General features: G+C 70.7%; 44 protein-coding genes (1 of these 44 running past the window's edge). 13 read left to right on the forward strand and 31 right to left on the reverse strand.

What is annotated here, in order from left to right; genetic code table 11:
• Positions 1 to 238 precede the first annotated feature (238 nt).
• From ACFC8N_RS21780 to thyX, 3 genes are all read right to left on the reverse strand, one after another.
• A complete protein-coding gene (locus ACFC8N_RS21780; RefSeq protein ID WP_356024292.1) occupies positions 239 to 1924 on the reverse strand; it encodes a ribonuclease J in 1686 nt (561 codons plus the stop codon).
• 168 nt (positions 1925 to 2092) lie between these two features.
• Positions 2093 to 2992, reverse strand: coding sequence for a 4-hydroxy-tetrahydrodipicolinate synthase (gene dapA / locus ACFC8N_RS21785; RefSeq protein ID WP_356024295.1), 900 nt, complete (start codon positions 2990 to 2992; stop codon positions 2093 to 2095).
• Positions 2993 to 3191: 199 nt separating this feature from the next.
• Complete coding sequence (thyX, locus tag ACFC8N_RS21790; protein ID WP_356024297.1) at positions 3192 to 3935, reverse strand: FAD-dependent thymidylate synthase; 744 nt, start codon at positions 3933 to 3935, stop codon at positions 3192 to 3194.
• 183 nt (positions 3936 to 4118) lie between these two features.
• Here thyX and ACFC8N_RS21795 point away from each other — a divergent pair, with 183 nt between their 5' ends.
• Positions 4119 to 4355 (forward strand): hypothetical protein, encoded by a 237-nt coding sequence (locus ACFC8N_RS21795; protein ID WP_356024300.1) that lies wholly within the window; start codon positions 4119 to 4121, stop codon positions 4353 to 4355.
• Positions 4356 to 4445: 90 nt separating this feature from the next.
• Complete coding sequence (locus ACFC8N_RS21800) at positions 4446 to 5012, forward strand: hypothetical protein (protein WP_356024302.1); 567 nt, start codon at positions 4446 to 4448, stop codon at positions 5010 to 5012.
• 86 nt (positions 5013 to 5098) lie between these two features.
• Here ACFC8N_RS21800 and ACFC8N_RS21805 read toward each other — a convergent pair whose 3' ends face one another.
• The 5 genes from ACFC8N_RS21805 to rpsO form a co-directional block, all read right to left on the reverse strand.
• Complete coding sequence (locus ACFC8N_RS21805; protein WP_362823889.1) at positions 5099 to 5551, reverse strand: hypothetical protein; 453 nt, start codon at positions 5549 to 5551, stop codon at positions 5099 to 5101.
• Between the two features lie 13 nt (positions 5552 to 5564).
• On the reverse strand, positions 5565 to 6317 hold the full coding sequence (dapB, locus tag ACFC8N_RS21810) for a 4-hydroxy-tetrahydrodipicolinate reductase (protein WP_356024307.1): 753 nt from the start codon (positions 6315 to 6317) through the stop codon (positions 5565 to 5567).
• Positions 6318 to 6343: 26 nt separating this feature from the next.
• The gene (locus ACFC8N_RS21815) at positions 6344 to 7723 is read right to left on the reverse strand and encodes a M16 family metallopeptidase (RefSeq protein ID WP_376289147.1); all 1380 of its coding nucleotides are present in this window, start codon (positions 7721 to 7723) and stop codon (positions 6344 to 6346) included.
• On the reverse strand, positions 7720 to 9939 hold the full coding sequence (locus ACFC8N_RS21820; RefSeq protein WP_356024311.1) for a polyribonucleotide nucleotidyltransferase: 2220 nt from the start codon (positions 9937 to 9939) through the stop codon (positions 7720 to 7722). Before ACFC8N_RS21820 ends, ACFC8N_RS21815 begins: the two co-directional genes overlap by 4 nt.
• A 341-nt stretch (positions 9940 to 10280) precedes the next feature.
• On the reverse strand, positions 10281 to 10568 hold the full coding sequence (gene rpsO, locus ACFC8N_RS21825) for a 30S ribosomal protein S15 (protein ID WP_030177470.1): 288 nt from the start codon (positions 10566 to 10568) through the stop codon (positions 10281 to 10283).
• 289 nt (positions 10569 to 10857) lie between these two features.
• On the opposite strand from rpsO, the gene ACFC8N_RS21830 reads away from it, so the two are divergent.
• The gene (locus tag ACFC8N_RS21830; protein WP_376289149.1) at positions 10858 to 11148 is read left to right on the forward strand and encodes a DUF397 domain-containing protein; all 291 of its coding nucleotides are present in this window, start codon (positions 10858 to 10860) and stop codon (positions 11146 to 11148) included.
• A 63-nt stretch (positions 11149 to 11211) separates the two neighbouring features.
• On the opposite strand, the gene ACFC8N_RS21835 is transcribed toward ACFC8N_RS21830, so the two are convergent.
• Together ACFC8N_RS21835 and eccD are read right to left on the reverse strand one after the other, a co-directional pair.
• On the reverse strand, positions 11212 to 12714 hold the full coding sequence (locus ACFC8N_RS21835) for a PQQ-binding-like beta-propeller repeat protein (RefSeq protein ID WP_376289151.1): 1503 nt from the start codon (positions 12712 to 12714) through the stop codon (positions 11212 to 11214).
• Between the two features lie 64 nt (positions 12715 to 12778).
• Complete coding sequence (eccD, locus tag ACFC8N_RS21840) at positions 12779 to 14281, reverse strand: type VII secretion integral membrane protein EccD (RefSeq protein WP_376289426.1); 1503 nt, start codon at positions 14279 to 14281, stop codon at positions 12779 to 12781.
• A gap of 300 nt (positions 14282 to 14581) precedes the next feature.
• On the opposite strand from eccD, the gene eccCa reads away from it, so the two are divergent.
• Positions 14582 to 18547 carry a type VII secretion protein EccCa gene (gene eccCa, locus ACFC8N_RS21845; protein WP_356024319.1) on the forward strand — a complete coding sequence of 1322 codons (3966 nt, stop codon included), beginning with the start codon at positions 14582 to 14584 and terminating at the stop codon, positions 18545 to 18547.
• 80 nt (positions 18548 to 18627) lie between these two features.
• Here eccCa and ACFC8N_RS21850 read toward each other — a convergent pair whose 3' ends face one another.
• The 8 genes from ACFC8N_RS21850 to ACFC8N_RS21885 all read right to left on the reverse strand — a co-directional run bounded on the left by ACFC8N_RS21850 (position 18628) and on the right by ACFC8N_RS21885 (position 28414).
• Positions 18628 to 20709, reverse strand: coding sequence for a protein kinase (locus tag ACFC8N_RS21850; protein WP_376289153.1), 2082 nt, complete (start codon positions 20707 to 20709; stop codon positions 18628 to 18630).
• 52 nt (positions 20710 to 20761) lie between these two features.
• On the reverse strand, positions 20762 to 22993 hold the full coding sequence (locus ACFC8N_RS21855) for a protein kinase (RefSeq protein WP_376289155.1): 2232 nt from the start codon (positions 22991 to 22993) through the stop codon (positions 20762 to 20764).
• Between the two features lie 10 nt (positions 22994 to 23003).
• Entirely contained in the window at positions 23004 to 23960 is a 957-nt protein-coding gene (locus ACFC8N_RS21860; protein ID WP_376289157.1) for a serine/threonine protein kinase, read from the reverse strand.
• A gap of 133 nt (positions 23961 to 24093) precedes the next feature.
• Positions 24094 to 24396: a WXG100 family type VII secretion target gene (locus ACFC8N_RS21865; RefSeq protein ID WP_356024328.1), complete on the reverse strand. Its 303-nt coding sequence runs from the start codon at positions 24394 to 24396 to the stop codon at positions 24094 to 24096.
• Positions 24397 to 24434: 38 nt separating this feature from the next.
• Positions 24435 to 24830 carry a WXG100 family type VII secretion target gene (locus ACFC8N_RS21870; RefSeq protein WP_376289428.1) on the reverse strand — a complete coding sequence of 132 codons (396 nt, stop codon included), beginning with the start codon at positions 24828 to 24830 and terminating at the stop codon, positions 24435 to 24437.
• Positions 24831 to 24886: 56 nt separating this feature from the next.
• Positions 24887 to 26065, reverse strand: coding sequence for a S8 family serine peptidase (locus ACFC8N_RS21875; protein WP_376289159.1), 1179 nt, complete (start codon positions 26063 to 26065; stop codon positions 24887 to 24889).
• Positions 26066 to 26183: 118 nt separating this feature from the next.
• Positions 26184 to 27968, reverse strand: a complete 1785-nt coding sequence (locus tag ACFC8N_RS21880) for a hypothetical protein (protein WP_376289161.1) — start codon at positions 27966 to 27968, stop codon at positions 26184 to 26186.
• Positions 27968 to 28414: a hypothetical protein gene (locus tag ACFC8N_RS21885; protein WP_356024335.1), complete on the reverse strand. Its 447-nt coding sequence runs from the start codon at positions 28412 to 28414 to the stop codon at positions 27968 to 27970. The genes ACFC8N_RS21880 and ACFC8N_RS21885 overlap by 1 nt, the downstream gene beginning before the upstream one ends.
• 556 nt (positions 28415 to 28970) lie before the next feature.
• Here ACFC8N_RS21885 and ACFC8N_RS21890 point away from each other — a divergent pair.
• From ACFC8N_RS21890 to ACFC8N_RS21900, 3 genes are read left to right on the forward strand one after another with little or no spacing between them, the layout of a single operon-like run.
• Positions 28971 to 29444 carry a hypothetical protein gene (locus tag ACFC8N_RS21890; protein ID WP_376289163.1) on the forward strand — a complete coding sequence of 158 codons (474 nt, stop codon included), beginning with the start codon at positions 28971 to 28973 and terminating at the stop codon, positions 29442 to 29444.
• A gap of 11 nt (positions 29445 to 29455) precedes the next feature.
• Positions 29456 to 31765, forward strand: coding sequence for a hypothetical protein (locus ACFC8N_RS21895; RefSeq protein ID WP_376289165.1), 2310 nt, complete (start codon positions 29456 to 29458; stop codon positions 31763 to 31765).
• Positions 31762 to 32298 (forward strand): hypothetical protein, encoded by a 537-nt coding sequence (locus tag ACFC8N_RS21900; protein ID WP_362821911.1) that lies wholly within the window; start codon positions 31762 to 31764, stop codon positions 32296 to 32298. The genes ACFC8N_RS21895 and ACFC8N_RS21900 overlap by 4 nt, the downstream gene beginning before the upstream one ends.
• 36 nt (positions 32299 to 32334) lie before the next feature.
• Here ACFC8N_RS21900 and ACFC8N_RS21905 read toward each other — a convergent pair whose 3' ends face one another.
• The 3 genes from ACFC8N_RS21905 to eccB are packed head-to-tail and all read right to left on the reverse strand — an operon-like array spanning position 32335 to position 35719.
• Positions 32335 to 32925 (reverse strand): hypothetical protein, encoded by a 591-nt coding sequence (locus ACFC8N_RS21905; protein ID WP_376289430.1) that lies wholly within the window; start codon positions 32923 to 32925, stop codon positions 32335 to 32337.
• A 5-nt stretch (positions 32926 to 32930) separates the two neighbouring features.
• Positions 32931 to 34181 (reverse strand): type VII secretion-associated serine protease mycosin, encoded by a 1251-nt coding sequence (gene mycP / locus ACFC8N_RS21910; protein WP_376289167.1) that lies wholly within the window; start codon positions 34179 to 34181, stop codon positions 32931 to 32933.
• A gap of 11 nt (positions 34182 to 34192) precedes the next feature.
• On the reverse strand, positions 34193 to 35719 hold the full coding sequence (gene eccB, locus ACFC8N_RS21915) for a type VII secretion protein EccB (RefSeq protein WP_376289169.1): 1527 nt from the start codon (positions 35717 to 35719) through the stop codon (positions 34193 to 34195).
• A 197-nt stretch (positions 35720 to 35916) separates the two neighbouring features.
• Between eccB and eccE the strand changes: the two genes are divergently transcribed.
• The 3 genes from eccE to ACFC8N_RS21930 all read left to right on the forward strand — a co-directional run bounded on the left by eccE (position 35917) and on the right by ACFC8N_RS21930 (position 41476).
• Positions 35917 to 37254: a type VII secretion protein EccE gene (gene eccE / locus ACFC8N_RS21920; protein WP_376289171.1), complete on the forward strand. Its 1338-nt coding sequence runs from the start codon at positions 35917 to 35919 to the stop codon at positions 37252 to 37254.
• Between the two features lie 65 nt (positions 37255 to 37319).
• Positions 37320 to 38030 carry a hypothetical protein gene (locus ACFC8N_RS21925; protein ID WP_356024730.1) on the forward strand — a complete coding sequence of 237 codons (711 nt, stop codon included), beginning with the start codon at positions 37320 to 37322 and terminating at the stop codon, positions 38028 to 38030.
• 353 nt (positions 38031 to 38383) lie between these two features.
• On the forward strand, positions 38384 to 41476 hold the full coding sequence (locus ACFC8N_RS21930; RefSeq protein ID WP_376289173.1) for an SCO5717 family growth-regulating ATPase: 3093 nt from the start codon (positions 38384 to 38386) through the stop codon (positions 41474 to 41476).
• A 65-nt stretch (positions 41477 to 41541) separates the two neighbouring features.
• Here ACFC8N_RS21930 and ACFC8N_RS21935 read toward each other — a convergent pair whose 3' ends face one another.
• The 9 genes from ACFC8N_RS21935 to rimP all read right to left on the reverse strand — a co-directional run bounded on the left by ACFC8N_RS21935 (position 41542) and on the right by rimP (position 53787).
• Complete coding sequence (locus tag ACFC8N_RS21935) at positions 41542 to 42489, reverse strand: bifunctional riboflavin kinase/FAD synthetase (RefSeq protein WP_376289175.1); 948 nt, start codon at positions 42487 to 42489, stop codon at positions 41542 to 41544.
• 151 nt (positions 42490 to 42640) lie between these two features.
• Positions 42641 to 46375, reverse strand: a complete 3735-nt coding sequence (locus ACFC8N_RS21940; RefSeq protein ID WP_376289177.1) for a trypsin-like peptidase domain-containing protein — start codon at positions 46373 to 46375, stop codon at positions 42641 to 42643.
• 275 nt (positions 46376 to 46650) lie between these two features.
• A complete protein-coding gene (gene truB / locus ACFC8N_RS21945) occupies positions 46651 to 47556 on the reverse strand; it encodes a tRNA pseudouridine(55) synthase TruB (protein WP_362821917.1) in 906 nt (301 codons plus the stop codon).
• Positions 47553 to 48005: a 30S ribosome-binding factor RbfA gene (rbfA, locus tag ACFC8N_RS21950; RefSeq protein ID WP_356024358.1), complete on the reverse strand. Its 453-nt coding sequence runs from the start codon at positions 48003 to 48005 to the stop codon at positions 47553 to 47555. The genes truB and rbfA overlap by 4 nt, the downstream gene beginning before the upstream one ends.
• A 61-nt stretch (positions 48006 to 48066) precedes the next feature.
• Positions 48067 to 48360, reverse strand: a complete 294-nt coding sequence (locus tag ACFC8N_RS21955) for a DUF503 domain-containing protein (protein WP_356024361.1) — start codon at positions 48358 to 48360, stop codon at positions 48067 to 48069.
• A gap of 251 nt (positions 48361 to 48611) precedes the next feature.
• Positions 48612 to 51704: a translation initiation factor IF-2 gene (infB, locus tag ACFC8N_RS21960; RefSeq protein ID WP_376289179.1), complete on the reverse strand. Its 3093-nt coding sequence runs from the start codon at positions 51702 to 51704 to the stop codon at positions 48612 to 48614.
• Between the two features lie 147 nt (positions 51705 to 51851).
• Entirely contained in the window at positions 51852 to 52148 is a 297-nt protein-coding gene (locus tag ACFC8N_RS21965) for a YlxR family protein (RefSeq protein ID WP_079176982.1), read from the reverse strand.
• A gap of 140 nt (positions 52149 to 52288) precedes the next feature.
• Positions 52289 to 53275 (reverse strand): transcription termination factor NusA, encoded by a 987-nt coding sequence (nusA, locus tag ACFC8N_RS21970; protein ID WP_376289181.1) that lies wholly within the window; start codon positions 53273 to 53275, stop codon positions 52289 to 52291.
• Between the two features lie 2 nt (positions 53276 to 53277).
• Positions 53278 to 53787 (reverse strand): ribosome maturation factor RimP, encoded by a 510-nt coding sequence (gene rimP, locus ACFC8N_RS21975; protein WP_362821919.1) that lies wholly within the window; start codon positions 53785 to 53787, stop codon positions 53278 to 53280.
• A 245-nt stretch (positions 53788 to 54032) separates the two neighbouring features.
• Here rimP and ACFC8N_RS21980 point away from each other — a divergent pair, with 245 nt between their 5' ends.
• From ACFC8N_RS21980 to ACFC8N_RS21990, 3 genes are all read left to right on the forward strand, one after another.
• A complete protein-coding gene (locus ACFC8N_RS21980) occupies positions 54033 to 54539 on the forward strand; it encodes a hypothetical protein (protein ID WP_376289183.1) in 507 nt (168 codons plus the stop codon).
• The gene (locus ACFC8N_RS21985; protein WP_362821921.1) at positions 54536 to 55054 is read left to right on the forward strand and encodes a ferritin-like domain-containing protein; all 519 of its coding nucleotides are present in this window, start codon (positions 54536 to 54538) and stop codon (positions 55052 to 55054) included. The genes ACFC8N_RS21980 and ACFC8N_RS21985 overlap by 4 nt, the downstream gene beginning before the upstream one ends.
• 61 nt (positions 55055 to 55115) lie before the next feature.
• A complete protein-coding gene (locus ACFC8N_RS21990; protein WP_376289185.1) occupies positions 55116 to 56015 on the forward strand; it encodes an aminoglycoside phosphotransferase family protein in 900 nt (299 codons plus the stop codon).
• Positions 56016 to 56111: 96 nt separating this feature from the next.
• On the opposite strand, the gene ACFC8N_RS21995 is transcribed toward ACFC8N_RS21990, so the two are convergent.
• Positions 56112 to 57671: the 3' portion of a proline--tRNA ligase gene (locus tag ACFC8N_RS21995; RefSeq protein WP_356024376.1), read on the reverse strand. The gene runs 147 nt beyond the window's last position; 1560 of the gene's 1707 nt are visible here — the last part of the coding sequence; its start codon lies beyond the right edge, outside the window; it ends in the stop codon at positions 56112 to 56114.

Below are 57671 nucleotides of genomic sequence, written 5' to 3' on the forward strand. Positions count from 1 at the left end.
TTTCTCGATCCGATTTCCTCGGTGCTTTCCAGGTTCCCGCTCCGCTTTCGCTTCGCGTTTCCCTTTCCGGCGGTTCCGACTTTATCAGAAGTTCTGAGTCGGTTTTCCCGCCCCTCCGGGTTGTCCTCGGCACACGAGGCGGCCGGGTTCCCTTGCTGGCGGAGCCGTAAACGTACTGGAGCGGGGCACCTCGATGCAAATCGAGGCGCCCCGCTCGGGTGAAGCTTCCGACGGACCGTCAGACCTCCACGACCACCGGGAGGATCATCGGCCTGCGGCGATACGTGTCCGAGACCCACTTGCCGAGGGTGCGTCGGACGAGCTGCTGGAGCTGGTGGGGCTCCACCACTCCGTCCTGGGCGGACCTCTCCAGGATCTCCGTGATCTTCGGAAGGACCGCGGCGAAGGCCGAGTCCTCGATGCCGGAGCCGCGCGCCTGGACGTGCGGGCCGCCCGTGATCTTGCCCGTGGAGGCGTCCACGACCACGAAGACCGAGATGATGCCCTCGTCACCGAGGATCTTGCGGTCCTTGAGGGCCGGCTCGCCGACGTCGCCGACGGAGAGGCCGTCGACGTAGACGTAACCCGCCTGGACCTTGCCGACGATCTTGGCCTTGCCCTCGACCAGGTCGACCACCACGCCGTCCTCGGCGATGACGATCCGGTCGTGCGGGACGCCCGTCAAAGCACCCAGCTCGGCGTTGGCCCGCAGGTGGCGCCATTCGCCGTGTACCGGCATCAGGTTCCTGGGGCGGCAGATGTTGTAGAAGTACAGCAGCTCGCCCGCCGAGGCGTGGCCGGAGACGTGCACCTTGGCGTTGCCCTTGTGGACGACGTTGGCGCCCCATCGGGTCAGGCCGTTGATGACGCGGTAGACCGCGTTCTCGTTGCCGGGGATGAGGGAGGACGCCAGGATCACCGTGTCGCCCTCGACGATGCGGATCTGGTGGTCCCGGTTGGCCATCCGGGACAGGGCTGCCATCGGCTCGCCCTGGGAACCCGTGCAGACCAGGACCACCTCGTGGTCCGGGAGGTCGTCCAGCGTCCTGACGTCGACCACCAGGCCCGGCGGCACCTTCAGGTAGCCGAGGTCCCGTGCGATGCCCATGTTGCGGACCATCGAACGGCCGACGAAGGCGACCCGGCGGCCGTACTCGTGGGCCGCGTCGAGGATCTGCTGGATGCGGTGGACGTGGCTGGCGAAGCTCGCCACGATGATCCGCTTGCTGGCGCTCGCGAACACCTGGCGCAGGACGTTGGAGATGTCCCGCTCGTGCGGCGTGAAGCCCGGGACCTCGGCGTTCGTCGAGTCGGTGAGGAGGAGGTCGATGCCCTCCTCGCTGAGCCGGGCGAACGCGTGCAGGTCGGTCAGACGGTTGTCCAGCGGGAGCTGGTCCATCTTGAAGTCGCCGGTGTGCACCGCCATGCCGGCGGGCGTGCGGATGGCGACGGCCAGGGCGTCCGGGATGGAGTGGTTGACGGCGATGAACTCGCACTCGAAGGGGCCGACGCGCTCGCGGTTCCCCTCCGCCACCTCCAGGGTGTACGGGCGGATCCGGTGCTCCTGGAGCTTGGCCTCGATCAGGGCGAGGGTCAGCTTGGAGCCGATCAGCGGGATGTCCGGCTTCTCGCGGAGCAGGAAGGGGACGCCGCCGATGTGGTCCTCGTGGCCGTGCGTGAGGACGATGCCCTCGATGTCGTCGAGACGGTCCCGGATGGACGTGAAGTCCGGCAGGATCAGGTCGATTCCGGGCTGCTCCTCCTCGGGAAAGAGCACTCCGCAGTCGACGATCAGCAGGCGGCCGCCGTACTCGAAGACCGTCATGTTCCGGCCGATCTCACCGAGACCGCCGAGCGGGGTGACGCGCAGGCCGCCCGTGGGGAGCGGCGGGGGCGGGCCGAGTTCAGGATGCGGATGACTCAAAAGACTCTCCTCAAACATGCGCGCCACGTACCGGTCGGGCACGTGGCGCGCATGACGTTCGTGCAGAAGCAGTTGTCGTTGTGGGGTGCAGGCACCGGTGGCCTGCGTCTTCTGTTGTTGTTCAGTTGTGAAGTCAGTGGTGAAGCTCGGGTGGTGCCAAGTCTGTTGTCAGAGCTGTACCCCGCCGGCGGCAAGATCGATCTTGAGCTGGGCGATCTCCTCGGGCGAACACTCGACCATGGGCGAGCGCAGCGGCCCGGCGGGCAGTCCCTGGAGGGCCAGGGCGGCCTTGGTGGTCATGACGCCCTGGGTGCGGAACATGCCGGTGTAGACCGGGAGCAGCTTCTGGTGGATCTCGGTGGCCTTGACGACGTCGCCCGAGGTGTACGCGTCGACGAGGGCGCGCAGGTCGGGGGTGACGAGGTGGCCGACGACCGAGACGAAGCCGACCGCGCCCACGGAGAGCAGGGGTAGGTTCAGCATGTCGTCGCCGGAGTACCAGGCGAGGCCGGACCGGGCGATGGCCCAGCTGGCGCGGCCGAGGTCGCCCTTGGCGTCCTTGTTGGCGACGATGCGGGGGTGCTCGGCGAGCCGGACGAGCGTCTCGGTGTTGATCGGGACGCCGCTGCGGCCGGGGATGTCGTAGAGCATGACCGGCAGGCCGGTGGCGTCCGCGACGGCCGTGAAGTGGCGGTACAGGCCCTCCTGCGGGGGCTTGTTGTAGTACGGCGTGACGACCAGGAGTCCGTGGGCGCCGACGCGCTCGGCCTCGCGGGCCAGCTCGACGCTGTGGTGGGTGTCGTTGGTGCCGACGCCGGCGACGACGTGGGCTCGGTCGCCGACCGCCTCCAGTACGGCTCGTACCAGGTCCGCTTTCTCCGCGTCGGTGGTGGTGGGGGACTCGCCGGTGGTGCCGTTGATGATCAGGCCGTCGTTGCCTGCGTCCACCAGGTGGGCGGCGAGCCGCTGCGCGCCGTCGAGGTCGAGTGCGCCGTCCGCCGTGAAGGGCGTGACCATGGCGGTGAGGACCCGCCCGAAGGGGGTCTGCGGAGTCGAGGTCGGAGCCATGGGTAACACGCTACTCGGTGCTCCATGCGTGGTCTGCCCTCGGGGGGCCGGGAAAGTCAGGACAAATATGGAGCCCGGCACTGCCTGCTCGGGGGTTCAAGCAGTGCCGGGTCCGTTTGATCAGGCTAGATGAACTTCTCTAAATGCCGCAATACGGACACTTCGCCCGGCTGATGCGCACATCCGTTCCGGGCCCTGATTACGGGGCGACCCGGCCGTTGCCGTTGAAGGCGGCGTACGTCAGCGGCATGAGGTCGGCCCACTCCGCCTCCATCTTCTCGCCGACCATCTCGATCTCCCGCTGCGGGAAGGACGGCACCTTGGCCAGCTCGTGCTGGGTGCGCAGGCCGAGGAAGTGCATCAGGGAGCGGGCGTTGCAGGTGGCGTACATCGAGGAGAACAGGCCGACGGGGAGCACCGCGCGGGCGACCTCACGGGCGACGCCCTCGGCGAGGAGCTTCTGGTAGGCCGCGTAGGCCTGCTCGTAGCTCTCGGTGAGGGTGCTGCTCACCGTGTCGTGCTGGGCCGGGGTGCCCTCGACGAAGACGTACTTGCCGGGGCGGCCCTCCTGGACCAGCTTGCGGTCGGTGCCGGGGACGTAGAAGACGGGCTCCAGCTCGCGGTAGCGGCCGGACTCCTCGTTGTACGACCAGCCGACGCGGTGCCGCATGAACTCGCGGAAGACGAAGATCGGGGCGCTGATGAAGAAGGTCATCGAGTTGTGCTCGAACGGGCTGCCGTGCCGGTCGCGCATCAGGTAGTTGATCAGGCCCTTGGAGCGCTCCGGGTCCTTCTTCAGCTCGTCCAGGGACTGCTCGCCGAGCGTGGAGACGCGGGCGGCGAAGAGGACGTCGGCATCCGACGCGCTGGACTTCACGAGCTCGACGGTGACGTCACTGCGCAGGGTGAGCGACTCGGGGGTGGTCACGGGGGTCCTTCCCATCACTTCTTCAGGTTCGCGCCCACTGTACGGGGCGCCTCTGACAGTGCCGCACAGTGACCGTTCGGTGACCGCGCCGATGATTTTTTCGGACATGGGCACCTTTTCCGTCACTCGATCGTCTGTATGGGTGAGACCTGCTCGTTCGACCCGAAAACGACACTCCCGAGAGGAGAGGTACCTCCCATGTTCCGTCGGCGTGAGCCCGTGCCCTTCGCCTTCCTGGCCGAGGCGGACCGGTTCCGCAGCAATGTCGCTCCCCCGCCGCGCCGGCGTGCGTCCGCCGGGCAGATAGCCGGGCGCTGGCTGCTGGGCCTCACCATCGTCGCCGGGCTCGCGGGCTCGCTGATACTCGGCATGCCGGCGCTGTCGACCCCGTCCGACACCCCCGTGCAGCAGTCGCGGGCCGCCGACGGGCGCTGACTCTTACAGCCGTCCAAGGGTGGTGAGCGCGAACCCGGCCGGATAGCCTCACCGGGCACAGCCCGCGCAAGGATCGAGTGAGGACCAGCCGTGCCCCTGCCCTTCCTGACGGCCGACCGCACCTTCGAGGCCGCCGACGAGAGCGCGCTGCCCCACCTCGACCGGGAGCGCTGGCGGCGCCCCTACCGTCCCGGGCCCTGGCGGGTGGGCGTGGCCGCGCTGGTGCTGCTGGTTGCCTCCTTCGTGCTGTTCGCCGCGGTCGTCATCGCCCTGGCCGACTCGGTGTCCTCCGCCGTGGCGGTCCTCGTCACGGCGCTCGTGGTGATCGCCGCCGCGCTGCGGATGCTGCGCATGGGTGTCTGGGTGAGCGGGCGCGGGCTGCGCCGCGTCGGGTTCCTGGTGACGCGTACGGTGCCGTGGTCGCGGGTGGTCTCGGTGCGGACGGCGCAGCAGCCGGTGCGTTGGCTGGGGCTGCCCCGGACGGTGCAGGGGCAGGCGCTGACCCTCGTCCGGGGGGACCGGCCGGCCGAGGACACGCCGCCGCTGCTGACGACGCACACACTGGACTTCCTGAGCCGCCCGGCCGCCTTCGACCGGGCCGCGGACGCGGTCGAGGCGTGGGCCGCGGAGTGCGGCCGCGGGCACGGGCGCGACTGACCTGCGCAGGCATGCCGAAGGGGCCGGTCCGCTGCGGGCCGGCCCCTTTGGTGTGTCCGGTGCGCGCGCTGTCCACGCCGTACGGCTCAGGCCCGGGCGGGCTTGCCGTCGTGCAGGGCGATGGCCCGTTGCATGGCCTTGCGGGCGCGTGGGGTGTCGCGGGCGTCGTGGTAGGCGACGGCGAGCCGGAACCAGCAGCGCCAGTCGTCGGGGGACGCCTCCGTCTCGGCCTTGCGCCTGGCGAACACCTCGTCGGCGGAGTCGCGGTCGATGTGACCGCTCGGGGTGCGCCGCAGCTCGTCCACGGGCAGGCCGCCCTCGGCGTCGAGCTGGGTGGCGAGGGCGTTGGCCTTGCGGACGAACTGGGTGTTCTGCCACAGGAACCACAGGCCGATGACCGGCAGGATCAGGACCGCGACCCCGAAGGTGACGGTCAGGAGCGTGCCGGCCTGTATGAGCATGACGCCGCGGCTGCCGACCAGGACGAAGTAGAAGACCAGGACGGCGGCGGTGACGAGGTAAGTGATCTTGGCGCGCATGGCAGGGGCTGTCTCAGCTCAGGTCCAGGAAGTGCTCCAGGCCGAAGGTCAGGCCCGGAGTGGTCACCACGCGGCGGGCGCCGAGCAGGATGCCCGGCATGAAGCTGCTGTGGTGCAGGGAGTCGTGGCGGATGGTGAGGGTCTCGCCCTCGCCGCCGAGCAGCACCTCCTGGTGGGCCAGGAGGCCGCGCAGCCGGACGGCGTGGACGGGGATCCCGTCGACGCTGGCGCCGCGGGCGCCGTCCAGGGCGGTGGCGGTGGCGTCCGGCGCCGGCGCCGTACCGGCTGCCCGGCGGGCCTCGGCGATCAGCTGGGCGGTGCGGGTGGCCGTACCGCTCGGGGCGTCCACCTTGTTCGGGTGGTGCAGCTCGACGACCTCGACCGACTCGAAGTACGGCGCGGCGATCTGCGCGAACTTCATGGTCAGCACGGCGCCGATGGAGAAGTTCGGCGCGATGAGCACGCCGGTGCCCGGGGACTCGGCGAGCCAGCCGTTCAGCCGCGCGAGGCGCTCCTCGGTCCAGCCCGTCGTACCGACGACGGCGTGGATGCCGTGGCGCAGGCAGTAGTCGAGGTTGTCCATGACGGAGTCGGGGGTGGTCAGCTCGACCGCGACCTGGGCGCCGGTCTCCGCCAGCGTCTCCAGCTCGTCCCCGCGGCCGAGGGCGGCGACCAGCTCCATGTCCTCGGCGGCCTCGACCGCCCTGACCGCCTCGGCCCCGATCCGGCCCTTGGCGCCGAGGACCGCCACGCGCAGCTTGCTCATCTCTTGTGCTTCCTTGTCAGGAGTGGTTAGGCGACGGCGTCGTGCAGCCGCGCGGCCTGCTTGTCCTTCAGCGGGCCGATGACCGACAGCGACGGGCGCTGTCCCAGGATGTCGCGGGCGACCGCGCGGACCTCGTCCGGGGTGACCGCGGCTATCCGGTCCAGCATGTCGTCGACCGACATCTGCTCGCCCCAGCACAGCTCGCTCTTGCCGATACGGTTCATCAGCGCGCCGGTGTCCTCCAGGCCGAGGACGGTGGAGCCGCGGAGCTGGCCGACGGCGCGGGCGATCTCGTCGTCGGTGAGGCCGTTGGCGGCGACGTGGTCGAGTTCGTCGCGGCAGATCTTCAGCACGTCGTGCACCTGGCTCGGCCGGCAGCCGGCGTACACGCCGAACAGGCCGCAGTCGGCGAAGCCCGAGGTGTACGAGTACACGCTGTAGGCGAGACCGCGCTTCTCCCGGACCTCCTGGAAGAGGCGGGAGGACATGCCGCCGCCGAGGGCGGTGTTGAGCACGCCCATGGCCCAGCGGCGGTCGTCGGTGCGGGCGAGGCCCGGCATGCCGAGGACGACGTGCGCCTGCTCGGTCTTGCGGCCGAGCAGCTCGACCTTGCCGAAGGTGCGGATCGTACGGCTGCCGTCCCGCGGGGCGATCGGCTGCGCGTCCAGGTTCTTGAAGGCGCCCGCCTGCTCGAACGCGGCACGGACCTGGCGTACGACCTTGTGGTGATCGATGTTGCCCGCGCAGGCGACCACGAGATGGGTCGGGTCGTAGTGCTTCCTGTAGAAGCGGCGGATGCGGTCGGCGCCGAGGGCGTTGACCGTGTCGACCGTGCCGAGCACCGGGCGGCCGAGGGCGTTGTTCCCGAACATGGTGTGCGCGAACAGGTCGTGCACGCAGTCGCCCGGGTCGTCCTCGGTCATGGCGATCTCTTCGAGGATCGCGCCGCGCTCGACGTCGACGTCCTCCTCCAGGATCAGCGAGCCGGTCAGCATGTCGCAGACGACGTCGATGGCGAGCGGCAGGTCGGTGTCGAGCACGCGCGCGTAGTAGCACGTGTACTCCTTGGCCGTGAACGCGTTCATCTCGCCGCCGACGGCGTCGAGGGCGGCGGAGATGTCCAGCGCGCTGCGCTGCCGCGTGCCCTTGAAGAGCAGGTGCTCCAGGTAGTGCGTGGCGCCGTTCAGGGCCGGGGTCTCGTCGCGGGAGCCGACGTGCGCCCAGATGCCGAAGGTCGCGGAGCGGACCGAGGGCAGGGTCTCGGTGACGATGCGCAGGCCGCCCGGGAGGGTGGTCTTGCGGACCGTGCCGATGCCGTTCTGGCCCTTGATCAAGGTTTGGGTACGGGCAACGGCCCGCGCCTCCGAAGAGGGGCGGGCCGTCACCTTGGAGCTACGGGACGTCACTGCTCGGCGTCGTCCTTGTTCTCGTTGTCGCCTTCCTCGCCCTCGATCACCGGAACGAGGGAGAGCTTGCCGCGGGAGTCGATCTCGGCGATCTCGACCTGGACCTTCTGGCCCACGCCGAGGACGTCCTCGACGTTCTCCACGCGCTTGCCGCCGGCCAGCTTGCGGATCTGCGAGATGTGCAGCAGACCGTCCTTGCCGGGCAGCAGGGAGACGAACGCACCGAAGGTGGTCGTCTTGACGACCGTACCCAGGTAGCGCTCGCCGACCTCGGGCATCGTCGGGTTGGCGATGCCGTTGATCGTGGCGCGGGCGGCCTCCGCCGAGGGACCGTCGGCGGCACCGATGTAGATCGTGCCGTCGTCCTCGATGGTGATCTCGGCGCCCGTGTCCTCCTGGATCTGGTTGATCATCTTGCCCTTGGGGCCGATGACCTCACCGATCTTGTCGACCGGGATCTTGACGGTGATGATCCGCGGGGCGTGCGGGCTCATCTCGTCGGGCCGGTCGATGGCCTCCATCATCACGTCGAGGATGTGGAGACGGGCGTCGCGGGCCTGCTTGAGGGCCGCGGCCAGGACGGAGGCCGGGATGCCGTCCAGCTTGGTGTCGAGCTGGAGGGCGGTCACGAAGTCCTTCGTGCCGGCGACCTTGAAGTCCATGTCGCCGAAGGCGTCCTCCGCACCGAGGATGTCGGTGAGGGTGACGTAGTGCGTCTCGCCGTCGATCTCCTGGGAGATCAGACCCATGGCGATACCGGCGACCGGGGCCTTCAGCGGCACACCGGCGTTCAGCAGCGACATGGTGGAGGCGCAGACCGAGCCCATGGACGTCGAGCCGTTGGAGCCGAGGGCCTCGGACACCTGGCGGATCGCGTACGGGAACTCCTCGCGCGTCGGCAGCACCGGCACGAGGGCGCGCTCGGCGAGGGCGCCGTGGCCGATCTCGCGGCGCTTCGGGGAGCCGACGCGGCCGGTCTCACCGGTGGAGTACGGCGGGAAGTTGTAGTTGTGCATGTAGCGCTTGCGGGTCACCGGGGAGAGGGTGTCCAGCTGCTGCTCCATGCGGAGCATGTTGAGGGTGGTGACGCCCAGGATCTGGGTCTCGCCACGCTCGAACAGCGCGGAACCGTGCACCCGCGGGATGGCCTCGACCTCGGCGGCCAGGGTACGGATGTCCGTCACCCCACGGCCGTCGATGCGCTTCTTCTCCTTGATCACGCGCTCGCGGACCAGCTGCTTGGTGAGCGAGCGGTACGCGGCGGAGATCTCCTTCTCGCGGCCCTCGAACTCCGGCAGGAGCTTCTCGGCGGCGAGCCCCTTGACGCGGTCCAGCTCGGCCTCGCGCTCCTGCTTGCCGGCGATGGTGAGCGCCTGGGCGAGCTCGGGGCGGACGGCGGCCGTCAGGGCCTCGAAGACGTCGTCCTGGTAGTCCAGGAAGATCGGGAACTCGGCGGTCGGCTTGGCGGCCTTGGCGGCGAGGTCGGCCTGGGCGCGGCACAGCACCTTGATGAAGGGCTTCGCGGCGTCCAGACCGGCGGCGACGACCTCCTCGGTCGGCGCCTCGGAACCGCCCTCGACGAGCTTGATGGTGCCCTCGGTGGCCTCGGCCTCGACCATCATGATCGCGACGTCGCCGTCCTCCAGGACGCGGCCCGCGACGACCATGTCGAAGACGGCGTCCTCAAGCTCGGTGTGCGTCGGGAAGGCCACCCACTGACCGCGGATCAGCGCGACGCGGACGCCGCCGATCGGGCCGGAGAAGGGCAGGCCGGCCAGCTGCGTGGACGCGGACGCGGCGTTGATCGCCACGACGTCGTACAGGTGGTCGGGGTTGAGCGCCATGATCGTGGCGACGACCTGGATCTCGTTGCGCAGGCCCTTCTTGAAGGACGGGCGCAGCGGACGGTCGATGAGGCGGCAGGTGAGGATGGCGTCCTCGGACGGCCGGCCCTCACGGCGGAAGAAGCTGCCGGGGATCTTGCCAGCAGCGTACATCCGCTCCTCGACGTCCACCGTCAGCGGGAAGAAGTCGAGCTGGTCCTTGGGGTTCTTGGAGGCGGTGGTGGCCGACAGCACCATGGTGTCGTCGTCCAGGTACGCCACGGCGGAGCCGGCGGCCTGCTTGGCCAGGCGGCCCGTCTCGAAGCGGATGGTGCGGGTACCGAAGGCGCCGTTGTCGATGACGGCCTCGGCGTAGTGGGTCTCGTTCTCCACTAGCGTTTTCTCCGTTACGTATCGTCTTTCGTCCCTTGGCTGCCCGTGTGGCAGGGGGACGGTGGCGGAGAAGCGCGCCGTCTGGTGCGGGCCGGTCTTCGATCGAAGCACCCGGGGCTCGCTTCCCCCCGGGGGCCACTACCGAGGACCGGCGGCGGCGAGGTGCGCTTCTCCTCGTTCTTTTCGTACTGCGTACTGTGTCGTGCGTCTTGCGTTGTGCGTCGTGCGTACTGCGTTGTGCTACCACACTACAAAGCGTGTGTGACACTCCGCACGTTTCCCTACATACGGCAAAGGGAGCGATCCCCGAGTCCTTCGGGAACCGCTCCCCTCACGGCGTCTTACTTGGCGCCCGCCGCACCGCGGCGGATGCCGAGGCGGTCGACCAGCGCACGGAAGCGCTGGATGTCCTTCTTCGCCAGGTACTGGAGAAGGCGGCGGCGCTGACCGACGAGGATCAGCAGGCCACGACGGGAGTGGTGGTCGTGCTTGTGGGTCTTGAGGTGCTCGGTCAGGTCGGAGATCCGACGGGAGAGCAGAGCGACCTGGACCTCGGGGGAGCCGGTGTCACCCTCCTTGGTACCGAACTCGCCGATGATCTGCTTCTTCGTAGCGGCGTCGAGCGACACGCGTACTCCTCAATAGTCTGTTGAATGCCACCGAGTGCCCCCGGTCTACGTCTCGGGGAAGCTTCCGTTACTCGGGAGGCGGGGATCCGCTGGGCGCGGCCACCAGAACGTGCAGGACTGCCTGCGGGATCCGGGGGTGCGTACACGAACGGCCGTCAGCCAGGGTACCAGGAGGTGGCGGGCACCCTTCCCCCGGTCTGCGAACAGCCCGGGCGGCGGTCGTACGGCCACTAGGGTGAGCGCCGGGACCGAACGTTACGCCGTTACGCCGGGAAGGGGTCGTCACACGATGACGGAGACGGAAGCGGAGATCAAGGCGCGCAAGGAGCGGGAGCGGGACGAGCTGTACGGCCTCGACATCTCCGGTGTCGAGTGGCACTGCGCCCCGGGCACCGAGGAGCACGAGGAGCGCGTCGAGATCGCCTACCTGCCCGAGGGAGCCGTGGCCATGCGCTCCTCCCTCGACCCCGACACCGTGCTGCGCTACACCGAGGCGGAGTGGCGCGCCTTCGTGCTGGGGGCACGGGACGGGGAGTTCGACCTGGAGCCGACGGAGGGGAACGGGGGGCTCGGGGCGTAGCGCCTGACGTGGCGAGGGGGCGGTACGCGTGCGTGCCGCCCCCTCGCGCCTGTCCGCCCTTGCTCAGTGCTTCAGGCCCGCGGTGCCCACTCCGAGCACCGACAGCACCGGGTCCTTCGGGTGACCGGTGTCGCGTTCCAGGACGCGGCGGGCGAAGAAGGCGTGCCCCTGTTCGTACAGGATGTCTGACATATCCGGTTCGCCGAGTTCACCTTCGTCGTCCGACGGGAGATGGAACAGGAGGTACGGGGTCTCCTTGTCGGTCCGGGGATTCCAGTCCACCACGGCGGCCGGCTGAACGTCGTCCGAGGTGGAGCGGAAGATGATCAGGTCGTCACCGTTCATACGGACGGGGACGACCCGCTGGAAGAGCCGGCCCTCGAACTTGGCGACGGCGGTGCCCTTCTTGACGTCGAAGGCCGTGATCTGGTTCTCGGGCTTCGTGGTGACGTCGGCGGTGTCCTTGCTCATGACGAAGACCCGGTCGCGGCCGACCACCATGCCGTAGCACCTGTCGACGGCGTCGAAGAACAGCTCGACGTTGCCGCCGCACTTGGGGTCGTAGCCGTCCAACGAGATGGTGGCCAGCCGCTCGCCGCTCTTCGGATCCAGCGTGATCAGGTCCGTGACCTGGTATTCCCCCGCCTCGGCGGCGATCACAGGCGGGTCGGCGGACGGCAGGTAGATGCTGCGCAGACCGTCACTGACCGAATAGCGCCACAGGACTTTGCCGGTGCGCGGCTCGACCTTCTCCACGCGGTAGGTGGGGGCACTGGAGTCACCGCATTTGACGAGGGCCAGCAGGGCCGCGCCACCGGCATAGGCCGAGTCGTGGCACTGGGACGTACCGGACGTGCTCCACAGCCTCTTGCCACCGTCCATGGCATACGCTGCCGACCCGTCCTCCCAGGCTATGGCCACGACGCCCCGGGTCAGGGCGATGTCGGTGCCGTTGAGGGTGGCGTCGTCGGCCGCCGGGATCTTCCCTTGCCAGAGCTTCTTGCCGGTGTCGAGGTCGACCATGATCACCTCGTCACAGCCGCTGTCCAGGGGGGAAGTGACGTTCACATGCCCAGGCGTGACCACGACGGCTGTCCGGTTGTCGGCGGTGACGTCGCGGCTGACGGCGCAGATGTGGCCGCCGAGTTGCAGGGTCCATGCCTTCGCGTCCGAGTCCGGGTCGGGCTCGATCTCGTAGCCCTCGATACGGTCGGCGAGGGCGCGCGCGACGATCTTGGACGTGGCCCAGGTGGCGGGCGCGACCCGCTGCTCGTTGCCGGTGAAGCCGCCTTCATTGTGCTGGACGACGACCTGGCCCTCCGGCGAGACGGGGGGCTTCTCCACGGTCTGGCGAACGGTGTCCGGTGCCTGCTCGACCGCCTTGGCGCCGGTCCGCCCCTGCGTCCGGTCCGCCGAGTGGTACCAGAACAGACCCGCGCTGAGGCACACGCCGGCGGCCACCACCGCGGCGACCGCGCCGACTATGCGTCTGCGGCGTCTCTTCCGTGACTGGTCGGCCGCCAGCACGGAGTGGGTGTACATGGACGGGGGCGGGCCGAAGCTCACGCTGCTGGATCCTTTTCCTCGCTGCCGCCCACGGGGCGGAGAGGCCCGCTCGGGCCGGCCCGTGTCACTTGCTGGTCATCGCGCGGGCAGTCGCGTACACGTCGAACACGGCGAGCGCCAAGGGCACCAGCGTCAGCAGGACGAAGCCCTCGCAGATCTCCAGGAACCGGCCCCAGAACGGGGTCATCCCGCCGCGCGACAGGATCAGGCCCAGCGCGGTCACCAGGGCGGTGGCCGCACCGATGGCGGCGATCAGCCAGATGGTGCGGATGTCCAGGTCGGTGCGGTTCCCGCCGAGGGCCTCTCGGATCACGTGTCCCGGCGGGTTGAGGGCGAGGCCGAGGCCGAGCAGGACCAGGCAGGCGAGGCCGGCGGCCAGGACGGGGGCGACCTGGGCGGTGTACCGGAAGAGGCCGGCGCGCATCAGCATCGCGACGCCGGTGGCGAACGCGAGCACCTGGGCCCAGATGCCGTCGGAGAAGCCCAGCACCGCCGAGGCTCCCACGGCGAGGAGGGCACAACCGCCGACCAGGCCGACGAGCAGTTCGTGGCCGCGACGGGCCTGGGCCTCGACGCGCTCGGTGTCGACGGCCTCCGGCGCGGCGGACTCGGTGCCGTAGGCGGAGCGGGCGGGGCCGCTGCTGGGGCTCTCGAAGCCGATCGGCAGCCGCGCGAAGCGCATGGACATGCCGGGCAGGAAGGCGAGCGCCCCGACGGCGACGGGCGCGCACAGGCCGGCCATCTCGGTCGCGGACCAGTGGGTGAGGGTCGCGACGAAGACGACGACCAGGGCGACCGCGGAGGCGAAGACGAAGGCCACGAACGGGCCGTCGCCGCGCGGGGAGCACAGGGTGAGGATCAGGGCCGCGACGAGCACCGCCGCGCACGCCAGCAGGAACTGGAGCCGGCCGATGCCCTCCCCGCCGGTGAGGGGCAGCAGTCCGCTGCCGGCGACACCGATGTTGGGCAGCGCGCCGAGGCCGAGGGCGATGGCCGAGCCGCGGTCGTCGTAGACGCGGGCACGGATCGCGGAGAGGACGACCAGGAGGATGCCGGCGACGGCGGCGAGGATGCCGGCGAGACCGTGCATGTCGTGACGCGGGTCGGCGGTCCAGGCGACGAACGCGAGCAGCGTGGGCAGCACGCCGCCGCCGACGAGACCGGCGGCCCGGGTGAGGTCGCCGCTCCACAGCTTGTGCTGCTTGGTGACGGCCGAGGCGACGGCCTCGGCGACGTCGTCGAAGACGGCCGGCGGCAGGGACTCCGCGAACGGCCGCAGGGTGAGCAGTTCGCCGTCGAGAATGCGCTGGGCGGCGAAGGAGCGGGCGCTGTCCAGCACGGTGCCGTCGGTGCGGACCAGGTGGTAGCCGACCGGGGCGCCCGACTCGGGACTCTGCTGGGACAGCCGGAGGATCTCCGGATAGAGGTCGGCGACGGGGACGTCGTCGGGCAGTGCCACGTCGATACGGCTGTCCGGCGCGACGATGGTGACCCGGCAGAAGCCGAGTCCGGTGCCGGACCCGGCGGGGGCTCCCGTCCCGGTTCCGCCGGTGGCGGCGGCCGTCATGCTCACCTGCTGCTCCCCCTCAGTGGTGGTGGTGCGTCTACTTCGTGAAGGTCTCGTGCCGGTCGCATCTGCGCGGGTCGGCACGGGCGCCCTGTGGCCGGTTTCCGGGGCCGTACCGCCTCGACATCAAGGGGGTTGTCCCGGTTCGTCCGGCCTGCTCGCCGTGTGCTCACGCGAACACCCGGCACCCTACCGCCCACCCGTCCGCCGTGAACTCAGTAGGATCACGCGGCGGCCTGCGCCCGCCGGACACGGGGCGGTGGGCGGAAAGCCTGGGTCGGGCAAGGGAATTGGTGAGCAGTGAGCCAGATTGTCGTCAAGCGCCCCGCTAGGGCGCTTCCGTCCGAAGTGCCCACGGATGAGGTCGTTGTCCAGCCGCCGCCGGAACTGCCGAGGGGGCATCAGGAAAGCGTCCTGATGCAGCTGCTGCCGACGTTGGGCATGGGTGGCTCGGTGGTGTTCTTCTTCACGAACGGTCAGCCGTTCATGAAGATCATGGGCATGATCATGATCGCCTCGACGGTGGCCATGTCCATCGCGATGGTGGTCCGCTTCCGCCGTGGCTCCCAGGGCCAGCTGGCCGACATGCGCCGCGACTACCTCAGCTATCTGTCGCAGACCCGCAAGTCCGCCGTCGAGACGGCGCGGAAGCAGCGGGACGCCCAGTACTACCTGCACCCGTCCCCCGAGCAACTGTGGGCGCTCGTCGCCGAGGGCAGCCGGGTGTGGGAGCGACGGGCGAGCGACGAGGACTTCGCGCACGTGCGCGTCGGCCTGGGCCCGCAGCCGTTGGCGACTTCTCTCGTGGCCCCGGAGACGGGTCCGGTCGAGCAGCTGGAGCCGCTGACCGCGGGCGCCATGCAGCGCTTCCTCGCCACGCACGGCACCGTCGGCGATCTGCCGATGGCGGTGTCCCTGCGCGCCTTCTACCACGTCACGCTCAGCGGTGAGCCGCAGTCCGTACGCGCCTCCGCCCGCGCGCTGGTCGGCTCGCTGGCCTCGCTGCACTCCCCCGAAGACCTGGTCATCGCGGTGGCCGCCGGACGCGAGACGCTGCCGGACTGGGACTGGGCGAAGTGGCTGCCGCACGTGCAGGCGCCCGGCGCGGTGGACGGCGCGGGCAGCCGACGGCTGATCGGCGCCGACCCGCGCGAGCTGGAGGACCTGCTGTCCGCCCGGCTCACCGGCCGCCCTCGCTTCCACCCCGCCGCCGCGCCCCTGCTGGACGAGCCGCACATCGTGCTCGTCCTCGACGACATCTCCCTGCTGCCGGACTCCGTGCTCGCCAATCCGGAGGGCCTGCAGGGCGTCACCATCCTGGAGGTCGTGGCCGGCGAACTCATGAAGCCGGGCGGCGAGCTGTCCATCGTCGTACAGCCGGGCACGCTGCGGCTGGAGTCCGGGCACGGGGAGCTCTACGACGGCATCCCGGACGCGCTCTCCTACGAGTCCGCCGAGGCTCTGGCCCGGCAGCTGGCGCCGCTGTGCATGGGGGCGGGCGGCGACGACGGCGAACCGCTGCTCGCGAACCTGGAGTTCACCGATCTCCTCGGTCTCGGCGACGCGGCCTCCGTCGACACCAAGCGGACCTGGCGCCCGCGCGCCCTCGCCGAGCGTCTGCGCGTGCCCATCGGCCTCGGCGAGGACGGCCGCCCGGTCATGCTGGACCTCAAGGAAGCCGCGCAGGAGGGTATGGGCCCGCACGGCCTGTGCGTCGGCGCCACCGGTTCCGGCAAGTCGGAGCTGCTGCGCACCCTGGTGCTGGGCCTCGCCGTCACGCACTCCTCCGAGACCCTGAACTTCGTCCTCGCGGACTTCAAGGGCGGTGCGACCTTCGCCGGTATGGCGCAGATGCCCCACGTCGCGGCGGTCATCACCAACCTGGCCGACGACCTCACCCTGGTCGACCGCATGGGCGACTCGATCCGCGGTGAGCTCAACCGGCGCCAGGAGATGCTCCGCGACGCGGGCAACTACGCCAACATCCACGACTACGAGAAGGCCCGCGCGGCGGGCGCGCCCCTGCAGCCCATCCCCTCCCTCGTCCTGGTGATCGACGAGTTCAGCGAACTGCTGACCGCCAAGCCGGACTTCATCGAGATGTTCGTGCAGATCGGCCGTATCGGCCGTTCGCTCGGCGTGCACCTGCTGCTGGCCTCGCAGCGCCTGGAGGAGGGCCGGCTGCGCGGCCTGGAGACGTACCTGTCGTACCGCATCGGTCTGCGCACGTTCTCGGCGGCCGAATCCCGCGCCGCCCTCGGCGTCCCCGACGCCTACGAACTCCCCAACGTCCCCGGTTCCGGCTTCCTGAAGTTCGGCACGGACGAAATGGTCCGCTTCAAGGCGGCGTACGTCTCCGGCACGTACCGTACGGGCGGGCAGCGGACGGCGCCCGGCGGCGGCCCGCTGCCGGTGGACCGGCGCCCGGTGCTGTTCACGGCCACCGAGGTACCGGTGCAGTACACGGCGCTCCCGCAGCAGCGTGCGGAGTCGGCCCCCGAGACGGACGACGCGCTGGCCGACACCGTCCTGGACGTGATCGTGCGCCGCCTGGAGGCTCAGGGACCGGCGGCCCACCAGGTGTGGCTGCCCCCGCTGGAGAGCCCGCCGGCGCTGGACTCGCTGCTGCCCGGCCTCGCGGCGGTGCAGGGCCGTGGCCTGACCCAGCCGAACTACGAGGGTGCCGGCCGTCTGATCGTCCCGGTGGGCCTCGTCGACAAGCCGTACGAGCAGCGTCGTGACCGGCTGATGATCGACTTCTCGGGCGCGGCGGGCCACATGCAGATCATCGGCGGCCCGCAGTCCGGCAAGTCGACGCTGCTGCGGTCCCTGATCTGCTCCTTCGCGCTGACGCACACGCCGTACGAGGTGCAGATCTACGGGCTGGACTTCGGTGGCGGCGGTATGGCCGCGGTCGCCGGCCTGCCGCACGTCGGCGGCATCGCCTCCCGCCTCGACCCGGAGCGCGTCCGCCGTACGGTCTCCGAGGTGTACGGCGTCCTGACCCGCCGCGAGGAGTACTTCCGCGCGACGGGCATCGCGTCGATCGCCGACTTCCGCAGCCGACGGGCCCGCGGTGAGATCTCGGTGACCGACCAGCCCTGGGGCGACGTCTTCCTGATCGTCGACGGCTGGGGCAACTTCCGCACGGACTACGAGGCCCTGGAACCGGCGGTCGTGGACCTCGCCGCCCGCGGTCTCGGCTACGGCATCCACGTGATCATCACGGCGTCGCGTTCGATGGAGGTCCGGGCGAACCTCAAGGACCACCTGATGAACCGCCTGGAGCTGCGCCTCGGCGACGTCATGGACTCCGAGATCGACCGCAAGGTGGCGGTCAACGTCCCCGCCGGCGTTCCCGGCCGCGGCCTCTCCCCCCAGAAGCTCCACTTCATGGCGGCGGTCCCGCGCATCGACGGTCTGACCTCCGACACCGACCTGGCTGACGCGACGGCGGCACTGACCACCGAGGTCGGCCGCCACTGGCAGGCGCCCGGCGCCCCGCAGGTGCGGCTGCTGCCGCGCCAGCTGGAGGCGGTGGAACTGCCTCCGGGCGACCGCCTTCCGCAGCGGGGCATCGCCTTCGCGCTGGACGAGGACGCCCTGGAGCCGGTGTTCCTGGACTTCGAACAGGACCCGTTCTTCCTCGTCTTCGGCGAGAGCGAGTCCGGCAAGTCCAACCTGCTGCGGCTGCTGATCAATCAGCTCTGCCTGCGGTACAGCGGCGACGAGGCGAAGTTCTTCGTCGTCGACAACCGCCGCTCGCTGCTGGACATCACGCCCGCCTCGCACCTGGCGGAGTACATCCCGATGTCCAGCCAGATGGACCACCACATGGTGGCGCTGGCCGACCTCATGCAGCGCCGCACGCCGACGGCCGATGTCACCCCGCAGCAGCTGCGGGACCGCAGCTGGTGGCGGGGCCCGCAGGTGTTCGTCGTCATCGACGACTACGACCTCGTGTCCACGTCCAGCGGCAACCCGCTCAGCGGCCTGACGGAGATGCTGCCCTTCGCCCGCGACGTCGGCGTCCGCTTCATCATCGCCCGCTCCTCCGCGGGCGCGGGCCGCGCCGCCTACGAGCCCTTCATGCAGCGCATGAAGGAACTCGGCGCCCAGGGCATCGTCATGGCCGGCGATCCGGCGGAGGGCGACATCCTCAACGGGGTGCGACCGCGGCCGATGCCGGCGGGGCGGGGCGTCTTCGTGTCGCGGAAGCGGGGGAAGCCGTTGGTTCAGACGGGGTTGGTGGACGTGGAGTACTGACGTGCTCGTTCAAGGGCTGTGAATACGGCGAATCCGGCGGTCTGGCCGACCGCCGGATTCCTGTTTCCGGTGCGGCGGGGTCAGAAGACCGGCAACGCGATCAGGGCGTTGCCTGCCGTGACGAAGACTCGGTTGCCGTCGGCCGCGAGCTTGAGGTCGTCGATGAAGCGAGGGTCGAAGTACCAGATCTCCGAGCCGTCCTTGACGCTCAGGGCGTGTACCGACAGACCGTCGTTCAGATCTTGGAGCACCCATACACCGCTGCCCTGGAACAGGACCGGACTCCCGTCGGTGCCGCCCGGGCCGAACCAGTCCTTGCGGCCCTTGCGGAGGCTGAACCGCTGGTTGAAACCACCGATGTTCGCATACACGTAGTCGTCGGAGAGACCGGCGGGACCCCATTCCGACGAGGACCCGGATTCATTGATCCCCCGCCAGACCTCCTTGCCGTCCGAGATCCTCCGGCCGGTCAGCGTCTTGCCGTTGAGATAGACCACACCGCTCGCGGCCACCGGAACGAGCTGTGTCTTCTTCGCCTGGTCGTACACCGTCCACAGCGTGCGGCCGGTCTTCGTGCTGACCGCCAGTGCGTGCCCGTCGGTGGTCGCGACGACCAGTGTTCCGCTGTCGACCACGCCGTGGAGGTACAGGCGGGTTCTGAACCGCTCCGGCACCGACACGGTCCAGCGGAGTCCCGCATCGAAACGACCCACCGAACGGAGCCGGTGGTCCTTCGTCACGACGTACACCGCCTCCTCGTCGACGGCCAGGAGCGTCTCGGCATCGGCCTGTGCCGTCCACTTGGGCTCGCCCGTGGACGGGACGAAGGTGTGCAGCGTGCCGTGGGTGTCGGCGGTCACGAGCAGACGGTCGGAGAGCGACAGATAGCCGCTTGCCATCTCCATGTCGGAGGCCTGCCAGCGCTGTTTGCCGTCGACGACGTTGAACGCCGCTACACCGCCGGACTTGGCACCGGCGATGACCACGTCGCGGACCGGCAGCGGCGCTGGTGACTGCGGTCCCACCGCCGCATCGTGCTTCCAGAGCGGCTTGATGGCGTCACCGACGATGAAGTCGCCGTCGTCGGCGGACAGGATGCGCGCCGTCGGTGTCTTCACCGCGGGCGGCAGGGCGAACAGGTCCTTGCGGCGCGAGCCACCGTCGCGCATCAGCCACCAGCCGGTGCCACCGGTCGCCGCGAGCAGCGCGCCACCGGCCGCGACCCCGGTGAGCAGTCCGCGCCGGCTCGGCCCCACCCCGGTCCGGGTCGTCAGCAACGGTGCGGTCAATTCCCGTATCTCGCGCTCCCGCTCCTTGATCGCATCGGCCACGGGCCCGCGCTTCCACACCCCGTCGGACGTCCCGGACAGAGTGAAGGCCCCGGCGATCTGCTCGGGAGTGGGCCGGCCCGCCGCCTCCTTCGCCAGGCACGGGGCGATCAGGGCATGCTGCTCGGGCGAGAGACCGTGCCAGCGCGGTTCGCCGTGGACGACCTCGTACTGGACCGCAGCGACATGCCCGCCGGTGAACGCCCGGCGCCCGGTGGCCGCGTACACGAGGACGGCGCCGAGGGAGAAGACGTCGGCCGCCGCGGTGACCCGACGGCCGAGCACCTGCTCGGGGGCGCCGTATCCCGGGGTGACCGGAATCTGCCCAGTGGTGGTGAGCGTCAGTCCGTGCTCCGGACGTGCGATGCCGAAGTCGATGACCCGCGGGCCGTTCGCGGTGAGCACGATGTTGGGCGGCTTGAGGTCGCGATGGACGAACCCGGCGGCGTGGATGTCGCGCAGGGTACGGGCGAGCGAGGCGGCCAGCGCACGCAGACCCGCGTCGTCCAGCGGGCCGAGCCGGTCCACGATCTGGTCCAGGGTCGGCCCGGCAAGGAACTCCGTGGCGATCCACGGCCGTCCGCCCTCGGTCTGCGCACCCAGCACCGCCGCCACACCCGGACTCCGCACGGCCGCAGCCGCCAGCGCTTCACGCACGAACCGCTGGGCGAGACCCGCGTCGTGGGCGAGTTCGGGCCGCAGCACCTTCACGGCGGCGACGATGCCCGCGTGGTCCTGGCCGACGTACACCTTGCCCATGCCGCCCTCGCCCAGCACACCGAGCAGGCGGTACGGGCCGAGCCGGATCGGATCGCCGGTCCCCAGGGGTCTCATCGCTTGTCGCTTTCTGTTCTGTGCGCCCGTTCTGTTCCCTGCACCGGCCGGTTCACCGCACGGGGAACGCCGCGAGGAAGTGGCCGCCCAGCGCGATGACTTCTCCCGCCTTCTCATGGATCATGAAACGGTCACCGGTGGTCCGGTAGGAGTGGGCCGGCTGCTGGGAGGACAGATCGATCGCCCACAACCGCGACCCTCGCTTGGTGTACGCGAAGTCGGAACCCACCACGGGTGGGGCACTCAGGTCCGCGTCGGTGCCCTGCCCGCCCTTTTCCTGCCACTTGACGCGCCCGCTCGCCGGGTCGAAGGCGACGAGCCCGAGCCCCTTCTCGACGGCGTACAGGGTGCCGTCCTTGATCACCGGAAGGCCATAGGTGCGACCCGGCCGTTCGGACGCCGAGTCCCAGGCCACGCTCCCGTCGCCGAGCCGCAGTGCCCTCAGTCGGCCGGCGCCCACGTACAGGTTCTGCGCGTCGGTGACCAGGGACTCCCGTACCCGGTCCGGGACGACGCCGTCGAGCCTGCGGTCCCACCGGACGGTTCCCGTACCCGTGTCGCGCACAACGGCGTGCACACCGCCGTCGTTCGCTTCCTGAAGCGCGACGAGGCGGTTCCCCACGACCGAGGCGCCGAGGAAGAACAGGTGCGGGACCTCCTGCTGCCGACGGGGCAGCGGCGCCTTCCACAGTCGCTTGCCGCTGCTGATGTCCACCGCCAGCACGTACCAGGACTGCGAGGCGAGGAAGCTGAAGGAGAACTTGCCGTGCCCGGCCACCGCGTAGGCCACCCCGCCCGCGGTGCACAGCGCCTGGTTCAGTGAGAGCCCATTGAGGTCGGTGAACTGCGCGAAGGGCTCCCCGACCGAGCCGGTGCGGACGTCGATCGAGGCCAGAGCCAGCGGGCGCGCATGGGAGGAATCGGATCCGGTGTAGCCGTCGTTCACGTCCTTCACCAGGAACATGCGCCCGGCGTCGGAGGCGATCTGCCACGGTATCGGCGCGTTGAGCGACTTCCAAGCGACCTTCCCGCTCTGCGCGGCGACCCCTTCCAGGAAGTTTCCGGCCATCACCACGACCATGTCACCGACGGCCTGCAACGGCACCGGAAAGGAGTCCAGAGGTCCTTCTGTGAATCCTCCGTTGTACGTGTCCTCGACCTGGACCTGCCAGCGCGAGTCCAGCTGCTTCTTCGGCAGCTGGCTGTTGCTGGGCCCGGGCACGGGCTGTGTCTTCGGACCACCGGCCCACTCGCTCCAGGCCCACGCCCCCGCCGCTCCCACGGCCGCGACGCCCAGCGCGGCGCCGCCGCTGGTGAGCAGCAGACGCCGGCGCGACCACCGTACGGGAGCGGCCGTCGCCGCCATGGCCGGCTCATCGGCCGGGGCCGGCAGCCGCTGCGGCGCGACCTGCCAGACCTCCGTGGCCCGCCGCCCGATGTCGGCCAAAAGTACGTCCGGCAGGTGGTCGGCGAACTCGCCACCTCCGTCGTGCAGTTGGGAGGCCAGCCAGCCGGTCGTCGGACGCCGGAACGGATTCTTGTCCAGACACTGCGCAAGCGCCGGCACCAGGTTTTCGGGTACTCCGCTCAGGTCGGGCTCGGCGTACTGCACCCGGTAGAGCAGATCCGCCGCCTGGCCGTGCCCGAAGGGCGGATGCCCGGTGGCGGCGAAGACGAGCAGCCCGGCGAGCGCGAAGACATCACCCGCGGCCGTGTGTTCCTGCCCTCCCGCCTGCTCCGGTGACATGAAGGCGGGGGTACCGACCGCGACTCCGGCACGGGTGAGGTGATCATCGCCGGCCGCGCGGGCGATACCGAAGTCGATGACCTTGGGCCCGTAGGCGGTGATGAGAATGTTGGACGGCTTGAGGTCGCGATGGACGACATCGGACGCGTGCAACTGTTCCAGCGCCCCGCACAGCGCCGCCCCCAGTGCCCGTACGGACGCCTCGGGCAGCGGCCCGCACAGCTTCACGGCCTCGTCCAGGGACGGCCCGAGCACGTACTCGGTCGCGAACCAGGGTGTCTCAGCCCGCGGATCGGCGTCCACCACACCGGCGCCGAACCTCTCCCCCACGACCCGCGCCGCGTCGGTCTCCAGCCGGAACCGGGTACGGAACGCAGGATCGGAGGCGATGCGGGCGTGCATCGTCTTCAGCGCGACGGTACGTCCGCCCACGGTACGGGCGAGATACACGGTGCCCATGCCTCCGCTGCCGAGGCGGGCGATGGGCCGATAGGAGCCGATCGTGTGGGGGTCGTCGTGGGTAAGCGGGGAAGGCATGGGGTCGTTGTCAGTTCTGGCTATGGGAAGGGTGGGTGGGAGAGGTCTGCCCGGCAAGGGAGATCTCCGCCGTGAGAACGGCCGCCGACTGATGGGCGAGGGCGGCGACGACACGCCCGGGGAGCCAGCCTGGACCGAGGAGGACGGCGGAACGGCTCTCCGCCTCAGCGCGCCCTCCCAGGGCGTCGATGAGTTCGGCCAGTTGAGGACGGTTCCTCGGGTCATGTGAGAGGCACCGGGCGATGACCGTACGCAAGGCGGCGGGAAGTTCGTCCCGCTCCGGTGTCGTGTACCCGGTGGCCGCGTAGGCGAGCGTCGCCCCGAGGGCGTACACGTCTCCTAGGGGACGCGGACGCCCGCCGGACGACTGTTCCGGCGGCAGGCTGCCCGGTTCGAGACCCGGCAGCCCTGAGCGGGAAGCACCGTCGGGCGCAGCCGCGCGCACGGCGCCGAAGCAGGAGAGACGCGGCCCGTCGGCGGCGATCAGGACGGCCGCCGGTGACACACCGGCGAAGGTCAGCCCCTGCCCGTGGAGGACGGCCAGCGTCTCGGCGAGGGCCGCGCCCAGCGCGCGTACGGTCCGCTCGGGAAGCGGACCTCCGTGTACGGCGAGGGCGGTGGGGAGGGGCAGGACAGGCAGATACGGGTGCGCGTACCACGGCGGCTCGCCCGCACCGGCGACGGAGGTGGCCGGGGCGGCGCAGGACCCGAGCAGATAGCGGGAGGCTTCGGCCTCGGCGAGGAAGCGCTGAGGGTCGCGACCGGACAGCGGGAGGGACAGCAGCACGGTGTGCTGTCCGTCGGAGCTTCGGGCGATGTACCGCCGCTCGGGGACAGGGACTTTGGTGTGGGGGTCGTCCAGGGCGGTGATCAGCGTGTACGGGCCCACTCGTCGCCGTGACGTGGCGGCTCTACCGGGTTTCGCCCCAGTGGCCACACCACCTACGGCGCCGTCTGCGGCGTGCATTCCCTGTCCTGATTCTTCCGCTGTACCAGCCTGGTTCCACCGCCCTGCCGGGTCCACACCGCGCACGACAGGGGGTGGGCACCCTCCGTGCGCGCCCACCCCGCTACCGCGACGTGCTGATGATCCCGGCCGCTTACTGGAAGTAGCTGGCGGCCTTCTTGTCGCCGCCCATGTAGTCGCCGCCGGCGGCGTGCACGGCGCGGCCGATGGCGTGGAGAGCCTCGTGGATGGCCCGGGCCTCCTTGTCCCATTCGGCCTGCTTCCGGATGTACGCCTGGTGGGCCTCGCCCTCCCACATGCCCGAGACCTTCTGGACCTCGCCCTTGATCACTTCGAGGCTGGCCTCAAGATTTCGGGCCTGGGTGGCGATTTCGGTCGCCATCTGGTCGAGACCGTCGTAATGGACTTCCGTCACGTCACTGTTGTTGATGCCCATGTTTTCTCCGTTGCTGAGAAGTGGTGGTCCGGCCGAGATCAGAGGTGCGACAGTGCCGACGAGCCGCCGAGGTTCACGTCGATCTTGTGCACCGAGGCTCGGACCTGGTCCTCGGTGTGGTCGTTGATCTTCATGGTGGTGTTCATCGACTCGATGAACCCGACCAGGATGTTGCCGATCCGGACCATGTGCTCGTTGATCTCGGTCTGCTTCTGGTTGAACGCGCCGGCGCCAATGCCCTTCCAGTGCCCCTCAAGCGAGTCGATCAGGTGCTGGAGGCGCGTGAGCTGACCCTTGATGTCGTCGAACTGCCCCAGAAGCTTCTGCTCAAGGCCTACGACTGAATCTTTGGTGATCTTCTGAGTGCCTGCTGCCACTTCGATGCCTTTCTCTGTGAACGGAGCCTGCCGGGCGCCGGCTTCTGGTGCCGGCACTGTCGGCAAGCGGACCTCTGCTCGTTCGGCGAATGAGCAGCTGTGCGGGAGACCGGTCAGGCGTTACGGCGTGCACGCAGCGCCGCGAAACCGGCGCCGGCGATGACGAGTACGGCCGCTACGGCGCCGACGATCACCCAAGTGGTTGTATTGCTACCGGAGTTGGAGTCTTTGGCGGCGGCAGATGTAGGACCACTGGCGGAACCAGCGTCCTTCGTCGGCTGTCCGGAAGAGGCCGAAGGGGTGGGGGTAGCTGAGGTGTCGTCGCCACCTGCAGAGTTCTCGGCGGCGAGCGGGTCCACGTTGGCCGGGCCGGGGTTGATGTTCGGGTTGTCGAGGACCATGCGCGGACGCAGAAGACCAAAGCCGAGATAAAGACTCCGCTCGTTCTTGGGCCACTTCCGGCTGGCTGTGTCGAACAGCACCCGGAGTACCTGGTTGGCTGTCCAGTCGGGGTGAGCGGACCAGACGAGGGCTGCGGAGGCGGAGGCGATGGCTGAGGCGGCGCTGGTGCCCCTGGCGTTGCAGTACTCGGTGAACTTGTTGTCGCACCAGTTGGGTACGTCGACCCCGGGTGCCGCAAAGTCGACGTACTCGCCATGTTCCGAGAACTTGGCGACGGTACCGGACTGATCCGACGCAGAGACGCCATTGACGTACGGATAGAAGGCCGGATAGTCGACCTGATTGTTCTTCAGTCCCGCGTTACCGACGGCGGCGAACAGGAGCTTACCTTTGGAGGCGGCATATTTGACAGCCGCTTCCTCGTCCGGATCATCATACGGACTGCCGTAGGACATATTGATGACCTTGGCATCACTGTCCGCGGCAGCCCTGATCGCTTCGGCCGACGTAGCGGTCTTTTCTTTTTCCTGCTTGTCCTTCAGTTCGTCGAGCCCAACACGATAGGGAATGATCTTGGCCCCGTAGGCCAGGCCTTTTATGCCGTTGTCCGCGCCGGTACCAGCGATCAATTCAGCCATGGATGTGCCATGGCCGTCATAGTCCTGTGTGACGTGATACGAGACAGACTTCTGCACCTCGTTGACGAGCACCTGCCCCTTCAACGCGGGGGTGTTCGGATTGACTCCGGAATCGATGACGGCGACCTTAACCCCCCTACCGGTGCTCGTCTTCCACATCTGGTCGGCCTGCATCGCGTCCAGGTACCACTGCTTCGACCGAATGTCCACGGCCGCGGCACCAGGAGCCAGGGACGTGGACACGATGGTCAACGCGCCCAGCGCGGAGCACACGACAGACAAGCGTCTTCCGTCACGCCCTATCAGCCGCAATGCTTTTGTGCCACCTCGGCTAGTCCCTGGCTTCATGCCCGCGTACGTCCTCGCTTGTTCATTCGCTCTTATGTGGCACGTCACGCCGCTTCTTCTGCGACGAGTGGCGCTGTTCCTTCTCGGCCGCCGGCTTTCCGGCTCGTCCCGTGCCACCGTCCGCACCCTGGCGATCGCCTACCGCACCCCGGCCGAGCCCCGTCCTTCCGACGCCGCCCTCGGAGTCTTTAAGCGTCGAGCCGCCGTTGTTCCGTGGCGCACCAATCGCACCCTCGGGATTGCTTGCAGAACGCAGCACCGACTGGCTCGTGGCCGGATCCGCCTTAGCCGTAGGCGTACCGACAACTCCTCGCTGTCCGAGAACGCCCTTCGGCTGCCCCGAGGACACCGGCTCTTCAGCGCCGACGACCATACCCCGCGGGACACGGGAATTGGACGCCGTTCCCGGAGTACGGCCCGTGACAGGCTTGCCACCCACGACACCGTTGCGCGCCGCGCTGGTGGCACCAGTCGCTCCGGCACGCCCACCAGGCGTGTTGGTCATCCGCGGTGTTCCACCAGTGATACCCCGCCCCATCGGGGAACGTCCGGCCTGCTGGGTGGACTCGCGCATGGCTGACTGACCGGCCGGGGCCGTCGTACGTCCCATGGCCCGAGCACCCTGCCCCACTGGGCCCTGCGACACACGGCCACCGGAAGTGGCACGCCCCGTTTCCCCCTCGGGCTCCTGCGACACCTGCCCCCTTGCGGTGCCCGATGGGCCCGTGCGCTCCCGCGTTGAGGTCGGCAGCCGACTGGTCTGGCCATAGCTCGTGGTACGCCCGACGGTCGGCGCGATCGGGGGCGCCATCGGTCCTGTGGTGAGCGGAGGCGTATGACCTCCACCACCGGTAGTCGGGAGAGTAGGCACGGTGGGTCCGGGCTGTGCGGTGTGTGCCTGGGGAGGCAACGTGCCCACGGTGTTGATTTCCGTACCGACCTGATGCTTCGGGTCGGTGACCGGCTGGTGCACCTCTTTCACAGGTGCGGGATGGCCCGGGATGTGTGGGTCGGCCGACACCGCCACCTGATGATGGCCGGACACTGTGGGTTGCCTGGTGGCCTGTTGAGTCGAACCATCGTGGCTCTTTCCAGCCTCGTACAGGTGCCCCCCACTGGTGGGCCTCGGCACCCCCGCAGGCGGCATGGCCTTGTACGGCTCCGGCCCGTCCTCTCCCTTCAGGGCGCCAGCAGACACCGCATAGTAAGAGGCCAGCTTGTTCATCTGGTTGATCGCCTCTTGCCGGTTCTTCTCGGCTGTCTTGGCGACCACGTAGTCCGGGTTGTTGTCATGCTGCTGGGCCTTGGGCAACTGGGTGGGCAGCTTCCGATCGGCCCTGGGCCGCGGGTCACGGGGCGGCATCGTCTTGCTGACGGTTGCCAGGCCCATGCCCGCTGCGGAGATCTGCGTGGCCGCCTTGTTGGCGAACGTCGCAAGGTCATCGCTCCAGCTGGCCAGTCCCTTGCCCCAGACATGAAAGTCAGTGGCTGCCTGTCCCTCCCAGTCGACCGCGTCGAGGTGAGCTCTCAGTTCCGCGGCCGCGTCGGAGATGTGCCTGTGGGCGTCCCACAACGCTTTACCGGCCATCTCCAGGTGCTCGGGCTGACCTTGTTGGGCAAGGTCGATCATGTCGTTGAGGTCGTGGTTCTCGAAGTTGGTCGAGCCGAAGGCGTTGACCTGCATGCCGAAGCCGAACGGCATACCGCCCAGCACGTACTCCACGACATTGACCGCACCGACCTGCTGGTCCGCCTGATCCACGCCGGGCTTGTACTGAGGATCTTGCTGCCACTTGTCGTCGCTCATCAGTACCCTCCGCCCTGGTTGGACTCGTTGGTCTTCTGTCCCGGACCCGACTTCTGAGTCTTCTTGTGCGCCTCCGCCTGCTGGTGCTCCTGGTCGAGTTGTGCGTGAATCGCCCAGAAGCGCTGACGGATCTCTTCTTCGACGTTGTCGTAGCCGGCATCGGCCGCCCGCACCGCGAGCTTCAGGGCCTCGATGTGCAGGCTCAGCGACTTCGACAGGTCTGTGAGACGTGCATGCACACGGTCGTACTGCCCATGCAGGTCAGCCGCCTCGCTGAACGGGATCTCCGTGCCACTGAACGACGCCCGACTGATGGCGTGCTGAGCAATGCTGGACGAAGATCCCGGTGACTCGTCAAATTTCTTCAACGCGTCGTTCACGCGTTTCTGAAAGATCTTCAGAGCCTCAAGACCGCGTCTCAGATCCGAGCCGCCACCGTCACTCACTGCGACCCCTTCCCCGTTTCCCCGTTGGTACAGCTGCCGACGACCTGGGCAGCGCACCACACCCCCGATCCATCGCTGACCACTGTAGTCACTGTGCAAATCGAGGCCAACTGAACTCTGCGACGGTTCAGTTGCAATGGTGTCCCGAAGTGCCCGACTCCGGAGTCGGGCAATACCGACAAGGCATCCATTCAAGACAAATGCGCTCACCCATCCGCACGGAAGCTTCACATTCAGCCATTGGCCCGAAGTTGAGGCACCGACGATACGTAAACTTTGCGATCACACGGGCACCCCATGGGGTGATTCATCATCAGATCGCCGGACCGTTCGATCGAAAATCAGCGACGGCAGTCGCCGCAGATGTGACATCGACCCCGTAAGTACAGGTCAAGCGCACACTCCAGCCACCGCACCCGCCGACGCACCCCCACCTGCCTCCAATCTTCACAGCCCGACAATCCATCGATTGCGGACATGGACGAGTTTTTTCTTGCCTCAGGTTGCTAACTTGACCCGGCACCGGATGTATCCACGCGGGGGAAGGGGCCCTTCCATGGCATGGGACGAGTGGGAGCAGCTCAAGGCTCGGGCAGCCGAGGGTAAATCGCCGCATATGCGCCTCAATCAGCTGGCGGCGGCTGGGGGAGGCAGGGGTACGGGCGAGCTGGTGGTCCATCAGGACGACCTGGGCGCTGTCGGTCACGAGGCCAACATCCTTTACGACGACGTGAAGAGTCAGGCGGACATCGCCGCTGCTGGATCCGGGAGCGGGTCGACCGGCTCGACGATGCAGGCCGCCGCCACTCTCAAGTCACGCGGATTCCAGACGGGCGGTGCTCTGGAGACCACCGTCGAGATGTGGACTTCGCAGGTGAAGGCCGTGCTGCAGGCATGCGCGCACATCTCCGACCACCTGGACTACACCCAGAAACGGCATGCCGAGGACGACGCCAAGATCGGTGCCGTGATCCGGGGTCGTGACGGCTCAGCCGTGTCGGTGTCACAGCTCAACGAGTACTTCAAGTAGGAGCATCTCCGATGACTCTCAGCTTCAACGACCTCGTCGAGGTCGATCTCGGCAAGCTCGCCACCGCCGTGTCGGACTGGAAGAAGGCCGTCGACGGTCTGAAGAAGTCGGCGGAGAGCGCCCGTACGGGGATGCAGGCCAAGTCGGACTCGGCGAAGTGGGCCGGCATCAACGCCACCGTGACGCGTGAGTTCGTCGCCAAGACCGCCAAGGAGGTCTCGGATCTCCACTCCGAGGCCAACAGCATCTACCAGGTTCTCGATGACGGGCACACCGAGCTCGAGTCGCTGCAGAAACAGATCAAGACCGCCGTCCAGGTGGACGCCCAGAATCTCGGTGTCCGGGTGGAGGACATCGGCGAGGGGAAGGTCCGCTGCTTCTTCCCGCACATTCGCGGTGACAGCGACGAGCGCACCCAGGAGCAGCTCGATCAGAGGCGGGCATTGGAGGACCGGATCAACGGCATCCTCGCCCACGCTGCCGAGGTCGACGCTTCCGTCGCCCGCGCACTGGCGAAGAGCCACGGCAACGACCCGTACGACGCGGGCCACAGCAAGTACGAGTCGTTGAACGACGCCGAGGCCGAGCGCGCCGTGGAACTGGCGCGCAAGGGCGACAAGATGTCCGACGCCGAGCTGCGCGAACTCAACCAGCTGCTGCGGTTCAACTCCCGTGAGAAGGATGGTGAGTTCGCCACCGAGTTCTACCAGGGGCTGGGCGGTCCGGAGAAGGCGCTGCAGTTCTACGCCGAGATGTCGATCGACGGCACGGGCGGCGATGCGACGAAGACGCGTCTCAACGAAGTACAAGACCTGCAAAAGGTCATGGGGTACACGCTCGCCAACGCCACTGACCCGGACCACAGGCAGCATCTGGACCCGAGTTGGGGTGCGGAGTTCCGGCGCCTCGGCACCCGGCAGATCGGCTGGCAGAAGGGGCAGTGGAACAAGCCGTACGGTTACCAGGTGCTGGGCGGGCTGCTGCGCTACGGCGACTATGACTCCCGCTTCCTCAATCCCATCGCGGAGCACATCACACAGCTGCACAAGAAGGACCCGTACTTCTTCCTGTCGAACAAACCGGCCGGGAGCCCGGACAGCTACGGCTTCAATCCGTCCGGCAAACTCGGCACGGGCAACGACCCGTTGAACAGCGTCCTGGAAGCGCTGGGGCACAGCCCGCAGGCTGCGGAGAAGTTCTTCACCGAAGCACCGACTGCCTACAACGAGGACGGCACGGTGAAGAGGGGTGGGAATCCAGGCTTCCACTCGTATCTCGACTTGTTCACTGACAAGGACTTCGAGTGGACGATCGACACGAACGCCTCCAACGTCCTGGCCGACGAGGACAAGACGAAGGCGGCCCTCAACTTCGGTCCGGAGGCGCTCGGCCACGCCCTGGAAGCAGCGACCACGGGCCGACCGTACGACAGCGACGCCACGGCCGACGCCATCAAACACAGCGATGCGCAGGCACACCTGGTCAGTGACATCGTCAACAAATTCGGAGGCGACCCGGAACTCATCCGGCACAACGAGAACGGCGACCTGGACGGCGAGGAGACCGGTCCCCTGTATGCCCTGCGGGGGAGCCTCGGGGACATCACCGCCGAGTACATGGGCGACTTCCAACGGTCCATGTACGACGAGGATCCGAGCAGCGACCTCTTTCCGACCTTCGGCGCCGCAGCCGACCTCGATCCGAACCACGCCGCTCGTTTCTTGGGTGAGGTGGGACAGGATCCAGACGCCTATTCCGCCATCACCACGGCCCAGCAGACCTACACGACCGATGTCGTGGACCACGTGATCAACGGCTCCAGTCATTCGACGGCGTCGCTGGACGGACGGGTGGGTGCCGCCGTCGCTCCTGGGTCGGCCATCGCCGGCATCATGAGCGACGCCCGGGCACACGCGATCTACGAGTACCACACCGCTTCTGACGCGGAGTTCAACGAGGCCGCGGCCGAGAAGCAGAAGTGGGTGAACCGCATCCTGGGCATGGGCATCGAAAAGGTCGGGGAGCGGGTACCCATCGCCGGTGCGCCACTTGAGTGGGCCTCGGAGGACATCCAGGAGTCCATCATGAAGAGCATCGAGCAGGACACCTCAAGCGAAGCCGAGACACAGGCCGGTGAGGAGTACACAAACGGCCGCAACGCCGCCCTGGATTCTGCCAGGGCCGCCGTCGATCACGCGCTGGTGAACAACACGGCCATCGATCCCGACACCGCCGACGATCTGAGGAGGGCTGCTCGCACATCTGCCGGTCACAGCCACTCGGACGGCGCCCAGTGGAAATCGGAGAGTAGCAAGCCTTGAGATACGCATCGCACGCCCTCCGTGGCATCTCGCTCTTCGTTGCCGCGCTGACAGCGGTGGGTTGTTCTGCCGAGGAATCGAAGAAGGACTTCACCGTGCCGAAGGCGCTGTGCGGGGTGTCCGCACCAGCCGATGCCCTCTCTCAGCTCCTGCCTGCCTCGGGGAAGCGTCTCACCATCGAACCGACCGGAAGTCTGGAGGACGGCTCGGCGGTGTGCACGGTCAAGGTCGACGGCGACATGGTGCTGGTTGTCAGTGGGGAGCGCATCGTCGCCGGTGACTCGGCCCGGGACATCTTGCGAAGGAGACTCTCGGTTCAGGACCAAAAGTCCGCCGCGAATCGTTCCATCGCTTACGACGATCACGCTGCTGTGTCGTTGATCAAGTGTCGAGGAACCAAAGTTGAGCAGGAGGACGTCAGCATCCTCATCAAGGTTCTGAAACCAGGACGTCCAGATGAGACAGCGATGAAGCAGCTGACAGAGGGATACACGGCTTCATTCCAGATACACAACCCGTGCAGGGCGGCATGACCACCAATGTGCCCTCCAGTCTCGCCCCGTGTCCGCTCAGCACTCCCCCGCCGAACTCGCCACCCTGAACACGTACTTGTACTGGGTGGAGGAGCCGCCGGCGATGCCGGGCGCCTCGTAGTCGCCGGGTTTGTCGCGGAGTACCTTGACGTGCATGCAGAAGGCCGGGGCCGCTCCTTCGGCCGAGATGTTGTAGTACGCCTCGTTCGAGTCCTCGGGGCTGGTGGGAGTGGCGTCCACGGCAGGGCGGGGAGCGTCGTTGCCGACGTGTTGGGCGATGGCGTCCTCGATCGTCAGCGCGTATCCGGTGCCGAGGTCCCCGGGTGTGTCGTCCTCGTAGGGGCTGTAGGTGGAGTCGCCGTCCAGGCTGTCCGCCGCACTCCGCACCGCGTTCGTCAGCTCGTCGTTGCTCCAGTGCGCGTCCTTGGACACGGAGATGCTCTGGAATCCGAAGTAGATGCCCAGCGCGGCCATTCCCAGGAGCGCCACCCGGGCGATGACGAAGTCGATGTCCCCGACGGGCGGGGCCGAGGGGTTGACGGACTCTCGCCAGGAGCGGACCCGGTCGGCCTTCGCGCAGGCCATCAGGATCAGCACGACCGATCCGGCGAAGAGCAGGAACGTCATCGACTTCACGCTCGGCCCTCCAGCGCCCGGCGCCTGCGGCGGGCGTCGCGCAGGGCCACGGCTCCACCGCTCAGGCCTGCCACGAGGACGGCCGCGCCGACGGCCACGTAGGTGGCGTAGCGGGCGATGCGTTGCTGGGTGGTTTCACCGAGGGTGAGTTGGGCGGGGGTGGGGGCCTCCACATGGGTGAGGCCCGGGTCGGGGTGGGGGGCATCGATCGGGTGATCGTCCTCCGTGAGCGCGCGGACCGGGTCCACCACGCCCCAGCCGACCAGGCGGTCGTGGCCGGCAATGGAGCGTTCCGCGGTCTGCTCGATCTGGGCCACGATCTGGTTGGGCTTCCAGTCCCAGTGCTTGGCCTTGATCAGGGCGGCCACGGCGGCCACGTACGGTGCGGAGAAGCTCGTGCCGTTGTCGGAGCAGTGGCCGCCCTTGGGGACGGTCGAGATCATGTCGACGCCGGGTGCGGCGACTCCGACGAAGTCTCCGGACTGGGAGAAGGCCGCGCGTTCGTTGTTGCGGTCGGAAGCGGCTACGGCGAGCACTCCCTCGTAGGAGGCCGGGTACGTGAGCTTCACGTTGCCGCCCAGGCCGTCGTTGCCCGCCGAGGCGACGACGACGATCCCGGCGTTCAGGGCCTCCTTGATGGCAAGGTGCAGGTCGTTGTCCTGTGAAATGGCCTTCGTCGTGTCCTGGGAGATGTTGATGACGTTGGCCTTGACGCCGATCGCGCGTCGGATCGCGGTGGCGAGGGTGCCCGCCGTGCCGTGGCCCTCGGAGTCGTTCTGCTTGATCGGGACGATGGTGGCCTCGGGGGCCAGGCCCACGAAACCGGTCCCCTTCATGGGCCGGGCGGCGATGATGCCGGCCACGCGGGTGCCGTGGCCGACCGTGTCGGTCGTGCCGTCCGCCTTGCCGACGTCGATCTTCTGACCCTTGTCGTCCTTCGTGGGCAGGTAGTTCGCACCCAGGGTCGCGTTCACCGCGTCGGTCAGCTGCGGATTGCTCGTGTCGACGCCCGTGTCGATCACGGCCACCTTCACGTTCTTGCCCTTCGACTGGCTCCACAGCTCGTCGAGGTTGACGCGCTGCAGGGCCCAGGGCGTACCGGCGTACTTGTGGTTGTTCTTGGAGAAGGTGCACTGGTCGGAGGCGTCGTCCGCGGCGGCGACCGGGGCCGCCAGCAGGGTGGCGGTGAGGCCCAGGGCCGCCGCCAGGGCCGTACGCGTGCGCAGTGCGGGCAGGGTGGAGCGCATCGGACGACCTCTCACGAACCCTGCGGCTGGCGTGCCGCCGCCGTCGACAGCCGCGGACCCGTCGGCAGGAACTCCGACCAGGCCGCGGGGATGGGGGCCGGGTTCACGTCTGCGTAGCCGAGGCGGGTCTGCGCCAGTTTGGCCTCCTGCTGGAGTTCCTGTCGCTGCTTGGACGTGAGGCCGACGCCCTTGTCGTCGGTGGCGCTGTCGTCGTTGGACTGCAGGGCGTAGCGCAGGCCGGTGTCGGTGACCAGGAAGACCGAACCCACGTTGGTCGCGGTGCCCTGGAACTGGCGGTAGAGCTGACCGGAGCCCGCGGTGACGTACGCGCTGGAGGAGCCGGTGGCCAGCGCCGCCGGGAAGTCGGTGCCCGCCCAGGTGCTCAGCGTGGTGGTGCCGTTGTCGGGGTCGACGTGGTTCAGGACGTTGCAGACGGTGTTGCGGCTGCCGTCGGCGGTGGGGGTGACGTTGACCGCGGCGGGCTTCTCGGTCGGCCACTTGTACTGGGCGGCGAACGGCTTGCCCCGGGTCATGGCGCCCGCGCTGACCTCCCGGAAGTGCCCGGCCTGGCCCAGCTTCACGAGGTCCGTGTCGGCCAGGAGGAGCTGGGCGACGAAGTCGGAGACCGGTGCGACCCGGCCCTGAAGCACCACGAAGTACTGCTCCTGGTCGGCGACCGGTGCCCGCAGCACCATGCCGACCTTGTTGGCATCCCCCAGCTGGCCGGGGGCGTTGGCCGGGGCTCCGGGGACGCCGGGGATCGTCGGGAAGACGATCTCGTCACCCTGGTGCAGGGTCGCGATCCACTCCTTGGACACCTCCTCCGGCTGGCGGTCCGCCCCCACGAGGGTCTGCACGAGGAGCTGGTCGGAGGCCTTGACCTCGTACGCCGTACCTGTCGCGTCGACCACGTACTGCTTCTTGTCGGTCGGGGTGGTGACGTAGAGGAGGTCGCCCCCGCTCAGCTTCTGCGGTCCCTGGGTCTTCTTCAGGTCGCGCTGGGCCAGGACGAACGCTGCCTTCTGGATGGAACTTCCGCTGCCGCTCGGACGCTCGCAGACGGCCCACTGCTTGTCCGTGCCGGCCTCCTTGTCAGAGGGCAGGCGGTCGGGGGCGTAGGGGATGCCGATGGTGACGCCGTGCGGGATCTTGCCGTTGTCGAGGATCGACTCGTCGACGGTGACGACGTCGACGTTGTCCTGGGTGTTCAGGACGAGCTTGGCGGACGCCATGTTGAGGACGGGGTGGAGCTGGGGCTTGTTGTTCGTGTCCAGCACCACGTACCGGGTGGTGGACTTGCTGGCGATGATCACCTTCTGCCCCGGTGTGTCCCAGCCCTGCGGAGCCGTCGGCTTGAACATGCCCCAGGCCCCGAAGGCCGCCAGCACGACGACGCCGACGAGGGCGCCCGGCAGGATCGCGCGCAGCGGTCGCGGCGCCCCCTCGTCGGAGGCATCCGGTGACGACTGCACGAACGACGCGAGCATGCGGCGCTTCGCGAAGGTGTAGGCGTTGAGTTGGTCCCGCCGAGATGCCATCTGTGCCTGTTTCTCCCCGTGTCTCACGCGGAGCGCGCCCGGGGACCACGCTCCCCCGCCCTCCGTTGTCGGACCCGGCCCCTACTATGCCTGGTACGGAGCGAGTCCGGTGGAGCGGGTAGGGTACCTGGGCCCTCAAGGCCCATGTTGAGCGGCCTGGTTCCAGCGAGTTGTGAGCAAATCGGGGGGATGGAGTGATGGCTTCCGGAACGCGGTCGCGAGCACGCGGCCGGTCGGCGACACGCGGTCGCGCGGCCAGGTCCGCGGCACCCGCGGACGGGGCGTCCGCGCAGCGCGGTGCGGCGCAGCAGGCGGTCACGCTCAGCCTCAGGCCCCGGCCGGGCCAGGCGGGTTCGTTCCGTCTGCAACGGCTCGTGCTGGTGGAGCTGGCGGCGGCCGCCCTCGTCGTCGGGATGGCTGTCGGGATGATGGCCATGGTGCCGGCCGCGGTCGTGGCCGTACTGCTGCTCCTGCTGGCCTTCGTACGGCGCCGGGGCCGCTCCCTGCCCGAGTGGATCGGCACGGCCCGAGAGCTGCGCGCACGCCAGAAGCGAGCCGACAGCACCCCGATCCCGCCGGGCACGGAGCCGGGCCTGGTCCCCGCCGTGGAGTGCGAGCCGGCGCTGCGCACGTACTCCTACGGCGCGCGTGACCGGCGTCCGGTCGGCATCGTCGGGGACGGGACGTTCGTCACCGCCGTGCTCCAGGTGGAGGCCGACGCGACCGCACTGCGGGCCGAGCGCAGCCGGCAGCCGCTGCCGGTCGGGCTGGTGCGCGACGCCTTGGAGGTGGACGGGATCCGGCTGGAGTCGGCCCAGATCGTGCTGCACACCCAGCCGGCGCCCGCGCTGCATCTGCCCCAGCAGTCCGTCGCCGTGTCCAACTACCTTCCGCTGCAGGAGCAGACGGGCGCCCCGGCCGTCCGCATCACCTGGATCGCGCTGAAGCTCGATCCCGAGAGCTGCGCGGAGGCCGTGGCTGCGCGCGGCGGCGGGCTGCTCGGCGCACAGAAGTGCGTCGCGCGGACCGCGGACCACCTGGCGAGCCGGCTGACCGGCTCCGGGTTCCGCGCGCGGGTGCTCGACGAGGAGGAACTGGTCGCCGCGCTCGCCACGTCGGCGTGCGCCAACCCCCTGGTCACCGCCGAGGCGGGGCGCAGCGAGACCCGGGAGCGGCGTACGGAGGAGTCCGGGCGCAGCTGGCGCTGCGACAACCGGCGGCACACGACGTACTGGGTCAGACGCTGGCCCCAACTGGGCGGAGGCAACGGCGAGTCGCTGCCGCACTTCGTCGCCCGGGTCACGGCGATCCCGGCCCTGGCGACCACCTTCAGTCTCACCCTCGCCCACGGGGAGCGGCAGGAGGTGTCCCTCTCCGGCCACCTGCGGGTGACCGGACGCAGTGACGAGGAACTCGTGGCGGCACGACGCGCGCTGGAGGCCGCCGCCCGGCAGGGCGGGGCCGGACTGGCCCGCCTCGACCGTGAGCAACTGCCCGGCATGCTGGCCACACTGCCCCTCGGAGGTGCGCGGTGACGACGATTGCGACGACTTCCACGAGGCCGGGCACGGACACGCCGGCGCCGTCCGGACCGCGCCGGATGGGCGAGCTGCTGCGGCACGGCCTGGGACTGATCGGACCGCGGCACAGCCGGCACGGTTTGCCCGTGCAGCAACTGGACGCGCTCGCCCTGCCGATCGGAGACGACGGCGTCGTGGCCGGTGTCGACGCCGAGGGCCAGCCTGCCGTCCTGGGTATCAACCGGCCCACGCCGTACGACGTCGTGCTGATCGGCGGGCTGTGGACGGCACAGGTGCTGGCTCTGCGCTCGGCGGCCACCGGGGCCCGGGTCGCGGTGGAGACGGGCCGGCCGCAGGCCTGGATGCAGATGGTGCACGCGATGGGCGGCGGGCAGAACGGACTTTCCGTGTACGACGTCGGGCGGGTGCCTCCGCAGGGCGCCTCGGCCGGCACACCCGTCCTGGTGGTCCGGGACTGCGGCATGCGGCCGCCGCGTGGACGCGTGGTGTCCGGCCCCTGGCAGTCGGTACTGACACTGCTGCCGTATCTCAGCCCGGTCGCGCCCAGGCTGCTGCGCCAGGCACGGCTCGCCGGCATCCAGCGGGTCTCGCCGGACGAGGCCGCCGAATTGGGGCGCACGACAGGTCTGTCGCGCACCGAGGTGGAGTCGCTGCCGGCGCTGCCCGACGGCGTCACTCTGTGGTGTACCGACCGCGACCGGCAGTACGTCCTGACGCAACCCACCGACGCCGAGATCGGATTGTTGGGCACGCCACGTCGGATGGACTGAACTCCCCCCGAGTGTCCCTTTTATTCGCAGTTTCCACTCTCCCCTTTCATTACATCCCTCCCGTTTTACCCACCCTTCCTCGGGCAAGGCGCAAGGCGTGCGGGGTGTTTCGGGCGCATGGTGACCGGGCGTTCGCGTGCCGAGAAGCGGGCGGGCCTGCCGAGGGACGGCTCATGGTGATTAGGCTGGGAGCGGGCGCGCTGACAGGACCCGTGGACCGGGCGTCGGTGTCCGGGGGGAGAACCGATGGATCGGACTGCCTCGAAAACGACTACGGACGACTCGGAACAACACGACATGGTCGCCCCAGCACGGCATGAGCATGAGGGTGTTCGACCACACCAGGAGGAACTGTGAACAGCGATCGGGACGGGATCCGCGGGGGCTGGGACACACCCGACGACGACCAGACCGACGCGGAGTCCGCCATCGAGATGACGGGCGAGTTCACCATCGACTACGCGCCGCCCGCCTGGTACACGCAGAACGCGTCGGGTTCGTCCGCTCCTCCCGCGGCGCCGGTGCCGCAGCCGCCGGTCGGCACCCCGCCGCAGGGCACTCCGTACGCTCCGCCGCCTCCGCCCGCGCAGGGCGGTTACGGCTTCCTGCCGCCGGTGCAGCCCGCGCCGCCGGTCGGACCTCCCGTCGGGTCTCCGGTGCCGATGCCGCAGCTGCCGCAGGGGTTCGAGCCGCAGCAGCCCGCTCCGCACGACTTCGAGCTGCAGCAGCCGCACGCCGCTCCGCAGGTCCAGCCCGGGGCCCCGGCGCCGGAGCCGGACAACGGGGATCTGGAGAGCGGGGCCACCATGCGGTTCTCCGCCGTGGCCCTGAAACGCGAGATGGCCGAGATCGCCGAGCGCGCGGCGGCCGTCAAGGAGGAGGCCGATTCCGTCGGCCAGGATTCCGCCGAGGCCGCCGGAACGGAATCGGCCGGCGCCGAGAGCACGGGTGCCGCCGGTGGCGAGGGTGCGCCCGAGACCGTGGTGGCGTCGGACGACTCCGGCGAGGGCGCGGTGGGTCATGTGGCCGAGGAGCTCCAGGAGCCGCGGGAGTCCGCCGAGTCCAGGGGCGGTGCCGCCGCTCAGGGTGACGCCGTTGCCGAGAGCGCCGGATCGGAGGAGGAGGGCTCCGCGGACGCGGAGGGTCCGGATGCCGACGCCGGTGCCGGTGCTGATGAGGACGAGCGCGAGGGCGCGAGCAGCGCCGGGCTTCCGGCCGCGGACGCGGACGGTGCCGCGGGTACCGAGGGCGGGGAGGGGGCCGAGGCGTCTCGGGCGGAGGGTTCCGCCGTCGTCGCGGACTCCGCCGCACCGGAGTCCGCGGCCGCGCCGCAGGACAGTGCCGCCCAGCCGGAGGCCGCCGCCGCACAGACCGACGCGCCCCAGGACGCCGTGCCGCCCGCCGCCGTGCCGCAGGACGCCGTGCCGCAGGCTCCCGCCGCTCCCCCGGCCGCACCGCAGGGTGCGCAGCCCGGTTGGACGCCGCCGCCCGCGCCGCAGAGCGGGGTGCCGCCGCTGCCGCCCTCCTACCAGCCCGCTGCCCCCGCCCCGGCGGGCCAGTGGTCCGGACAGCCGGGCCTCCCCGGTCAGCCGGCGCCGCCGCAGCAGCCCGGTCCCCTGCCCGGTCAGCAGCCGCCGTTCCAGCCGCAGGCCCCGCAGCCCGCACCCGCCGCCTGGAACCAGCCCAACCAGCCGCCGCAGCCCGGTCAGCCCGTCGCGCCGGCCGCGGGCCCGGGACCCCAGCCCCACCCCCAGCAGCCGCCGCAGCCGCAGCCCCAAGCTCAGCCGCAGCAGGCAGGGGCCAACGGACCCGGTGGTTACGGCTTCCCGCCGGCCGGAGTCAACTCCCCGCCGCAGCCGGGTGGTTACGGCTTCCCGCAGCCTCCGCAGCCGCCGCAGGCCCCCCAGCCGCCGCAGCAGTCGCAGCCACAGCCCCAGCCGCAGCCGCAGAGCCCCACCGCGCCGACCCCGCCCGGCGGTTACGGCTTCCCGCAGCCGCAGGCGGACGCCCCGCAGGCGCCGGTCGATCCGCGCACCGGTGCCGCGTGGCCGCAGCCGATCCAGCACGACCAGCGGCAGATGACCAACCCCGGTGCCGCGCCGCTCGGTTACACCGCCGCCGTGGAGCTGTCCTCGGACCGGCTGCTCAACAACAAGAAGCAGAAGGCGAAGAGCGGGCGGCCCGCAGCGGCGTCGAGTCGCTTCAAGCTCGGCGGCAAGAAGGAGGAGGCCGAGCGGCAGCGCAAGCTGGAGCTGATCCGCACGCCGGTGCTGTCCTGCTACCGGATCGCGGTCATCAGTCTCAAGGGCGGTGTCGGCAAGACGACCACGACCACCGCGCTCGGCTCCACCCTCGCCACCGAGCGGCAGGACAAGATCCTCGCGATCGACGCCAACCCGGACGCCGGCACGCTCGGCCGCCGCGTGCGCCGGGAGACCGGCGCCACCATCCGTGACCTCGTCCAGGCGATCCCGTACCTGAACTCGTACATGGACATCCGGCGGTTCACGTCCCAGGCGCCGTCCGGGCTCGAAATCATCGCCAACGACGTCGACCCGGCCGTCTCGACCACGTTCAACGACGAGGACTACCGGCGCGCGATCGAGGTGCTCGGCAACCAGTACCCGATCATCCTGACGGACTCCGGTACCGGTCTGCTCTACAGCGCCATGCGCGGCGTGCTCGACCTCGCCGACCAGCTCATCATCATCTCGACGCCGTCCGTGGACGGTGCGAGCAGCGCCAGTACGACGCTGGACTGGCTGTCGGCGCACGGGTACGCGGACCTGGTCTCCCGGTCCCTCACGGTCATCTCCGGGGTCCGCGAGACCGGCAAGATGATCAAGGTCGAGGACATCGTGGCGCACTTCGAGACGCGCACGCGCGGTGTCGTGGTCGTGCCCTTCGACGAGCATCTGGCCGCTGGTGCCGAGGTCGACCTCGACATGATGCGGCCGCGGACGCGCGAGGCGTACTTCAACCTGGCCGCGCTGATCGCCGAGGACTTCACCCGCCACCAGCAGGCACACGGCCTGTGGACCAACGACGGCAACCCGCCGCCGGTCGCCGCCCCGCCCATGCCGGGCTACGCGATGCCCGGGCAGCCCATGCCCGGGCAGCCGATGCCGGGGCAGCCGATGCCCGGACAGCCCATGCCGGGGCAGCCTCAGCCGTACCCGCAGGTGCCCGGGCAGCCGTACCCGCCCCAGCAGGGGCAGCCCGGACAGCCGGGACACCCGTACCCGCAGGCTCCCGCCGGTGCCCCCGGTCAGCCGTTCCCGCAGCAGCCGGGACAGCCGGGGCAGCCGTACCCGCAGGCCCCCGGACAGGCCCCCGGCCAGGAGCTGTACGGCCAGCCGCCGCAGCAGCAGCCCGGCCAGGCGTACGGCTACCCCCAGGCACCCCAGGCCCCGCAGCCCCCTCAGGAGCAGCCGCCGCAGCAGTAGCAGTGACCGAAAAGGGCGGCCGGTGCGATGCGCACCGGCCGCCCTTTCGTGTCAGTCGCCCGCGGTCACTCCTGTGCCGCCACGATCTCCCGGCACCGCTTCACGTCCGCCGCCATCTGGTCCAGCAGGGCCTCCAGCGAGTCGAACTTCGCCTGGCCGCGCACGTAGGCGAGGAAGTCGACGGCGACGTGCAGGCCGTACAGGTCGAGGCCGACGCGGTCGATGGCGTACGCCTCCACGGTCCGCTCGGTGCCGTCGAACTGCGGGTTCGTTCCGACCGAGATCGCGGCCGGCATGGCCTCGCCCTCGACGTGCAGATAGCCGGCGTACACGCCGTCGGCCGGGATGGCGGTGTGCGGAAGGGTCTCGACGTTGGCCGTCGGGAAGCCCAGTTCGCGGCCGCGCTGGGCGCCGCGCACGACCACGCCCTCCACGCGGTGCGGGCGGCCCAGGATCTCGCGGGCGCCCTCGACGTCGCCCTCGGCGACCAGGCAGCGGGTCAGGGTCGAGGAGAACGGCTTGCCGCCGCCCGCCTCACCGGTGACATACAGGTCGACGACCTCGACCTCGAAGTCGTACGTCTCGCCCTGCTCGGCGAGGAACTCGACGTTGCCCGCGGCCTTGTGGCCGAAGCGGAAGTTGGGGCCCTCCACGACCGCCCTGGCGTGCAACTTGTCCACCAGGACCTTCACGACGAAGTCGGCGGGCGAGAGCTTCGAGAACTCGGTGGTGAAGGGGAGCACGAGCACCGCGTCCACGCCCAGCTCCGCCATCAGCTCGGCACGGCGGTGGTGCGCGGCGAGCAGCGGCGGGTGGCTGCCGGGGCGGACGACCTCGCTGGGGTGCGGGTCGAAGGTGACCACGACGGCCGGGACGCCCAGCTCGCGGGCGCGGTCCACGGCATGCCTGATGATCAGCTGGTGGCCGCGGTGGACGCCGTCGTAGGAACCGATGGTGACGACGCTGCGCCCCCAGTCCTGGGGGATGTCCTCCAAGCCACACCAGCGCTGCACTGTGACCGCTCCTCGAACCCGTGTCCGTATTGACTCTCATTGACTCTCACGACTTGCGCAGGTCTAAGGGTGCCATGCCGGGTGCCCCCGCCCCGCATCGGTGTCGGGGCTGTGACCGGGCGCACGTTCACGGCTATGCCGTCGGCGCTGCTCAGGCCGGTACCCGGACGCCGGCCAGGCTCTCCAGCGTGCGACGCGTGCTGGGGCCCACCACGGCGGCCCAGTCCTCCGGGGTCGCGCTCAGCCAGCGGGCCATCAGCGCGGCGAAACCGGGCACGTGCCGGCCCAGGTCGACCAGGCCGCGGTCGAAGCGGGTGGCGCCTTCGGGCGTACGGACCAGGAGCAGACCGGTGCGGTGGACGAGCCCGCGCGTCTCCTCCTCGCGGCGGTCGCCGTGCGCGGCCGCCGCGTGCAGGACGGCGGCCAGGACGGACGGCTCCTGTTCGCCGGCCAGCAGCACCTCCAGCAGCTCGCGGCGCAGCGGGCGGGAGGCCGGGGTGCCCGGGGCGGCGAGGACGGCGGCGAGGGCGGCGCGCAGCGGTTCGGGGCCGTCGTCCAGCAGGCCCGTGACGAGGGGCAGGAGGACGGGGCGCGCGGTGGGCCCCTGCTGCTCGAATCGCCGGTCGACGTGGTGGGCGAGCTGCCCGGCCAGGTGTCCCGCGCCCTGTGGACGCAGCCGTACGGCATCCCGGGCGAGGCCGGCGACGGCGCGCGCGAGGGTCGGGGTGGCGGCGTCGGCGAGGGCCGCGAGCAGGCGCACGGCGTCGGGCGGGTCCGAGGCGCTCAGCCGGGTGCGGAAGGCCTCCAGGACCGGTTCGGGATGGGTGGCGAGGGCCGGGGCCAGGGCACCGGGCGGGACGTGCGGGTCGCCGTCGGCGAAGTACCGCAGGGCGGCGGGCAGGTACGTGTCCCGGGTGTGCGGGTCGTGGACCAGCAGGGCGAGCGCGCCGCCGTGCAGGAAGCGGTCGGCGGGGCGGGCGAGCAGGGCGAGGGCGGCGAGCCGCAGCAGCGCGCGGTCGGCCTCCGCGCGCGCGTGCGGCGCCGTACGCAGCCCGAACGCGACGGCCGCCGCCCGTCGGACGGCGCGCTCGTCGTGCGCCCAGCGGTCGACGGCCCGGCACAGGGCCGCCGGCTCGTCCTCGGCGAGCGTGCCGAGCAGTTCGTCGGCGCGGCGGTGGGGGCTCGCGGCCAGCAGGTCGGTGAGGTCGTCCAGCGCGCCGTGCCGGTGGGTGTGCAGCAGCGCCTGGGCGGCCGTGGCGACGGTGGCGTGCGGCGTCGCGGGCAGCGGCCGCTCGTCGGCGAACCAGCGGATCAGCTCCGGCTGTACGACGGCGGGGGCGGCGGCGAGCAGCCGGGCCACGGCGTCGAGGTAGCGCCCGCCGGGCTCCGGGGGCACCTGGTCGGCCAGCACGAGCCGGCGCAGCAGATCGAGGCGTGCGGCGTCCGGGAGGGGCAGCCCGGTCCAGAAGGCGGGCCCGAACTCGGCCGGCACGGTCCGCCCCGCCCGGCGCCAGGCCACGATCCGCTCGGCGAGCAGCCGCAGCACCTCGGTGTACGGCGTCGCGTCCGGGACCTGGTGCAGGGTACGGGCGAGCAGCCGGGCGGCCCACCAGGAGCCGGGGTCCCGGTCCAGGGCGTCGGTCAAGTCCCTGAGGCGGGCGGTGAGTTGACGGGGTCCGCACTGCCGGGCGAGCAGCAGCAGGGCCTGCACGACCGGGCCGGCGCGGTGGTGCGGCACCGGCACGGGCGCGCTCTCGTGCGCGGCGCGGGGGCGGTGGACGAGGGCGTGCAGGGCCTCGTCCAGGTCGAGGTGCATGCCCTGGATCCAGTCGGCCAGCTCCTCGTGCGCGAAGCGGTAGCCGGTGCCGGCCGGGACGAGCAGGCCTTCGGCGAGCACGGCGGAGGCCCAGCCCGTGCCGCCGCCGAGGCGGGCCGGGGCGGGCCCCCACGGGAACACCGCCTCGAAGGACTCCCGGTCCAGCTCGCCCTGCCCGGGCCCGAGACTGCGCCGGGCGGCCTCGTGCACCTGTCCGGCGACGCGCGCGGCGAGCCGCCGTACGGCCGTACCGCGCGGGCCGTCGTTCCCGGCGGCGAGACGGACCGCGATGCGCAGGCACATCAGGTCGAGGTGGGCGGCGAACACCTCGTGCCGGTCGACGGGTCCGGCGGCGGCAGGGGTGTCGGGGGCGGCGGCGCGGATCTCGGCCAGCAGCCGCAGGACGAGCGGATGCCGGGCGTCCCGGCCGACGAGCACACCCTCGGGGACGCCGTACCGCGCACGGGCGCGACGGGCCTCGTCCGACGTCAGCGCGGTGAGCCGGACACAGGGCGGCAGCGCAGGACCGGGCGGACAGGGGGCACAGGCCGGGGCCGGGGTGGAGGCGGTGGTGGACGTGTCGGGGGCGGCGGCGGTGGTCGGAGGCGCGGGGACCCCCGGAGCCGCACGCCCGGCGGCCGGAGCCGCGGCGGTCAGCGGAGCCGCGGGGCCCGTCGCGCGAGCCGTGGGGGCCGTCGGCGCCGCGGGGGCCGCCGGGGCGTACAGCTGGTCCGGCGGGAATTCCGTACCCGCTCGCTCCCAGTACTCCTCCCGGCACGCCACCACCAGCCGTGCCCCGGTCTCGCGGAGCCAGTCGGCGGTGCCGCGGATCCAGTCGGGCTGCCGGTGGGCGAGGACGGGCGGCATCTCCTCGGGGCCGTCGAGGAGGAGCAGCAGCGGGCGCCCGGCGCGGGCGGCGAGGCGGGCCAGCCGCTCGGGGGTGATGTCGCCGAGGTCGCCGCAGGGGGTACGCCGGGGGGCGGCGACGATCCGGGCGGCCCGCTCCAGCGTGCGGCGGGCCGCGTCGGCCACGGAGCCGTCACCGTCCGCCAGGTCGGCGCCGCGCAGCCAGAGCGTGGGCGCGGGCCGTCCGGTACGGGCCCGGCGCGCGGCGAGGGCCGCCAGTTCCGTCGTACGGCCGCTGCCCGCGGTGCCGACGAGCGCGAGGACGGACCGGTCACCGTCCGCGAAGGCCGCCAACTCCCGTGCGACGCCGTAGCGTTCGACGGGTTCCGGCCCGCCGCCGGGGCGGGCGCGGGGGCCGTCCTGGCCGACCGAGGTGGCGGTCAGCTCCAGGATGCCGGCCAGGTTGAGGTCGGCGCCGTACGCGGGCACGGTCGCCGCGTTGCGGGCGAGCAGGTCGGCGAGGGGGCCGTCGGCGGTGGGCCGCAGCGGCGCCGCGAACGCCGCGTCGCGCTGCCCGGTGTGCAGGGCCGTGCCGAGGACGCCGAGGACCGCGCCGGTGCGCGCGTCCAGCACCGGTCCCCCGGCCGCCCCGCAGCCGAGCCGCAGCGCGTCCCGGCCCGCGGTGCCGATGGCCAGCTCCAGCGCCTCGGGGACCGGGTGGAAGCGGTCCGTGGCGGTGTACGTCGCCTCGGTGGCGGCCAGCACCCTCGCCTCGCGCCAGCAGCCCGCCGGGAGCCGTACGTAGGTGCCGGCGTCGATCCGCTCCCGCACGGTCAGCGGCAGCGGGGCCACGCCCAGCCCCTCGGTGCGCACCAGGGCCAGGTCCTGGCCGGGCAGCGGGGTGACGGCGCCGGCGTCGACCACGCACACGCGCTCGCCGGTACCGGCGCCGTCGTGGCCGTCTCCGGACTCGGCCGGGGCGCGCAGGACGAGCCGGGGCAGGCCGTCGACCGCCTCGTGGCTGGTGAGCAGGGTGCCGTCGTGATCGGCGAGGAAACCGACCCCGCGGGGGCGGCCGGCCAGGTCACGGATCTGGACCAGGGCGGGGCCGGTGGGGGCGGGGGGAGGGGGCGCAGATGTGCGGCCGATGCCGTCCCCCGGCTCTCGGCGACCGTCTCCCGCCTCCCCGCGACCGCTTCCGGTACGCGGGCCCCGTCCCGCCATGGCCGTACCTCCCCGCCCGTGCCCCTGCCTGTCCTCGACGGTAGGCGCGCGATGATCGGCGGGACAGATCGCGTGGCGAACGCGCCCCCGTCCGCTCCCCCGGTTCACTCCGAGCGCCTGCCCGGACGGGTGAATAGGCGGGTGCCGCTGGATAACCCTAGGGATGGGGGAACCGAGGGGGGACCGTGGAGCGGCGGCAGGAGCCCGCCCCGTGGCAGGCCGCCGCTCCACGGGCGAACACGCGTCCGTGCCGCGCACGCCCCGGAAGCGCTGTCTCAGCCGAAGACGGCCAGGCTCTTGGCCTTGCCCTTCTGTTCCTCGACGAGCGCCAGGAAACGGCCCTCCCCGTCGAAGACGGCCACCGGGCCGCGGCCCGCGTACTCGCCGGGCATGTCCAGCCGTACGCCGTTCAGCAGCAGCCGGGCCCGCCTGGTGTCCACCTGCCAGCGCGGGAACGCTGCCGCGGCGGCCTCGGCGACGGGCATCACGGTCAGCTCCTGCTGGAGCTGGTCCAGGGTCCTGGCCGCGTCCAGCTTGTACGGCCCCACGCGCGTGCGGCGCAGCGCGGTGAGGTGGCCGCCGACGCCGAGGTCGGCGCCCAGGTCGCGGGCGAGGGCGCGGATGTAGGTGCCGGAGGAGCAGACGACGGAGACGACCAGGTCGAGGACCCGCGTGCCGTCCTCGGCGACCGCCTCCCGGATGTCGTACACGGTGAAGGACGAGACCGTCACCGGGCGGGCCGGGATCTCGAAGTCCTCGCCCTCGCGGGCGCGCTTGTACGACCGCACGCCGTCGATCTTGATGGCGCTGACCTTGGACGGCACCTGCATGATGGCGCCGGTCAGCTTGGCGATGCCGGCGTCGACGGCGTCCCGGGCCACCTTGGACGTGTCGGTGGACGAGATGATCTCGCCCTCGGCGTCGTCGGTGAGCGTGTTCTGGCCCAGGCGGATGGTGCCCAGGTACTCCTTCTCGGTCAGCGCGAGGTGGCCGAGGAGCTTGGTGGCCCGCTCGACGCCGAGGACCAGCACGCCGGTCGCCATCGGGTCGAGGGTGCCGGCGTGGCCGACGCGGCGGGTCCGGGCGATCCCGCGCATCTTGGCGACCACGTCGTGCGAAGTGAAGCCCGACGGCTTGTCGACGATGACAAGGCCGTCGGGCGGGGTGGGCTTGCTGGTCATTCGGCGCTGTCGTCCGTCTCCTCGTCGGAACCCGGCTTCTTGTACGGGTCCGCCTCGCCGGCGTACGCGGCGCCCGCGGACGCCTCGCGCACCGCGGCGTCGGACTGCCGGGCCCGGTCGAGGAGGTCCTCGATGGTCCGGGCGGTGTCCGGCAGGGCGTCCGCGACGAAGGTCAGGGTCGGCGTGAACTTCACACCGGCCGCACGGCCGACCTCGGAGCGCAGGATGCCCTTGGCGCTCTCCAGGCCGGCGGCCGCGGCCGTCCGCTCCTCTTCGTCCCCGTAGACCGTGTAGAAGACGGTCGCCTCCCGCAGGTCGCCCGTGACCCGGGTGTCCGTGATGGTGACGTGCGAGCCGAGCCGCGGGTCCTTGATCCCGCGCTGCAGCTTCTGGGCCACCACCTCTCGGATGAGGTCCGCCAGCCTTTTCGCCCGCGCGTTGTCGGCCACTGGTCCGTCTCCCGTTCTTTCTTCTTCGTTCTGTGCTCAGTCGTCGTCGCTCGGTCGTCGCTCAGTCGTCGTCGCCGTGAAAACGCCGTCGGACCGAGAGCAGTTCCACCTCGGGGCGGCCCGCGACCAGCCGCTCGCACCGATCGAGTACGTCGCTCAGGTGCCCCGCGTCGCCGGAGACCAGCGCCAGGCCGATGCAGGCCCTGCGATGGAGGTCCATGTGGTCCACCTCGGCCGCGCTCACCGCGTACTTCCGCTGGAGTTCGGCGACGATCGGGCGGACGACGGAGCGCTTCTCCTTCAGCGAGTGGACGTCGCCGAGGAGGAGGTCGAAGGACAGAGTCCCCACGTACATGTGTGTAACCGGTTCACCCGCCGGTACGGGATCGATGGCCCCGTGGCCGTGTGGCCGGGGACATCAAGAACGGTACCGCGTACCTGCCGGTGGCTCGACAGGGTTTCGGCACCGTGGCCTGCGCGACCGGCCCTGGGGGCTACGCCCCCGGACCTCCGGCCTTGCCCGGGTCCGGGGGCGGAGCCTCCGGGAACGGCGAGCTGGCCGGCAGGACCGAGATCCCGCCGGCCAGCATCAGAATCCGTCGGCCGTTACGCCCGCGGCTTCTCGCGCATCTCGTACGTCGCGATGACGTCGTCGACCTTGATGTCGTTGAAGTTTCCGAGGTTGATACCACCCTCGTAGCCTTCGCGGATCTCGGTGACGTCGTCCTTGAAGCGACGCAGACCCTCGATGTTGAGGTTCTCCGCGACCACCTTGCCGTCGCGGATGAGGCGCGCCTTGGTGTTGCGCTTGACCTCGCCCGAGCGGATGAGGACACCGGCGATGTTGCCCAGCTTGGACGACTTGAAGACCTCGCGGATCTCCGCCGTACCGAGCTCGACCTCTTCGTACTCCGGCTTGAGCATGCCCTTGAGGGCCGCCTCGATCTCCTCGATCGCCTGGTAGATGACCGAGTAGTACCGGACGTCCACGCCCTCGCGCTCGGCCATCTGCGCCGCGCGGCCGGCCGCGCGGACGTTGAAGCCGATCACGATGGCGTCGGAGCCCATCGCCAGGTCGATGTCGGACTCCGTGACCGCACCGACGCCGCGGTGCAGGACGCGGATGTCGACCTCTTCGCCGACGTCCAGCTGGAGCAGGGAGGACTCCAGAGCCTCGACCGATCCGGACGCGTCGCCCTTGATGATCAGGTTCAGCTGCTGGACCTCGCCGGCCTTCAGCACCTTGTCCAGGTCCTCCAGCGACACGCGGCGCGTGCGCTTGGCGAACGCGGCGTTGCGCTCGCGGGCGGCGCGCTTCTCGGCGATCTGACGGGCCGTACGGTCCTCGTCGACCACCAGGAAGTTGTCGCCCGCACCCGGGACGTTGGTCAGACCCAGGACCTGGACCGGAGTCGACGGGCCGGCCTCGGCGACGTTGTTGCCGTTGTCGTCGAGCATGGCGCGCACACGGCCGTAGGCGTCGCCCACCACCATCGTGTCGCCGACCCGCAGGGTGCCTCGCTGGACGAGGACCGTCGCCACGGCACCGCGGCCGCGGTCGAGACGGGACTCGATCGAGATGCCCTGCGCGTCCTGGGCCGGGTTGGCCCGCAGGTCGAGCGAGGCGTCCGCGGTGAGGACCACGGCCTCCAGCAGCGAGTCGATGTGCAGACCCTGCTTGGCGGAGATGTCGACGAACATCGTGTCGCCGCCGTACTCCTCGGCCACCAGGCCGTACTCGGTCAGCTGACCGCGCACCTTGGTCGGGTCGGCACCCTCGACGTCGATCTTGTTGACCGCGACCACGATCGGCACGTCGGCCGCCTTGGCGTGGTTCAGCGCCTCGACCGTCTGCGGCATGACGCCGTCGTTGGCCGCGACGACCAGGATCGCGATGTCGGTCGACCGGGCACCACGGGCACGCATGGCGGTGAACGCCTCGTGACCCGGGGTGTCGATGAAGGTGATCGCGCGGTCCTCGTCGTTGACCTGGGTCGAGACCTGGTAGGCACCGATGTGCTGGGTGATGCCGCCGGCCTCGCCCGCGATGACGTTCGTCTTGCGGATGGCGTCGAGCAGTCGGGTCTTACCGTGGTCGACGTGGCCCATGACGGTGACGACCGGCGGACGGACCACCAGGTCGCCCTCGTCGCCCTCGTCCTCGCCGAACTCGATGTCGAAGGACTCCAGCAGCTCGCGGTCCTCCTCCTCCGGGCTGACGATCTGAACCGCGTAGTTCATCTCGCCCGCGAGGAGCTGCAGCGTCTCGTCGGAGACGGACTGCGTGGCCGTGACCATCTCGCCGAGGTTCATCATGACCGCGACGAGGGACGCCGGGTTGGCGTTGATCTTCTCCGCGAAGTCGGTGAGCGACGCGCCGCGGGAGAGACGGATGGTCTCGCCGTTGCCGCGCGGCAGCATCACGCCGCCGACACTCGGGGCCTGCATGGCCTCGTACTCCTGGCGCCTCTGCCGCTTCGACTTGCGGCCACGACGCGCCGGACCACCGGGACGGCCGAAGGCGCCCTGCGTGCCACCACGGCCACCGGGACCGCCGGGACGGCCGCCGAAGCCGGGACGACCGCCGCCGCCACCGCCGGGACCGCCGGGACGACCGGCGAAGCCGCCGCCACCGCCGCCGCCACCGGGACCGCCGGGACGACCGGCGAAGCCGCCGCCACCGCCGCCGGGACGGGCGAAGCCGCCGCCACCGCCCGGACGACCGCCGCCGCCGGGACGACCGCCGCCACCGGGACCACGGCCACCGGGGCCACCGCCGCCGGGACGCGGGCCGGCAGCAGGACGCTGCGGCATCATGCCGGGGTTCGGACGCGGACCGGCCGGGCCGGGACGCGGGCCGCCCTGCGGGCGGGGCATGCCGGCGGGCGACGGACGGGAACCGCCCGGAGCCTGCGGACGGGGACCGCCGCCCTGCTGGCCGGGAGCCTGCGGACGCGGACCGGCGCCGGGGGCACCGGGGCCGCCATGGCCGCCGTGGCCACCAGGACGGGGACCGCCCTGCGGGCGCGGGGCCTGCGGACGGGCCATGCCGGTGGAGCCACCGGAGGTGAAGGGGTTGTTACCCGGACGCGGGCCGGCCGGACGGGCGCCCGGACGCGCGGCCTGACCACCGGGACGCGGGGCACCCTGGCCCGGACGGCCCTGGCCCTGGCCCTGGCCCTGAGCGGGACGACCGCCGGGCTTCGGGGCACCGGGGCGGGCGCCGGGACGCGGACCCTGCGCGGCCGGGGCCTGCGGGGTCTGGGCGGCGGCCGGAGCGGCCGGCGGAGCGGTGAACTCCGGGGCTGCCGGGGCCGGGCGCGGCGCGGGCTTGGGACCCGGCACCGGACGCGGGCCGGGGGCCGGCGCGGACGGCGCGGGAGCCGACGAGGCGGCCGGCTGCGGGGCAGCGGGCGCCGTCGGAGGCTTGGGGGCCGGCGGCCTCGGGGCAGCCGGACGTGCCGCCTGCGCCGGAGAGGGCGCGGCGGGCTTGGGGGAAGCCTTGCGCGGGGCGGGCTTACCGGCGGACTTGCCGTTGCCACCGCCCTGGAAGGCGTCGGTCAGCTTGCGTACAACCGGCGCTTCGATGGTCGAAGACGCCGAACGGACGAATTCACCGAGTTCTTGGAGCTTGGCCATGACGACCTTGCTCTCCACGCCGAACTCCTTGGCGAGTTCGTATACCCGGACCTTAGCCACTTCGCTCCTTTGAGGTCCGGGTTGCGTCCGGACCGTCGCTACTTCATGGGCGTACTCATCGCGTGCTCATCGAGTGCTCATCGCAATCTCGACCTACTTCCAACTCGCGGGGTACCTGGTCACGCGGACGGTCCGCGCACCACTTCCTTACGGTGTTGCCTGCTCGACAACTGTTGTCCGCTCGACGTACTGGCGCAACGCCTTTGTGTCGAGCGCTCCCGGGGCGCGAAGTGCCCGCGGGAACGCCCGGCGGCGTACCGCCTGATCGAGACAGACCAGGGCGGGATGTACATAGACACCCCGGCCGGGCAGCGTACCGCGCGGATCGGGGGCGCACGCGTCCTCGATCCGCACGATCCGCAGGAGATCGTTCTTGGCCGCCCGCTCCCGGCACCCCACACAGGTGCGTTCAGGGCATGCTCGGGCGTGCGTCCGGCCAGACACAGTTAAGTCTACCTCCCCGCACCGACCTCACCCCTCCGGGGGAAAGATCGAACGGCTGTTGTCGCAAACCAGCTGTCAACCCAACGATCTGCGGCTTGGATCCATTCCCGGCGGCCCGGCGGCGCCGGTCCGCCCGGCTCCTACTCGGCGGGCTGCTCGGTGTCCGGGCGGATGTCGATGCGCCAGCCGGTGAGGCGCGCGGCGAGGCGGGCGTTCTGCCCCTCCTTGCCGATCGCCAGCGACAGCTGGTAGTCCGGCACGGTCACCCGGGCGGAGCGGGAGGCGAGGTCGACGACCTCCACCTTGCTCACCCGAGCGGGTGACAGGGCGTTCGCCACCATCTCCGCCGGGTCGTCCGACCAGTCGACGATGTCGATCTTCTCGCCGTTCAGCTCGCCCATCACGTTGCGCACCCGGCCGCCCATCGGGCCGATGCAGGCGCCCTTGGCGTTCAGGCCCGAACGGGTGGACCGCACGGCGATCTTGGTGCGGTGACCGGCCTCGCGGGCGATCGCCGCGATCTCGACCGACCCGTCGGCGATCTCCGGCACCTCCAGGGCGAAGAGCTTCTTCACCAGGTTGGGGTGCGTGCGGGACAGGGTCACGGACGGACCGCGGACGCCCTTCGCCACCCGGACGACGTACGACCGCAGGCGCATGCCGTGCGGGTAGGTCTCGCCGGGCACCTGCTCCTGCACCGGCAGGATGGCCTCCAGCTTGCCGATGTCGACCAGCACGTTCTTCGGGTCGCGGCCCTGCTGGACGACGCCGGTGACGATGTCGCCCTCGCGGCCGGCGTACTCGCCGAGCGTCGCGTCGTCCTCGGCGTCGCGCAGCCGCTGGAGGATCACCTGCTTGGCGGTGGTCGCCGCGATCCGGCCGAAGCCGGACGGGGTGTCGTCGAACTCGCGGACCTCCTGGCCCTCCTCCAGGTCCTCGGGGTCCTCCTTCGCCCACACGGTCACATGCCCGGTCTCCCGGTTGAGCTCCACGCGCGCGTGTCGGCGGCTTCCCTCGGTGCGGTGGTAGGCGATGAGGAGGGCCGACTCGATCGCCTCGACCAGCAGGTCGAAGGAGATCTCCTTCTCCCTGACCAAGCCCCGCAGGGCGCTCATGTCGATGTCCACGGCTACGCCTCCTCCTCTTCCTTCATGTCCTTCTTGTCCTTGCGGTTGAACTCGACCTGCACGCGCGCCCTGGCGATCTCCGGGAAGCCGAGCCTGCGGCTGGTCGCCTTGCGGCCCTTGACTCCGGGGACCTCGACGTCGAGACCGTCCTCGTCGACCGTCAGGATCCGGGCGACCAGTTCGCCGCCCTCGGTCAGCTGGAACTTCACGAGCCGTTCGGTGGCGCGCACGAAGTGCCGGTGCTCGGTGAGGAGGCGCTCCGCGCCGGGGGTGCCGACCTCCAGGTCGTACGCCGCGTCGCCCATCGCGTCGGTCTCGTCGAGCTTCGCCGAGAGCACACGGCTCACATCGGCGATGGCGTCCAGATCGGCTCCCTCGTCGGAGTCGACGACCACGCGCAGCACCCGCTTGCGTCCGACGGAGTCCACAGCGATCTCTTCGAGATCCAGCCCCTGGGAGGTGACGAGCGGTTCCAGCAGCTCTCGCAGCCTCTCGCTCTGGGTGGTGCTCATCCGGGTGACTCCTCGGCCGCGTGTGCTGTTGTGGGATGGGTCGCGTGTCTGGTCAAAGGGTATCCGGTCGCGGGGGGTGTCGCTGTCCCCGCCCGAGGCGAGGGCGGGCGTCCGGTGCACCCGAGCGCCCCTCGGGTGGGCTGTCTGAGCCGGTGACATGAAGCGGGGGGATGCGCGGGTACCGTGATCACGGCGGGCCGCCCTCCCGCCCGTGTGTTCGTACGAGCCCCCCGAGGACGTCAGCCGTGCCGTACCCGCCAACCCCGCGCGCCCTCTCGGGTCCGCGGAGGAGAACCCTGCTCGCCTCGACCGCCGGTGCCGCCCTGCTGGCGGGCTGCACGTCCGGTCCCGGCTCCGGCGGCGGCGCCCCCTCGGTGACCGAGCGGGCACGCACGCGTGCGGCCGCGGACAGCCGGGCGCTGCTGGCGCGCTACGACGCCGCCCTCGCCGCCCACCCCGGGCTCGCGGACCGGCTGCGACCGCTGCGGGCGCAGGTGGCGGCCCATGTCGCGGCGTTCGCGGACGGTGCGCCCCCCACGCCCGAGAAGTCCTCGGCCTCTCCTTCTCCCACCCCGGCCGTCCCGGCCACCGAGAAGGACGCCCTGGCCGCGCTCGCGGCGGCCGAGCGCACGCTCGCCGACCGGCGCGCCAAGACCCTGCTCGACGTGCCGGGCGAGCCGGCGCGGCTGCTGGCGTCCGTGGCGGCGGCCGGGGCGGCGCACGCGTACCTGCTGACGGAGGGGGCCAAATGAGCGGCGACAGGACCAAGGACGAGACCAGGAAGGCCGAGCTGACCGCGCTGCAGGCGGCGCTGGCGGCGGAGCACGCGGCGGTGTACGGGTACGGCGTCGTCGGCGGCCGGATCGCCGAGGCGCGCCGCGCCGAGGCACTGGCGGCCTGGAACGCCCACCGGGCCGGCCGGGACGCGCTGGCCCGCGAGGTGCGCGACCTGGGCGGCCTGCCGGTCGCCGCGGACGCCGCCTACGCGCTGCCCTTCCCGGTGCCGGACGCGGCGGCGGCGCTGCGGCTCGCCGCACAGCTGGAGCAGCGCCTGGCCGGGGCGTACGCCGACCTGGTGCGGGCGGCGACGGGCACGCGGCGCGGCGCTGCCGCCGGGGCGCTGCGGGAGGCCGCGGTGCGCGCGGCGCGCTGGAGCGGGCAGAGCGTAGCCTTCCCTGGGCTCGCCGAGCGGGCCACCGAGGGGGCCGCCGAGGGGACGGGCCCGGCCGGTGCGACCCCGTCGGCCTCCGCCTCGGTGTCACCGTGAGCCGGTGACCCGGTCCGCTCCGCAACGACACGATCTCTGACCCGAAGGGAAACGCTCGCGCATGGCTTTCGAACCGCCGCCGCGCCTCGTCAAGGCGCTCGGTGAGACGGCACCGGACGGCGACGCCTGGCTGGCGGAGCTGCCCAAGGCCGCCGAACGGGCCGTCGCCGAGCGGGAGTTGACCGTGGAGCGGGTGCAGGTGCCGGGCGGGCGCAGCAGCCTGGTGCTGCTGGTGCGGCGCGCCGACGGCACCCCGGCGGTGCTGAAGCTGGCCCCGCCCCGGGCCCGCCCGGAGAGCGAGCGGGCGGCGCTGAGGCACTGGGGCGGGCTGGGCGCCGTGGAGCTGCTGGAGGACGGGGCCGAGGAGGGCGTACTGCTGCTGGAACGGCTGCACCCGGATGTGTCGGTGCGGTCGCTGCCGGAGGCGAAGGCGCTGCTGGAGGCGGCGGGGACGCTGCGCCGGCTGTGGGTCGAGCCGCCCGCGGACCATGTCTTCGAGACGGTCGCCGAGCGCACCGGGCGGCAGGCGACGGCCATGCGGGCGGGCGCGGACGCCGGCCCGGAGGTGGCACCGCTGGTCGACGCGGCGCTCACGGCCCGCGAGGAACTGCTCGCCGCGCCGCCCGAACACCGCTTGCTGCACGGCACGTTCCGGCAGAGCAAGGTGCTGTCCGGGGAGCGGATGCCGTGGCTGGCGGTGGGTCCGGATCCGGTGGCCGGCGAGTGCGCCTTCGATCTGGCGCGGCTGGTGCGGGACCGGGTGGAGGACCTGATCGCGTCGCCCTCGGGCGCGGCGACCGTACGGCGGCGGATCAAGCGGCTTGCCGAGTCGCTGGAGGTCGACCAGGAACGGCTGCGCGGCTGGACCCTGTTCCGGGCGGTGGAGTCGGGGGTGCGGGCCCTGCGGGTGGGACGGCCGAAGGACGGCGAGCTGTTGCTGGAGTTCGCCGGCTGGCTGTAAGGGGCTCAAGAGGCTTCGCCGGCCGGCGGCGAGCCGCGACGCACAAGCCCCCTGGGACCACCGCGGGTCCCAGGGGGCTTGTGCGTCGCCGAGGGCCTACTGGGCGGTGAGGCGGGCGATCGCGTCCTCGACCGGCAGCTCCTCGCGCTCACCGGTCTTGCGGTCCTTCAGCTCGACGACGCCCTCGCCGGAGCGGCGGCCGGCGACCAGGATCTGCGGGACGCCGATCAGCTCGGCGTCGGTGAACTTCACGCCCGGCGAGACCCCGGCCCGGTCGTCGACCAGGACGCGGACGCCCGCGGCGGCCAGCTTCTCGGCGACGTCGAGGGCCAGTTCGGTCTGCAGGGCCTTGCCGGCGGCGACGACGTGGACGTCGGCCGGGGCGACCTCCCTGGCCCACACCAGGCCCTTGTCGTCGGCGTTCTGCTCGGCCAGCGCGGCCACGGCACGCGAGACGCCGATGCCGTAGGAGCCCATGGTGACGCGGACGGGCTTGCCGTTCTGGCCGAGGACGTCGAGCTTGAGGGCGTCGGCGTACTTGCGGCCCAGCTGGAAGATGTGGCCGATCTCGATAGCGCGGTCCAGCTTCAGGCCGGTGCCGCACTGGGGGCAGGGGTCGCCCTCCTGCACGACGACGACGTCGACGTACTCGGCGACCTCGAAGTCACGGCCCGCGACGACGTTCCTGGCGTGGGTCTGGTCCTTGTTGGCACCGGTGATCCAGGAGGTGCCGGGGGCCACGCGCGGGTCGGCGATGTAGGTGACCTTCTCGCCGAGGCCCTGCGGGCCGACGTAGCCGCGCACCAGGTCGGGGCGGGCGGCGAAGTCGGCCTCGGTGACCATCTCGACGGTGGCCGGGGCGAAGTGCGCCTCGACCTTGTCCAGGTCCACCTCGCGGTCGCCGGGCACGCCGACGGCGACGATCTCGCCGTCCACCTTGACCAGCAGGTTCTTCAGCGTGGCGGAGGCGGGGACGCCGAGGGAGGCGGCCAGGGTCTCGATGGTGGGGGTGTCCGGGGTGGGGATCTCCTCCAGCGCGGGCACGTCCGCCGCGTCGACCGGCTTGAGGGCGTAGGTGATCGCCTCGGTGTTGGCCGCGAAGTCGCAGTTCGGGCAGTCGGCGAAGGTGTCCTCGCCGGCCTCGGCCGGGGCGAGGAACTCCTCGGACTTGGAGCCGCCCATGGCACCGGCGGTCGCGGCGCAGATGCGGTAGTCGAGGCCGAGGCGCTCGAAGATGCGCTGGTAGGCCTCGCGGTGCAGGGCGTAGGACTTCGCGAGGCCCTCGTCCTCGGTGTCGAAGGAGTACGAGTCCTTCATCAGGAACTCGCGGCCGCGCAGGATGCCGGCGCGGGGGCGGGCCTCGTCGCGGTACTTGTTCTGGATCTGGTAGAGGATCACCGGCAGGTCCTTGTAGGACGTGCACTGGTCCTTGACGAGGAGGGTGAAGATCTCCTCGTGGGTGGGGCCGAGGAGGTAGTCGCCGCCCTTGCGGTCCTTGAGCCGGAACAGCTCCTGGCCGTACTCGTCCCAGCGGCCGGTCGCGTCGTACGGCTCGCGGGGCAGCAGCGCGGGGAGGGTGACCTCCTGGGCGCCGATGGCGTCCATCTCCTCGCGCACGATCCGCTCGACGTTGGAGAGGACCTTCTTGCCGAGGGG

This window comes from Streptomyces sp. NPDC055966 (assembly GCF_042269865.1).
Lineage (GTDB): Bacteria > Actinomycetota > Actinomycetes > Streptomycetales > Streptomycetaceae > Streptomyces.

Coding starts and splice junctions, on each gene's coding strand:
- dapA (WP_356024295.1), bottom strand. CDS start 2,992: ATGGCTCCGACCTCGACTCCGCAGACCCCCTTCGGGCGGGTCCTCACC.
- thyX (WP_356024297.1), bottom strand. CDS start 3,935: ATGGGAAGGACCCCCGTGACCACCCCCGAGTCGCTCACCCTGCGCAGT.
- ACFC8N_RS21795 (WP_356024300.1), top strand. CDS start 4,119: ATGTTCCGTCGGCGTGAGCCCGTGCCCTTCGCCTTCCTGGCCGAGGCG.
- ACFC8N_RS21805 (WP_362823889.1), bottom strand. CDS start 5,551: ATGCGCGCCAAGATCACTTACCTCGTCACCGCCGCCGTCCTGGTCTTC.
- dapB (WP_356024307.1), bottom strand. CDS start 6,317: ATGAGCAAGCTGCGCGTGGCGGTCCTCGGCGCCAAGGGCCGGATCGGG.
- ACFC8N_RS21830 (WP_376289149.1), top strand. CDS start 10,858: ATGACGGAGACGGAAGCGGAGATCAAGGCGCGCAAGGAGCGGGAGCGG.
- eccD (WP_376289426.1), bottom strand. CDS start 14,281: ATGACGGCCGCCGCCACCGGCGGAACCGGGACGGGAGCCCCCGCCGGG.
- ACFC8N_RS21850 (WP_376289153.1), bottom strand. CDS start 20,709: ATGAGACCCCTGGGGACCGGCGATCCGATCCGGCTCGGCCCGTACCGC.
- ACFC8N_RS21855 (WP_376289155.1), bottom strand. CDS start 22,993: ATGCCTTCCCCGCTTACCCACGACGACCCCCACACGATCGGCTCCTAT.
- ACFC8N_RS21860 (WP_376289157.1), bottom strand. CDS start 23,960: ATGCACGCCGCAGACGGCGCCGTAGGTGGTGTGGCCACTGGGGCGAAA.
- ACFC8N_RS21865 (WP_356024328.1), bottom strand. CDS start 24,396: ATGGGCATCAACAACAGTGACGTGACGGAAGTCCATTACGACGGTCTC.
- ACFC8N_RS21880 (WP_376289161.1), bottom strand. CDS start 27,968: ATGAGCGACGACAAGTGGCAGCAAGATCCTCAGTACAAGCCCGGCGTG.
- ACFC8N_RS21890 (WP_376289163.1), top strand. CDS start 28,971: ATGGCATGGGACGAGTGGGAGCAGCTCAAGGCTCGGGCAGCCGAGGGT.
- ACFC8N_RS21895 (WP_376289165.1), top strand. CDS start 29,456: ATGACTCTCAGCTTCAACGACCTCGTCGAGGTCGATCTCGGCAAGCTC.
- ACFC8N_RS21905 (WP_376289430.1), bottom strand. CDS start 32,925: ATGACGTTCCTGCTCTTCGCCGGATCGGTCGTGCTGATCCTGATGGCC.
- mycP (WP_376289167.1), bottom strand. CDS start 34,181: ATGCGCTCCACCCTGCCCGCACTGCGCACGCGTACGGCCCTGGCGGCG.
- eccB (WP_376289169.1), bottom strand. CDS start 35,719: ATGGCATCTCGGCGGGACCAACTCAACGCCTACACCTTCGCGAAGCGC.
- eccE (WP_376289171.1), top strand. CDS start 35,917: ATGGCTTCCGGAACGCGGTCGCGAGCACGCGGCCGGTCGGCGACACGC.
- ACFC8N_RS21925 (WP_356024730.1), top strand. CDS start 37,320: ATGGGCGAGCTGCTGCGGCACGGCCTGGGACTGATCGGACCGCGGCAC.
- ACFC8N_RS21940 (WP_376289177.1), bottom strand. CDS start 46,375: ATGGCGGGACGGGGCCCGCGTACCGGAAGCGGTCGCGGGGAGGCGGGA.
- truB (WP_362821917.1), bottom strand. CDS start 47,556: ATGACCAGCAAGCCCACCCCGCCCGACGGCCTTGTCATCGTCGACAAG.
- ACFC8N_RS21955 (WP_356024361.1), bottom strand. CDS start 48,360: ATGTACGTGGGGACTCTGTCCTTCGACCTCCTCCTCGGCGACGTCCAC.
- rimP (WP_362821919.1), bottom strand. CDS start 53,787: ATGAGCACCACCCAGAGCGAGAGGCTGCGAGAGCTGCTGGAACCGCTC.
- ACFC8N_RS21985 (WP_362821921.1), top strand. CDS start 54,536: ATGAGCGGCGACAGGACCAAGGACGAGACCAGGAAGGCCGAGCTGACC.
- ACFC8N_RS21990 (WP_376289185.1), top strand. CDS start 55,116: ATGGCTTTCGAACCGCCGCCGCGCCTCGTCAAGGCGCTCGGTGAGACG.